Here is a 57671-nt window from a genome sequence, read left to right as displayed (position 1 = left end):
TGCCGTTAGCTTGGAGAAATCAGGTTGCAGGAAAAAGCGAACCCCATCCATCGCACCTTCAAAGGTCAGCGAACGGATAACAATAATAATAAAAAAGATAAATAATAAAGGCATCAAAAGTTTACTTGATTTTTCGATTCCATCTTTGATGCCAAATGAAACAATAATGATATTGATGAGCACGAATAAAGCTAAGCCCAAAATAGTTAACAGTGGGTTTCCGGTAATTGTTGCAAATAACTCTGGATAGTTAGCGTTGTCCTGGATAATCATTCCCGGAATTGACATGGCACTGTAGATTAGAACCCAGCCACCTACAACACTGTAAAACGACATAAGAATGAAAGCACCTATGACACCCCAATGTCCGATAAAGGACCAAGGTGTTTTAGGTGCCAAGGATTGATAGGCACTGACAGCTTCTTTTTGCGCACCTCTCCCAATGATGAATTCGGCTATTACTAGGGGGAGCCCAATTAGAATCGTAAAAGCAATAAATAAAAGGAAAAATGCCCCACCACCATTCATACCTGTCATGTAAGGGAATTTCCATATTGCACCGAGGCCGATGGCTGCACCGGCGGACGATAATATAAAGCCGAGCTTTGTCGACCATTGTTCTTTTTTCTTATCCATATGATGTTAATTCCTTTCATTTTGTAAAAATTATCTTCAAGTATATCACATACATGTAGCACATTAAATTTCTGCCATGCAGTATGAATTTATACCCCGCTATATAAAATATCATTGTTTTGGTCATTGGGTAAAATAAAGTTCATATATTTATAAGATAAGTGGCATTTAATGTACATCTGTTACAGGAGGGATATGGATGGCGGCATTACGATTGGAAGTTCAGAAACTTAAAAACTATATTAATGGAAAATGGTTGGATGTAAAGGAATCGCAAGCGGTAATCAATCCTGCAACGGGAATGGAAATCGTTCAAGTACCATTATCAGCAGCAGGAGCGGTAAATACAGCCGTAAAGGCAGCTAAGAAAGCGCAGAAAGAGTGGGCTCTTATTCCTGCACCACAACGGGCGGAAGTATTATACCGGATTGGTTATCTGATGAAAGAACGGAAAGAAAGACTTGCTCAATTTTTGACGATGGAAAATGGCAAAGTAATCGAAGAGGCACGTGGTGAAGTACAAGAGGGAATTGATATGGCTTTTTATATGGCTGGAGAGGGGCGTCGTTTGTTCGGGCAGACAACTCCAACAGAGCTAAAGGACAAATTTGCAATGACACAGCGCAGCCCTGTAGGTGTTGTCGGAATTATTACGCCTTGGAACTTTCCGATTGCGATTGCGACGTGGAAATCATTCCCGGCAATTGTTGCAGGGAATGCTGTCATTTGGAAGCCGGCAACCGAAACACCGATCATGGCATATGAACTTGCAAAAATCGCTGAAGAAGCAGGACTTCCTGATGGGATTTTAAATGTTGTCTTTGGTGCAGGATCTGTTATTGGTGACGCAATGGTTCATCATGAAGACATTCGGGTTATTTCGTTTACAGGCTCAAATGATACTGGTAGAAATATTGCGAGCGCTTGTGGAAAGCAATTGAAGAAGGTTTCTTTAGAAATGGGTGGTAAGAATGCAGTCATTGTTATGGATGATGCTGATTTAGATCTTGCAACGGAAGGGATTATTTGGAGTGCTTTCGGTACAAGTGGGCAACGTTGTACTGCATGCAGTCGTGTCATTGTTCATGAGAAAGTAAAGCAGGCCCTTGAGGAAAGGTTACTTGCTGCGATGCAACATCTGTCCATAGGTAATGGGTTGGATGAGTCGATAAAAATAGGACCGATTATTAACCAATCCGGATTAGATAAGATAAAAAAGTACATTGAAATTGGAAAAGATGAGGGTGCAAACTTACTCGCTGGAGGCTATGAACTTACAAAAGAACATCAAAAAGGCTATTATTTTACACCAACATTATTTACAGATGTTAGTGCAGATATGCGTATTGCCCAGGAGGAAATCTTTGGTCCAGTTGTTTCAATCATATCTGTGAAAAGTCTTGAAGAAGCGGTTGAGGTTAATAATGGGGTAACATACGGTTTATCGAGTTCGATCTTTACCAACGATGTAGGTCGTGTATTTAAAGCCCAACGTGATCTTGATACAGGAATTGTTTATGTGAATGCAGGGACAACGGGTGCAGAGATTCATTTGCCATTTGGTGGCACAAAAGGTACCGGTAATGGCCATCGGGATTCAGGTGTTCAAGCATTGGATGTATTTACAGAATGGAAAGCAATCTATGTGGATTACAGCGGAAAACTGCAGCGTGCACAAATTGATGTAGAATCATAAGTTATTATAAGTGCGTGTTCAAAAGGACTCGTAGTGTCACTATTACTGGACTTTTTGAACATCCTTTATAATTGTGATTCTAAAAAACTGCAGGGAGTGAACCATATGAAAATAGGTATCCTCGGTTCAGGCTTAATGGGAAAGGAAGCTGCACGTGATTTGGCAGCGAGTGCAGATGTGATAACAGTAGGACTTGCAGACATTGATATAAATCGTGCGCAAGTCGTCTGTGATCAGCTGAAATCACCGAAGATAAAGGCATTTCAAGTCAATGCAGCAAACCGGGAAGAACTCGCAGATTATATGAAACAATTTGATGTCGTTATTAATGCATTATTTTATTCATTTAATGAAATCATAGCAAAAACTGCAATTGAGGTCGGTGTATCCTCTGTAGATCTTGGTGGACATATTGGCCATGTAACAGATAAAGTCCTTACAATGAATGAAGCTGCAAAGAAAGCAGCAGTTACCATCATACCGGATCTTGGAGTAGCTCCGGGAATGATTAATATTTTATCGGGTTTTGGTGCGAGTAAATTGGATACGGTTAAATCGATAAAATTATATGTTGGAGGTATCCCGGTGAAGCCAGAACCACCAATTGAATATAATCATGTTTTCTCTATGGAAGGAGTTTTTGATCATTATACAGATCCATCGCTAATCATCCGCAATGGAATCAAACAGGAAATCCCATCACTTAGTGAGGTCGAACAAATTTACTTCGACAAGTTTGGTACCTTAGAGGCCTTCCATACCTCAGGTGGTACCTCCACACTTTCACTCTCATATCCCAATGTCGAGACGTTGGAATATAAAACCATTCGCTACCCCGGCCACGCTGAAAAGTTTAAACTGCTCGTTGACTTAAATCTGACAAGAAATAATTATAAGGTAGAAGTAAACGGGGAAATGATCAGTCCAAGAGAAGTGTTTTTAAAAGTATTGGATCCTATCGTCGAATTAGGAGAAAAAGATGATGCGGTATTACTAAGGGTAATTGTTTCAGGTATAAAGAATAGGTCATATGCTTCCTATGAATATGAAATGACAACATATAAGGACAGGGAAACGAAAGTGACTGCAATGGCACGTGCAACAGCCAATACCGTTTCAGTTGTCGCGCAAATGATTGGAAGAGACAAGATTGGAACAAAAGGTGTTCAACCACCAGAAAAGATGGTTCCCGGAAAGTTGTATATAGAGGAAATGAAGAAGCGAGGGGTACGAATAATAGAGTCGGAGCAAATTAGAAAAATAGGCCCTGTATACAGAGGGTTAAAGTAAAAGTAATCCTTATTATGGAAGAAATATAAGAAGAGCAAAAAATCCCACCCTTAAGTAGTTAAAGGTGGGATTTTTTCATCATGTTTAAATATGACTACGTATTATTTTGCTGCTTTCTGTAACTTCCCTATCATTTTAAGTGCCCGGCCAGTTCCGATTGCTACAGACTCAAGCGGATTTGGTGCCATATGCACCGGCACACTGATTTCTTCTGCAAGCCATTCCTGCATACCATTTAAAAGGGATCCTCCACCGCTAAGAACGATACCGTTATCAACAATGTCTCCACTTAACTCTGGTGGGCACTCTTCCAATGTGGCACGAATGGTCTCCAAGATTTGGTCAAGTGATTCTTTAATAGCGTTATAGATTTCAGTTGACGTGATTTCCATTGTTTTTGGTAAACCGGTAACCATATCACGGCCACGGATATCCATCATTTTTTCTTTGTGAGTCGGAGTCGCATAACCGACTTCCATTTTAATATTTTCAGCTGTACGCTCACCAATTAGAATATTGTATTTCTTGCGGATATGCTGAATGATTTCTTCATCCATTTTATCTCCAGCAGTACGAACGGAATTACAAGATACAATTCCGCCAAATGAAATGATACCTACTTCAGAAGTTCCTCCACCAATGTCAACGACTACGTTGGCAATCGGTTCATCAACCGGAAGATCTGCGCCAATTGCAGCTGCAACAGGTTCTTCGATTAGATGAACTAGTTTTGCTCCATAGCTTGTTACAGCATTGTGAATGGCACGTCGTTCAACAGTCGTGCTCCCTGAAGGGGTACAGACAACTACAGTTGGTTTACGCATGGACATGCCAAGCTTTTTACTTACTTTCTTTAATAGTTCTTTCAACAATTGTGCTGTCACATCGTAATCAGCAATAACTCCATCTTTTAATGGACGTATAGGTACGATGTTTTTAGGTGTTTTACCGACCATTTCTTTTGCTTCTATACCAACAGCCACAACTTGCTTCGTATTAATATCAATAGCCACTACGGATGGCTCATTTAAAACAACGCCTTTTGTTTTTGAATAGACAAGAATGTTTGCCGTACCCAAGTCAATTCCAATTTCTGCATTTGAAAACATGCTATGTTCCTCCAATGATGACAGATTATTTTTGTGCAACTTTTATAGTTATTTTAATATGAAATTTCAATTTTAATAGATAGACTAATAAAGTTTGCTAAATTTCGCTAATATTATAGAACGTTACTCTTAAAATTAAAACATCTTGGGGTAGAAAATCAAGTAACATTTTCATTACAAATTGTTGCAGGTTGTAATATCATAGGCTTTTTAAAAAGTTGTCAATCCTAATTTTATAGTAAAAATTTCCTGCAGATTGAAGTTTTACCATTCCAAGCCATTTTTAAAAAGCTATCCTTTCTATGTAAAACAAGGGTTTGAGAGTGATAGAAAAATAGATTCCATAGGCGTGGAAATTCCTCCCACAAATATTACAAAAAAGCTATGCTATGATGATTTTGCACAAGAAAGCAAACCAAAAAAACAAAAGGAGCGTGCATCTAGATGTTTAAAAAAGTAGGAATCGTTACTGCATTATCTGCAACATTATTATTTGGTGGAGCATTTTCATCGAATGCGGAGGCATCAGCAAATCCAAATCAGTCCGTTGATCTTTCATATAAAGTACTTTATTCTGTGAATGGACAATCGGGTGCTGTTTCAGGGAATGATATGCAAGGTCTTTTAGACAAAGTATCTAATAGATTTGATATTAACTGGAGCAACATCGATTGGGATTCCCTTCAAGTAACAGAGAAGGAAGAAAAAGCACAACCTGAGAAACAAGAAGAATCAACGAAAGAAGAACCTAGTAAAGAAAAGCCTGTTGAAAAGAAACCAGTTCAAAATGAACAACCAAAGGCTGAACAACCAAAAGAAGAAAAACCTGTAGCAGAAGCACCGGTTAAAGAAGCACCAGTTAAAGAAGAGCCTGTCAAAGAAGAACCAGCGAAAGAAGAACCAGTAAAACAGGAACAACCGGCAGCACCAGTACAACAACCAGTTCAGCAAGAAGAACAACCTGAACAAAAGCAAGAACAATCACAACAATTAAGTCAATTTGAACAAGAAGTAGTTGAATTAACTAACCAAGAAAGAGCAAAACAAGGTTTATCAGCATTGCAAATTGATACAGAATTAAGTAAAGTAGCACGTGAAAAGTCTCGTGATATGGCAGTAAATAACTATTTTGCTCATAATAGCCCAACTTACGGATCACCTTTTGATATGATGAAGAGCTTTGGCGTTTCATACAAAACTGCTGGTGAGAACATTGCACAAGGACAACGTACACCTGCAGAAGTTGTAGATGCTTGGATGAACAGTGAAGGACACCGTGCAAATATTTTAAATGGTGACTACACACATATCGGAGTAGGGTATGTTGAAGATGGTAACCATTGGACACAACAATTTATCGGAAAATAATATATTTCAGGGAAAAGACTGGCTCATGAGCCGGTCTTTTTTATTGTGTGCCACATTTTAAGTTTTCAATAGTATAATAGGTTTGACCTGAATACTGGAGGAATTTGTGGTATCTTGGATAACCGATTGGATTTATTGCAAAAAAGGAAGTAAATAAAATCGCGATTGTACTTGTATCGATTGATGGAACCTATCAAAAGGCGAAGATTTCTATCGTTATATACGTTCCATTTTATTGGGAAACTTATAAAGATATGAAAAGCGGTGAATTGGCTGGCACCGTGCAAAATATCATTCAAAACAGTTTGTAGAGAAAAGCTGTTGATGCGTACATACAAGCATAATATATATATAAATTAACATTCCAATCATTGTTCTTTCGGTATACTGATAATAGATAAGTTAAAAGGTGGTTTTTTAATGAATTATATTATTAGTTTTATTATAGCGATTTTGCTAACAGCTCTATCATACTTTTTTGGTAGTCGTTTCATTACCAATGGTATAGCAATCTGGCAAGCTCTCATAATTGGGATTTCCGTAGTTTCATTAGGTGCTATTACTGAGGCGCTTAGAGCACCTGTATGGTTAATTGTACTAATACCTTTTCCAGTCGGAATGTTATTGCTCTTTCTGTTTTTAAATAAACCACTACATACTTGGTTATTTACTTATTTGACAATATTAGTTTTGTACACAGTAATACATATGATAGCAAGCTATTTTTTCCATTTTCATTCTTTAATCCCTGCTTGGAAATTATCTTAAACAGTTAAAGAAGAACAAATTAGTTCAATGAATATCGAGGTGTTATTTAATGAGACCTAATCTCAATCAAGAAATTAATAGTAAGGATTTTAACGATTATTATTGGTTGAAAGAAGAATTGCAATTATTTTGCAGGGAAAATGGAATAAGTGCTTCTGGATCAAAAGTTGAGATATCTGCTCGAATCGAAACATTTCTTCGGACGGGAAAAATAATAGAACCTAGTAAAAAACCAAAGGTAAAAAGGAAGGCAGAACCTCAAGCTAAATTAAGTCTTGACACAGTCATTACGGAAGACCATCGATGCAGCCAAGAGGTAAGATACTTTTTCAACACAATGATCCCTAATTTTCATTTCTCCACCTATATCCAAAACTACTTTAAAAACAACAATGGGAAGACATATCGTGAGGTTGTAGATGCCTGGTATGAGGAAATCGAACGAAAGAAAGATCCTTCCTACAAGAAAGAAATCTCTCCTCAATTTGAATATAATCAATTCTTTCGTGACTTTTTCGCTGATCTGAATAATAAAGGGAAAAGTCGCAAAGAAGCGATTGAAGCCTGGAACGCCATCAAAAAACTTCCAGGAAGTAATAAATATAACTCACAAGTAGACTTTTAATCACCACTGCTATAATTCAATTTGGAGACCGCAAATACGGAGGCCTAACTTTATTTTTTAATAAAGTTAATATGAAAGCAAGGAGTGAGTCAATAATGAATAACATAAACATATTATTTCATAATCGATTAGGTATCCCATATAACGAGAAAATTACTTTCGAAAATCTACATATTATTCTTGAAAAAACAGCGAAAACGATCCCGTTTGAAAATTTATCGATTATAGGTGAAAAGACAACTGAAATTACAGAAGACAATTTAGTACATAAAATACTACAACAAAATGAAGGCGGATTATGCTATGAATTGAATACAATTCTCAACTTATTTTTGGTTGAAAATGGTTTTAACGCAGTACTAATCCGAGGTGTAGTATATGATCAAATGAATCAGAAATGGAGTACGACTGGAAAAACGCATGTAGCTAATCTCATTAGACATCATGAGCAACAATATTTAGTTGATACAGGCTTTGGCGGCAACTTGCCATTAAGGCCTGTTCCAATAAATGGAGAAATAGTAGCTTCAAATAATGGTGAATTTCGAGTGGATCGAATAGAAAGTGAACATGGGGACTATATATTTTATATGAAATTAAAGTACAAGGATAAAGATTGGAAAATAGGTTATGCACTTGATTCTAAGGATGTAATTAGGACGTTACCTGAATTAAATGACGTGCAAAAAACCATAAGGGAACATCCAGATTCGGCATTTAATAAGAATCCGTTAATTACCAGATTAACGGATAAAGGGAACCTGACATTAACAGAAACTTCATTCACCGAATGGGTGGATGGAAAGTTGAATAAAAAAGAGATTGATAAACAATCCTTCCATGATATAGCAGAAAAATACTTTAGTCTCTAATTTCTTACAGGAGTCCAATGAACAAGGGCAGTGGAAATTAAATCTTAGGAATCGTTCAAAAAAGTGTGCTGTCCTAATGATTTGGCTTCGCGATAAGTTTTAGTTTGTTTTCACCTTTTGTGTTAGGCGTATTGGGAATCATATTTGGATGGTTTGGAAATAAAGGTGATGTAAGGATTAGTTTAATAGTAATTAATGTCTTAGCATATGCAAATATTAGAGTAGAAAAGATGTCTATTAGTAGAAGAAGTTATATTAAACGAGGAGGGTTAGGGATGAACACATTAACAATTAAAGAACTCCAATCAAAGAAAGACATTATGGAAGCCTTTCCAGTTATGAAACATTTAAGAACTCATCTCGATGACGAGACATATCTTAAATTAGTATTAGAGGCAAAAGAGATTGATAGCTATAAAATGTTTGCTTTATTTGATGAGGAAGAAATAGTTGCAGTTATTGGTTTCAAGCCTATGATAACGCTATATTATGGCAGATTTGTTTGGGTTTGTGATTTAGTAACGGATAAAAATCAGCGTTCACAAGGTCATGGTGAAAAACTACTTACATATGTTCATAAATGGGCAAATAAAAATAGCTATGAAAGTGTTGCATTATCATCTGGATTACAGCGTACGGACGCACATCGTTTTTATGAAAATAGGATGGAATATGACAAAGTAAGTTATGTATTTAAAGTAAATTTGAATAAATAAGAAATGGAATGAAGTATTTTTACGATTAGGTATTAGCCAAAAGTATTAATGAAGACAGCGTTAAAACAAGGAGCTTCGTTTTCAAGCTCCTTGTTCTGGTGTATTTAAAAATTTCATAATACGATTCTCACATTGTAAAGTAACCGTCTCAATAATTATGAATGAATGACTACGTATTACGTTTAATACATTTACTTAGATTCTAACACGTTGAATATGAAAATATGGGTAGAATAAAAATAGAAAGGGTATAGCAATATATATATACATTCGTCGAAATACATAGAAGTAATGAGGTGAAGGAATTGGTGCAAGGATCTGCGAATTTAAATACTGAAGTGACGGAAGAGTGGCTACAGGAGTATGTTGATGGTTGGGTTAAATTTTTTAAAAAGCAAACTTCTGATGGAGAATTGGCAAACTATATACCGATTTTGGGAGAAGCCGACCCCGAAGCACTCGGAATATCCATTATTGGAAAAAATGGAACGACGATCAAGTCAGGAAATACAGAGGAGAAATTCACAATCCAAAGTATTTCAAAGGTGCTGACATTTATTGTAGCATGTATGGAAAGAGGTCTAACATATGTACTGGATCGTGTAGACGTGGAGCCGACTGGTGAAGCATTTAACTCAATCATGCATTTGGAGATGAAACAACCTAATAAACCGTTCAACCCAATGGTGAATTCCGGGGCTATTACCGTTTCCTCCATGCTTGATGGGAATTCATCCGATCAGAAGCTTGAGACTCTTTTCATACTTATGGAGAAAATGATCGGTCATCGACCAGAAATTAATGTGGAAGCATATGAATCGGAGCGGGATACTTCCATGAAAAACAGGGCGATTGGTTATTATTTGCTGGAAGGAGATTATTTAGAGTCAGACCTTAGTATCACATTGGAAACTTACTTTAAACAAAGTGCCATTGAGATTACGATTGATGACCTGGCCAGAATTGGTTTGGTTTTGTCAAATGATGGTTTTGATCCAGTTACAGAGGAAGAAATAATTCCACGATCTATAACCCGTCTTGCCAAAGCATTAATGTTGACCTGTGGAATGTATGATGCTTCCGGTAAATTCGCAGCATATGTTGGTGTGCCGGCCAAAAGCGGTGTGTCAGGAGGGATATTGGCAGTCGTTCCGCCAAGGGTAAGGGATGAAGAGCTCCCTTTTCTTGAAGGCTGTGGAATTGGTGTTTATGGACCAGCACTGGACAAACAGGGAAATAGTATCGGTGGCATTAAATTATTAAGGCATGTTGCCAACCATTGGGATTTAAGTTTATTCTAGGCAGACAGGAGTGTGATTGTATGTGTGGAAGATATACATTGCTGGCTGATGAACTGGAGCTTTTAAATGACTTTGGACTTGATGAGGGGATAGACTCCTTTAACCAAAGCTATAATATAGCACCAGGCCAGGATGTGCTTGCCATTATACATGATGGTAAGAAGAGAAGGGCGGGCCATCTACGCTGGGGACTTGTACCATCTTGGGCAAAGGATGAAAAGATTGGCTATAAAATGATTAATGCAAGAAGTGAAACAGCAGATGAAAAACCGAGCTTTAAAAAACTGATGTCAAAAAAAAGATGCCTCATTGTAGCAGATAGTTTTTACGAATGGAAAAAGGCGGAAAATATAAAACAGCCAAAAAGAATCCAATTAAAGGATCGGAAATTATTTGCATTTGCTGGTCTCTGGGATAAATGGGAACAGGAAGATCAAACATTATTTACTTGTACAATCCTAACCAAGGAGGCAAATTCTTTTATGCAGGACATTCATCATCGCATGCCAATTATTCTACCAAAGAATAAAGAAGAAGAATGGCTGCAGCCGAATCAACTGCAACCGAATGAAGCTAAACAATTTTTGCAGCATATGGATGATGAGGAATTAACCGCATATAATGTCAGCAATCATGTTAATGCAGCCAAGAATAACGACCCAATATGTATCGACCCAATTGTATAATCAAAAAAGGGATATCCTAAGAAATTACCTAGGACATCCCTTTTTTGATTTTATGCTGATTTTGCTTTCGCAGCTTTTTCCTGTTCTTTTTCTTCCTTAGCGATTTTCATAAACTTCTTCGTTTCATAGACGACAACACCTGATAGACCTAATAGACCGATTAAGTTAGGGATGGCCATTAATGCGTTAAAGATATCGGCAATTCCCCAGACAACATTTAGTTGGGATACGGCACCAACGAATACAAATAGAACGAAGACTGTACGATAGTATGGAATTACTTTATCGTTAAATAGATAACTAAAACATTTCTCACCATAATACGACCAGCCAACTAACGTAGAGTATGCAAAAAGCACTATGGCAATGGATACGAGATAGCCACCGGTATCACCGAGAAATGCTGCAAAAGATAGGCCTGTTAATGCTCCAGTTTCTGCACCGGAGTTATATAAATCAGCCATGACAATTGTAATACCTGTAACAGAACAAACAATAATGGTATCAATAAATACTTGGGTCATGGAAACAAGAGCCTGACGTCCAGGATAATCCGTTTTAGCTGCAGCCGCTGCGATAGGGGCTGACCCTAGACCCGCTTCATTGGAGAAAACGCCACGAGCAACACCATATCTGATAACAGTTCCTAATATCCCCCCACCAGCGGCTTGGGCTGTGAATGCATCCGTGAAAATCAGACTGATTGCTGCTGGAACAATATCAATATTCATTGCGATAATTACAAGACCACCAATTACATAAAATAAAGCCATGATTGGAACGAAAAATGCAGTAACCTTTCCGATACTTTTAATTCCTCCTAAAATAACCAAACCAGTTAATAGTGTAAGGACAATACCCGTAACCCAGCCAGGTACGTTAAAAGAACTATTTAATGCATCAGAAACTGCTTTGGATTGAACCATATTACCAATTCCAAATGCAGCGACAGAGCCGAATATCGCAAAGAGTACCGCAAGCCATTTTTGTTTTAGGCCTTTTTCCAGGTAGTACATGGGACCACCTGACATTTGTCCCTTACTATTTTCCACGCGATACTTCACGGCAAGCAGTGCTTCAGCGTATTTAGTAGCCATCCCAACTAATGCAGTAATCCACATCCAAAACACTGCACCAGGACCCCCGAGAACGACAGCTGTAGCCACCCCTACGATATTACCTGTCCCAACCGTTGCGGCCATTGCAGTTGACAATGCTTCATAATGACTAATATCACCTTTAGATTTCTTATCTTGCCTCGTAGGGCTAAATGCCAACTTCAGTGCATAGGGTAATGCTCGAAACTGTAAAAATCCCAACCGAAATGTTAAATATAAACCTGTCCCAACAATAAGGATTAAAGTCACTGGTCCCCAGACAAAGCTACTTATAGCATTAATTATATCGAGCATACTATTCCCCCTTTTAATTATATACTATCTAATATTCCGAAAATTTCATGAAATGTCAATAGTAAAATAGTAGAATAGAAAAAATATTATTCATAAAGAGTTTTTAGGTGCTTGTTTTTTAATAGGATCTTTGATTAAATTTGGGGCTGTGGAGTCACCGCCCCAAGCAATCCCGGACTGGTGTAGTTGTATGATGCTATTTTAGCTATTAGCAAGTGTAGTCATTGTCAGTAAGCTTCTAACCAACTCTGGGAAATACACGAAGACTCCTACGGGAAGAGAGGCATAGGTGAGACCCTAAAATGTGTCAGCATGAAGGGGATCACCAGTCGCCTTAGGATGCGCGCATTGTATTTCCCAGAGCGGTCGCCCAAGTTGCTTATCTTAGTTCGCGGCATCTCGACTATGCGACAGATAACAACTATCTATGCGAAAACAGCCTTTAAATTAAACTTACATTTTTCAACAAAAATATATCATACACATTTTAATGTTGGATTTATTGTTTATAGTGTAATTAAAAAGTCGAATGGTGTTATGATAAGGGTACAAGTATGACTTTTTTAGGTATTATTTATTTACTTAATTAACTAGTTAAAGGAGATTTTCAGAATGGGAAAACGTAAATTATTGGTTAGTATTACAATTGGGGCTGCTGTTGGAGGGGTAACAGCACTTTTTGACAGGCAAACAAGGGATTATGCCAGGGAAAGACTGCGTGCAGCAAGGAATACTTCCTCTTATTTTATGAATAACCCTTCGGAGGCGATTCATAATTTAAAGAATACTTTCAATCAACTTAACCAGACATTTGCCAGTGGAACAACAAATGCAATCAATGCTTTGGAACAAGTAGAAACAACTTTAGATAAGGTGACGAATAAGAGTAAGGTTAATGAAATAGAATAATAAGAGTCAAGGTGTCCAAACTGTTTAACACACCTAAGATCAGTAATTTTTCATGGGGAGCGAGTGAATATGAAAGACTTAATAAGCCTTGTAAAGCAGTTTTATGAACGTGTAGAAGAAGTTGACGTTTTTGGTCTGGCTGCTCAATTGGCATATTTTTTCTTATTATCACTGTTCCCATTTTTATTATTTTTACTGAATTTAATTGGTTATTTACCAATTGATATACAAGTAATCCTTGATACGATTGATTCTTTTGCACCTTCACAGGTAATGGGTCTCATTAATTCAAATGTTGATCAAATGATGATCGAACAAAATGGTGGTTTACTTTCTATTGGGATCATTGGTACACTCTGGGCAGCGTCTAATGGCGTTAATGCGATAACTAGAGCATTTAACCGAGCATACAGAATTAAAAGAAATCGGTCTTTCCTTATAGATAGGCTAATTGCAATCGTTATGACCATCGCAATGGTTATTGTCATTATCGTCGCCTTGCTGTTACCTGTATTTGGAAGAATGATCGGTATATACATATTTTCTATCTTTGGCTTGTCAGAAGGGTTTCTGAACGTTTGGGAAACACTCAGATGGGTAATCTCTTCTGCTATATTTTTTATTGTTCTGTTCTTTCTTTATAAACTTGCTCCACATAAAAAAATCCGATTTAGAAATATTGTCTGGGGAACATTGTTTGCTACGGTCTCCTGGCAGATGGTTTCATGGGGGTTCTCCTTTTACGTAAATCATATTAGTAATTATTCTACAACTTATGGCAGTCTTGGTACGGTAATTGTTCTGATGATTTGGTTTTATTTGTTTGGTATTATTATCATAACAGGCGGTGTCATCAATGCTTTTATTCGAGAATATCGTTCATTAATATAGCTGCCCAACGATGGAGCAGCTATTTATATTTGTATGATACGAGTTGTTATAGTCTAAACGCTTACTTTTATGAAACAGATATTTTATCTTTCAGTTTAAATCTGTTACAATTATCTGAGAGTTTTATATATAACAAAGGAGTGTAAGAAGTGAGAAAATTTAGTCTATACCTCGTTTTATTAGCGATTATCGCAGTATTAGTTGCCTGTGGTGATTCAGATAGTACAGAAAAGGAAACAAGTAATCAAGAGGAAGACAAAGAAGAAGTTACTGATGAAAGATGGGCAGAAATACAGGAAGCAGGAGAACTGGTTGTAGGGACATCAGGTACCCTGATTGGCGCTTCCTATTATGATGACAATGATGAATTGACCGGGTATGATGTTGAAGTTCTCCGTGAAATTGGCAATCGTCTTGGACTTGATGTCAGCTTTGAAATAATGGGGATTGACAGTATGCTTCCAGCTGTACAAAATGGAAGAATTGATGTAGCAGCAAATGATATTGAAGCAACCGATAAAAGAAAAGAAGAATTTAATTTCAGTGAACCATATAAATATTCCTATTCAACCATGGCAGTTCGTGAATCAGATAATTCAGGAATTGAAACATTGGAGGATTTAGAAGGGAAAAAAGCTGGTGGTGGTGCAACAACGATATACAGCCAGATTGCTGAACATTTTGGTGCAGAAGTAATTACATATGGTAACGCACCAAATGAAGCATACTTAAGTGATGTCAGTAATGCAAGAACAGATGTGGTCATCAATGATTATTATTTAACGAAATTCGGTGTAGCGGCATTTCCTGATTTTGATTTGCATCTGCATCCAACATTAAAATTTCATCCAACAGAACAAGCTGTTGTCATTCCTAAAGATGCGAATCAGCTTACCGAAGAAATTAACAATGTATTAAGTGAAATGCGTGAAGATGGAACATTATCTGAACTAGCAATACAATTCTATGAAGAAGATGCTTCTACAAAGCCTGAGGGTGAAATCGAAGTAATCGAAGGTCTTGATCTGTAAAGGTTATTCAAAAAGTCGATAAAAATGATATGTTAAACTTTTAGTTTTTTCTATTGCTTTTTATCTCCTTTTTGGATCTTTATTGTAAGGAGAATGATACATGAACTTCAATGGATTTGATTTTGGAGGATTATTCGATATCGAACTGGCAATCGATAGTCTTCCCTTTATTTTAGAAGGCTTACCGATGACAGTTATTATTTCCATTGTTGGTATGGGAATTGGGCTTGTTTTGGGATTACTTCTTGCACTTGCCAGAGGATCCAAGAATATTCTATTGCGATGGCCATCTCGTGTATATATTTCCTTTATGCGTGGTACCCCAATGCTCGTATTTCTGTTTATATTATACTTTGGCTTACCCGTCATTGGAATTGAATTTACTGCAATGACCGCTGCCATCATTGGGTTTGGGTTGAATAGTTCTGCATATATTGCCGAAATAGACAGGTCATCCCTTAACAGTGTTGACAAGGGGCAATGGGAATCAGCAAAAGCATTGAATTTGCCATACTGGACAACATTGAGAAAAATCATATTGCCCCAGGCAACCCGTATTGCCATTCCACCTTTAACAAGTGTGTTTATGGATATTGTTAAAGCAACATCGCTCGCAGCTGTTATTACAGTACCAGAGCTTTTTCAAAAAACACAAATTGTTGCAGGCAGAGAATTCGATGCCATGACAATGTATGTGCTCGTAGCGTTCATTTATTGGCCTGTTTGTATACTGATAGGATACTTACAGGAAAGATTGGAAAAACGATATAGCAGGTTTGTTTAATAACCCTAGGAACTATCCCATCAAATGGACGTCCATTTGATGGGATAGTTTTATTCATTTTTAAGGCTCTGTTCGTAAGTATTGTATTCAATTTTCTTAGCCAGAGATAGCTAAGAAGTACTTACATATCATAGGTAACTGTTATAACCGCCGTCCGGGATCGCTGCGGGCGGATGCGCACCTTAGGGCACGGCCTCAGCCCCGAAGAAAACCACTCTTCTGGTCTTCGGACACGTGCTATTACCGCAGGAGTCACCGCCCTTCACTCACCTGGACTGGTGAAGCTTTAGGATGTAGTTTTAGCTATTATTAGGAAGTGTAGTCATTGTCAGCAAGCTTCTAACCAGCTCTGGGAAATATACGGAGACTCCTACGGGAAAAGAGGCATAGGTGAGACACTGAAATGCGTCAGCATGAAGGGGCTCACCAGCCGCCTTAGGATGCGCGAATTGTATTTCCCAGAGCGGTGGCCGAAGCTACTTATCCTGTGTAGGAGATGGGGAGTGCGGTTTCCGACTATTTTGATGGGCGTGTTAACTGCAGTTCCAAGCTTACCGTAAATAAATTGGACAAATTTGAGGTAACACAAGGAGTTGTTTTTATGTTAAAGTATAAACATACCAACTATGTATGCGGTTACAATTAAAGGGGGGTTATAATGCAAGTAAGGGACTTCATGATTACTAACGTCTTTACAGTAAAACCTTCGAATACTATCAAGGAATTATTAACGATACTTCATTCAAATCGAATTGGTGGTGTGCCAGTTGTTGATGACCAAGGTAACTTGGTCGGCATGGTATCTGATGGAGATATATTACGCTACCTCGCTCCAAAGCCTGTAGGTATCGCTGGCCTTGTTTATATTATAGAGGATGGTGAAATAGAGGATGTTGTACAAGAGAAATTGGATACTCCAGTAAAAGAAATTATGACGAAAAGAAATCTTCTCTTCGTATCACCTGATGAAGAGTTTGAAATGACACTTCGCTTAATTTCCCGGCACCGTTTCAAAAAGCTGCCTGTAGTTAATGGGGCTGGTCGTGTTATTGGTGTGCTTAGCAGGGGAGATATTATAAAAAATATTTCGGAAAAGATTATTTCATAAAATGAGAGCGCATTCCTGCGAACATATAAAAAGAAACCATTCGCAGCAGTAAATTTTGCGAATGGTTTCTTGGAAACTTAGCACTTACCAGGCTTTATTCAGGTTTACGGACCACTAATACGTCACATGTAGCGGAACGTACGATTGCTCCAGATACGGAACCAGTTATAAAACGTTCAACAACATTTAGCCCTGTTGCACCACAGACAATTAAATCAGCCTTTACAGATTCAGCAATCTCATTTGTAATAAGCGTTTTTGGGGAACCGAATTCAATTACTGAACTTACGCCTTCAATCCCTTCAGCTTCAGCTTGTGACTCGTAGTCTTTTACAAGGTCTTCTGATAATTTCTGTGTGCGTCGGAGCGCAGAAGATTCAAATCCACTGGTATTAATCACATTTACAATAGTCAATTTTGAATCTTTATTTCGTTTTGCAATACGGATAGATTTTTGGAAGGCATATTCAGCTTCTTGTGAGCCGTCTATACCTACTAGAATACTTTTATACTGATGTTTCATTTTCAATTAACTCCTTCTGTATTAGCATTTAGAAGATCCATATTTGCTATTTTAATCACGATGAATACTTATGTGCAGGTTCTGTTGTTTTTACTGTTGCTTGAGATGTTTCTTTTCCTTTGCTCTGTTTTCTCGTAAAGAAAGAACAAATTAATGCTATTACTGAAATTCCTGTAATAAAGTAGAAGGCATATTTTATACCAGCAGCCAACACTTCTGGTTGAGTAGCATCAGGAGTAACTGCTAAGTGACCGTTTTGACCAGCTGTAAATAATGTAATCGCTATTGCTGTCCCTGCAGCACCAGCTACTTGATTCAATGTATTCATAGCAGCAGATCCGTCCGCATATAACTCACGCGGCAATTGGTTGAGCGCATTTGTTTGCGATGGCATCATTACCATTGTTAGTCCAAAGAATAGAATCATAAAGGCAACAAGTATTTGCCATGCAGGTGTTGTTGCTGAAACAACAGTCAAGAACATGACATTCGCAATTACGACAATTAAAGAACCGGTGATTACGAAAATACGTGGTCCGAATTTATCAAATAGAGCTCCAACAATTGGTGACAAGATAAAGTTAACGGCATTACCAGGAAGCAATATTAAACCAGCCACTGCTGCACTAAATAGTAAGGTACCCTTTAAATACATTGGCAATAAGATTCCAGTTGATAAAATCATTAGAATACCAAGGAACATCATTGCTGTTCCCAATGTGAACATAGGATACTTGAAAACACGTAAATTAACCATTGGTTGATCCATTTTCATTTGACGAACGCCAAATAATAGAAGGGCGATAATCCCTACAAGTAATGGTGCCCAAACCCCGGGTGATGAAATAGGTGCTGCTGCCATTGTTGCCAAAGCATAAATTAATCCACCAAAACCAAATGTTGATAAAACAATTGATGAAAAGTCAATTTTTGGTTTCGTAATTTCTGAAACATTCTGGATTTTAACTACAGCAAAAAGTGACAATATCACATATAAAGCAGCGCTAATCCAGAAAATATAAGGCCAACCCAACGTACTAATAATGACTCCTGAAAGTGTTGGTCCTAATGCTGGACCTAATGTAATAACAAGCCCCATAAGACCCATTACAACTCCACGTTTGTGAACAGGGAAAATAATTAAAAGAACACTCGTCATTACTGGTATTAGAATACCTGTACCGACTGCTTGAACGACACGGCCGATTAATAGCATTGTAAAATCAAAAGCCAATGCCGCTAAGATCGTTCCGAGTAGCGAAAGAACAAGTCCCCCGATAACTAATTGTCTAGTACTAAACCATTTCATTAAAAGTGCTGAAATCGGAACTAGAATAGCTAAGATTAGCAGGTACCCTGTTGTCAACCACTGTCCAGTAGCCGCTGTAATCGAGAATTGCTCCATAATATTTGATAATGCCATATTTAATGCTGTTTCTCCAAATAATCCAATAAAAGTACCGAACATTAAAATAAATGCCATAATCTTTGGATTTTTAACGTTAATTGGTGTATTACTCATATTAATTGTACATCTCCTTTAAATTTACATATTAGACAATAGTCTTTTTTAATACTTGCGAAATCGTTTTTATTGGTTTACTTGTATTTTGGGTTGAACAAAGCATGACCCCACCCTCTGGTAGCAGCAGTCATCATGAGTACAATGGAATATGCTGTATCCTCCCGATACCCATCAGCAACTAATTTATGAAAATAAATATCCTCTATAGTTTGATACAACTTTGCACATACATTTCTAACTGGATCACTTAATGAAGCCAAGCCACTAATGATACTGCTGAATGTATATTCTGAGATGGTGCGCTCTGTTTCAAAGTTAAAAACTAACTTGGAAATCATAGCAGTTGTAGCTTCTTTTGTAGATGGATACCTGTTGAAGATTTCCTCTATATCGCTCGTAATCCTATCATTCAAAGATTGAATGCAAGTAATTAGTAATTCTTCTTTTCCATTTGGAAAGTGATGATAAAGTGAGCCTTTGGAAATATTACATGATTTTATAATTTCATTTAATCCTACACCTTTATATCCTTTTTGCTGAAAGAGTTTTGTCGCGATGTCGATTATCAGCGATTTAGTTTCCATTTCCGTAGTACACCTCCACCATACCAACTGGTCTGTTCATAACAATATCAAATTTTTTTTCTTAAAGTCAACACTTATTTTATTCTCTTATAGTATTTGAGTTCATAATTTAGACACATTTGTACGAATGAAAGTGCTTTCCCTATACCTATCCTATTAAACCGTTATCATACTAGTAATCTAGCCTATTAAGGACTCTAATTATTTGTCTGAACAAAAAAAGAAAGCCATCAAAAGCAGTGATGGCATTGGACGTGATTATTTCAGATGTAATAGTAAAAGAAAGTTTACCAGTTTTTTAAAAAGTGAAAATAGGTAGTTGTTAAATGAAGTATCCGAGAAGACTGGGGTAAAAGGACTTCATATTATTCATGCAGATAGGAATAGTAGAATGGCATGGCGCTTTTTAAAGTGTTTCTTTATTTATGGTACTTATCGCATTCTATATATAATTTACAGTTTTACATTTAAGATGTCACTTCTGCAGGCTGATCATACTACTAATTTTTTCGGATACATCCTCATAAGAAGTATTAAGGGAAACGGCCAATTCTTTAAACAGAATTTTCTGTGTTTTTATTAAAAGGGACCGGTCCTGATCGTACATTTTCTTTTTATTTCTGTTAAGCTCTTGGTTTTTCCTCATTAATGTATTGACCACTTTAGAAATTTCCTTACGTTCCCCAGTATTGATTAGACGATTATATTCTCTGTAACGTTGTCTTGGATCCTCAATCCAACTGATACCTAGCTGTTGGAATGATTGTAAAATATCTTCCGCTTCCTTTTTTTCTAAAACTGTGAGCATGACTACTTGATTATTATCTACAGGGGTGTTTATCGTTAATCCAGGATCTTCTAAAGGATGCAGCACATAATATGTTCTAGTAACGTTGCCATAAGTCTTTTCACATATATCATCAATTTCACTTAAGCCATGTATGGAATAAATAATTGTATCTCCAATATTAAACATTTGTGTGTCAGCCCCCTAAATCCATAATTGTCAACTTAGTTTACAATAGTAATTGTATTGGAATTTCGCCACATTGTCAACTTAGTTGACAATGTGAGTGGAGTTTTGTACAGTAGGTATCGAAGAAATGAATGGGAGTGAAAAGGTTGGATTTTGAATTGAAAAACTTGGATTTAATTGATGTACTGAGCGAGAGACATCTCCAACTTCGGAAAATAACAGAGAAATTGTGGAATGATAACAGTGATATGTATCTATCAAATTCTGAGTGGTTCATTATAGCAAGAATATATAAGAAGCAGTCTACCATTGCCTATGTTACAAAACATGTAGACATTTCCAGACAAGCAACCCATAAATTCATAAAAAGTCTCGAGTCAAAAGGTTTAATTGAAATAAATAATGTAAAGAACAATAAAAAAGATAAATGCATATGTTTAACTAAATTGGGTGAAGAATGTTATGAAAAAAATGAGTTGTTGAAGGCTAAACTGGAAGAGAGTATTGCTAATGAAATTGGTGAGGAACAATTACAACATCTAAAAATTCTTCTGCAATCAGATTGGGGAATATAGTTATCCTCTTCCTTGGAGTGGTTATTTATATAATAATTGTTAAACGAACACAAAATAGCAGTCCAATTTATATGTGAATTGGACTGCTATTGCTTTGTTCTTTCCTAATTTTACACACCTAATCGAACTGCTTCCAAAAAGCCAGTTGATCAAGAAAACCAATCAGCTTGATACATTCTTTGCCATTTCCTGTTTCTTAAGTTTCCTGGATGCTCCTTTACCATGCATGAAATAGTATATTGCGATCGAGATAAAGGCAATAGCAGCCATGCCGAGATAAAGCCCGCGAAAACCTGAAAGCGGTACAACGAATCCTAACAGGAATGGACCTACACCGATTCCAAGATCATAGAACACGAAGAAGGTTGATGTTGCCAGTCCGACACGGTGTGGTGCTGCTTCACTTACTGCTATAGTCTGGGCACTGGATTGGAGTGTTCCGAATCCGACACCTAAAATAGCACCAGCTATAAGTAACGTCATTCCGCTTTCTGCCTGACTGAGTAAGATCAATCCAATTCCAAACGTTAGAATCGAAGGATACATGACGGTATTTTCGCCTTTCAGGTCAAACAAACGTCCTGTAAAAGGTCTTGAAAGCAATAGGAATATCGCATACATCACAAAGAAAAAGCTTGCTGCATCAACAAGGTTGATTTCTGTTGCATAGGCAGTCATGAATGAAAGGATACTTGAATATGCCAGCCCGCAAATCATAACAAAAGTGGCGATTGGAAATGTTGACTTTTCGAAGTAATCACTAAGCTGAAATTTTTTTTTCTCTTTCGAAGCAGCTTTGGTGGTTTCCGCTACTTCCCTTTCCGGTACATTCATAAATAATGTAGTTAATAATGCAATAATGGCAAAAATTGTTGTCGTAACGAAAATCATCGTATCTGGTAAGTGTTGACTAATAATTAATCCTATGAATGGTCCGATTGCCATTGCCAGATTCATACTGGTCGCAAAGTATCCCATCCCTTCTCCACGGCGGGTAGCGGGGATAACGTCAACAGCGATAGTTCCTGTTGCAGTCGAACCTATCCCAAAAGCAAATCCATGCAGGAATCGAATCAGTAGTAAGAGTCCAATGCTGTCAACGGGAAAATACAATAACATCATAGCTAAAAATAATGCGACCCCAATAACAAGTAGTTTTTTTCGCCCTACTGTTTCAATTATTTTCCCTGCGATTGGTCTCACCAAAACCGCACCAAGTACAAAAATACTGGATGCAAGTCCTGCGATACTCTGGGATGCTTGAAACTGTTCTATCGAATAGACTGCCATTGTTACCATCAGCATATAGAATGACACAAAAAGCAGGAAATTAGCGGCGGAAACCATTACAAAGTCTTTCGTCCATAGTTTTGGTCTTTGACTCATCTAAGTTCCTCCTTCATTAAATTGGTCTTTAATCGTTTAATCGTACGTAATGTTGTTTCTTGATCTATTTCTGAAATTTCCTCCATTAGATTTTGTTCAAAATCGTTAACAATACGAATAGCTTCCTCATATATATGAAGACCTTTTTCCGTTAGCTGAATCGGGCGTTCTCGCTTATCACGACTAGGAATTTTCTCAATGAGCATTTGTTCCTCCAACCTTTTTACCGTACGGGTGATGGTCGGTTTCTCCACATTAAGGTAATTGCTTATTTCTACAAGAGTGGCGGCCTTCTGCTGTTTTAGGCAATAAATCAATAGCCACTGTGAGTGAAATAATCCAGCCTCGGCCAGCCGCTCATTTAATTTATTTTTAAAAGACCGCGTAAACTGTAATTGCTGATGAAAAAATGAATGATCCATGTGATCCCTCCGAATAAAGTTACCTAAGTAACTAATTGTACGCCTTTATATTCTATTTGTCCAAAAGATTTTTAAATTCATTTGATGTGGGTCGCCATCACGGATCAAACGGTCGCCAGCACAACCCAAACGGTCACCATTATCCCTCAAACGGTCGCCGTCACAACCCGAGTGCTCAGGCTTTATTTCATTTCGTAACATGGCATTAAAGTATTTCCTGTGCCTATGCATAATTTGGCTCTTTTTCGAAAAAAATAGGGGAAAGAAAGGAATGGGAAAACATGAAAATAAATAAAATAATTGCCTTTGTAATAGTTGCTTTCTTATTGTCCCTAATTTCTCCGTCAGTAGGCATTGCTGAGAAAAAATCAGATAAAGATATGGAAATACCTAGTCATGTTTTAGATATATCGAAGGAAAATACGTATCCGAACTCCACGGAAGACCAGGAAGTTGTTGAACCAAGTGAATTGACGCAAGAATTACTGGATGAAATGTCCATACCTATCGAAAACCCGGAGCTCATCAAAATGCTGAATGAGACATCGATTAAACCATCACCAATATCTATTGGATATCGTGGAATGGTTTATCTAGGTAGATGGGCATTAAATTATGATTCAGAGGAATCAAATATCAACTGGGAGTATCAGGAAATAAATATGAACGAACTTAATAATCAAGGTGGCGATACCCCACAGAATATGAATTATATACAACAAGAACAAAAAGAGATTAAAGGGGCTTTAACAAATAAAATTGCCAATCCCGATGATGTTAAAAAGATGATGCTTCTGAAGTCCAAGAAAAATACAAAGCTTCCATTATCCTATAATACGATTATTGGAAAGAACACAAAAAAGGATAATTCTTATGGTGTACCCGTCAAAAAGTATGGAACTTTACAAGCGTACGCTCCCGCTGTTAATGAAAAAGGGCAAGTGACTTTTGGAGAAGTATATATACAATTGAAAGGTTCAAAGAAGTCAATTGAAATCAAAAATGTAACAAAACAAGGGATAGGTGCCTGGATTCCAATACAGGATCATATATCATTTTCATTCCAATTAAAGTAAACGAAACCCTGTAAAATTTTTACAGGGTTTTTTTACGTAAAAGGGTTGAATTATTTCATTTAATGCTTTATCATGGTAAAGTGTTAAAGTTAAAACATCAGAGATGGACATAGGGGGAAGCGTTAAATGGAATGGATTGTGATTATTTCAGTTCTAGTAATGACGATTTTAAGTTTGCTGCGTGTCAATGTAATAATAGCTATCATAGCCGCATCCATTACGGCAGGGTTGATGGCAGGGTTAAATATTGTTGAAGCAATTGAATTAATGGTCAGCGGTATGGGAGGATCTTCCGCAACAGCATTGAGTTATATTTTGCTTGGAGCTTTTGCTGTGGCAATTAGCTATACTGGCATAACTACTATATTAGTAAATTATCTAATTCGTATCTTGACAGGAAAGAAAACAATGATGCTACTCGCGATTGCAGGTGTAGCATGCTTATCTCAAAACGTAGTTCCTGTTCATATTGCATTTATACCTATTTTGATACCGCCATTATTAAAACTTTTTGATACGATGCGTATGGATAGACGGGCTGTTGCAGTCGCATTAACATTTGGTTTGAAAGCACCATATCTTATGATACCTGCTGGGTTTGGATTGATATTCCACGGGATAATCGTAGAAGGTATGGAATCAAATGGAATATCTATTACAACTGGAGAGACAGCATTAGCGATGTTAATTCCTGGATCAGGAATGATTGTCGGTTTATTAATTGCTATTTTTATTACTTATAGAAAAGACAGAGAACAGGTATCAGGAGCAGGTGGCACAGAATCAACTATCCAAATACCGGAAAAAGAAAACATTACATTTAACAAATATCACATGCTAACCATTATTGCTATTCTAGCTGCATTAGTTGCACAGTTAATTACACAAAATCTTATAATCGGTGCATTGACTGGATTATTATTCATGTACGTATTCCTTGTTGTACCATTTAAAAATTTAGATAAAGTTATGTCAGAAGGAATCAGTATGATGGGTACCATTGCATTCGTTATGTTGGTTGCTTCCGGGTTTGGTACGGTTTTACAGGAAACAGGAGCCGTTACCGCTCTAGTAGAGTTATCTTCAGGATTTTTGGATGATAATAAACCACTTATTGCCTTTATTTTATTAATGGTCGGTTTATTGGTCACATTGGGAATTGGTTCATCATTTGGTACGATACCGATTATTGCTGCTTTATATGTACCAATCTGTATGGCTGCAGGGTTTTCACCAATGGCAATAGCTGCACTTATTGGAACTGCTGGGGCACTAGGTGATGCTGGTTCACCAGCATCAGATAGTACACTTGGGCCTACTTCAGGGTTAAATGCAGATGGAAAACACAATCATATATGGGATACCGTGGTTCCAACCTTTATTCACTTTAATATTCCTTTGATTATTTTTGGTTGGGTTGCTTCAATGGTTCTATAAGGAAAGTTTATTGAATAATTTCAAACTGAATAGGAAAAGGTAAGAAAAAAATAGGTGGGTTGCTATGCGAAACTTTATCAAAGCATCATTCATTATTTTTCTTGCCTTTTCTTTTAGTTTATTTGAACCAACTGCTACTGGTGCCAATGGTTGGGGATATAAAAAGAATACCGATCATCAAGTACCCGACATAGGAGAGTATAAGGAACTGCTTGAAAAATATGGCGCCTATTATGTTGATGACTCCGGTGCCAAAACAATCTATATAACTTTTGATAATGGGTATGAGCAAGGTTATACAGAGGAGATATTGGATGTATTAAAAAAAGAATCTGTTCCTGCAACATTTTTTGTGACAGGTCATTATGTGAAAAGTGAACCAGATTTAATTAAACGGATGGTTGAAGAGGGTCATATAATAGGAAATCATTCCTACCATCACCCGGATTTTACGATTTTAACGAAGGATGCGATCCAAAAAGAACTGGAAACATTGGAAGCAGCTGTTGCGGATATTAGTGATCAAAAAGAAATTAAGTTCCTCAGACCTCCAAGAGGATTATTTAATGAGAAAACATTACAATGGGCAAATGAGCTTGGTTTAGTTCATGTATTTTGGTCACTTGCCTTTATAGATTGGAATGTTGCGGAGCAAAAAGGATCTGACTATGCATTTGAACAAATTATGGCTCAAGTGCATCCTGGTGCAATTGTTCTGTTGCATGCAGTTTCCTCGGACAATGCAGAAGCCTTGGAACGTACAATCCAGGAATTGAAGAAGCAGGGCTATTCATTTAGAAGTCTTGATGATCTGCTAATAAAAAAATCACTTCCAAAAGGTTTTTATGATTTCTAATGAGATGAGGGTTGGCTTTATAAAAGTCAGCCCTTATTTTTTATGGATTAAGCGACATGCGGTTTCGGTCGACAGATATAAGGGAACTTAACTACTGGCTGGTAGCCAGAGGTATGTGCTATTGCTACGTCCGGGATCGCTGTGGGCGGATGCGTACCTTAGGGCACGGCCTCAGCCTCCTCGAGAAGACCACTCTGCAGGGTCTTCGGACATGTGCTGTTCTAGGCAGGAGTCACCGCCCTCCGCTCACCCGGACTGGTGAAGTTTTGCAATCTGATTTTTATCATTACTAATGCAGTTAATGATTTGTAAGCTTAAAACTGCTCTGGGGAAATACACGTAGACTCCTACGGGGAGAGAGGCACTGAAAAGCGATAGCATGAAGGGGCTCACCAGCCGCCTTAAGATGCACGAAGTATATTTCCCAGAGCGGTCGCCTAAGTTTCTGCGTACTGATAGAAAATGAGCATTTACTTCGCGGATTTTAGAAATTGCGAAGATTAAAAAGGAATAATTATTTTCAGGGATACGAGTAGAATCAGTCCTAATCTTTTATAAATCAACCTTACATAAAAAACTTAAACAAAATACTTGAAAGTCAAAATAGGTCAGAGTATAATGTGAGTATAGTCAAAGATAGTCAAAGTCAAATTTGATAAAAATAGATTGCAAAAACCAAGGAGGAATGGGAAATGCTATGTCAAAACTGTGGTGAAAACCAAGCTAACATAAACGCCCAAATGCATATTAATAATCAAAAAACGGAAATGCATCTTTGTAATAATTGTTTCCAAGAAATTCAGGGTAAGATGATGAATTCCAATGACTTTTTCTCAAATACTCCATTTGGAAACAATGATGCATTCTCCAATAACTTTTTCCAAGGAAATGGAGGAAGCAAAATGGGAACAAAAACGAAACAAAAGAATCAAAAAGGCAATAGTCTGATTGATCAATTAGCAAATAATGTAACAGATGCAGCGAGATCTGGAAAAATTGATCCAGTAATTGGCCGTGATAATGAAATTAAACGTGTAATCGAAACTTTAAATAGAAGAAATAAAAATAACCCGGTTCTAATTGGTGAACCTGGGGTGGGTAAAACAGCCATTGCGGAAGGGTTAGCAGTTAGAATAATTGAAGGTAATGTACCTGTAAAACTACTAAACAAAGAAATATATTTACTTGATGTGGCTTCACTTGTTGCCAATACAAGTATGCGTGGTCAATTTGAAGAACGAATGAAAAAACTGATTGAAGAATTACAGTCCCGTGATAATGTCATCCTATTTATTGATGAGATTCATTTATTAGTTGGTGCTGGTACAGCTGAGAGTTCACAAATGGACGCAGGAAACATTTTAAAACCTGCCCTTGCCCGTGGGGAATTACAATTAATGGGTGCAACGACTTTGAAGGAATACCGTCAAATTGAAAAAGACCCAGCACTGGAAAGACGTTTACAGCCAATCATTGTAAATGAACCAACACTTGAGGACGCGGTTAAAATTTTAGATGGAATTAAAGACCGCTATGAAAACTTCCATGAGGTTCGCTATTCAGATGATGCGATTCGTTCCTTTGTCACTTTATCAAGCCGCTATATCCAAGATAGATTTTTACCGGATAAGGCTATTGACTTGATGGATGAGGTTGGATCTCGTTTAAACCTTGAAAATGCACAAAAAGACTCAAAATCCTTACAACAACGGTTGGATGATGTCGTTAAAGAGAAACAGGAGGCAGCAGATAGGGAAGATTATGAACATGCTGCAAACCTGCGCTATCAGGAAATACAACTGCAAAAGCAATTGGAAAAGGCTGTTGACGGCGAAAGAGTATTGGATATTGATATCTCTGACATTCAACTAATCGTAGAAGAAAAAACAGGTATTCCCGTAACAAAAATGCAAGCTGATGAACAAGAAAAGATGAAAAATATTGCAGAGAACTTGCGTAAAAAAGTAATTGGTCAGGATGAAGCAGTTGATAAGATTGCCAAATCCATCCGTCGCAGTCGTGCAGGATTGAAATCAAAAGATCGTCCAATCGGCTCATTCCTTTTTGTTGGACCGACTGGTGTTGGTAAAACAGAGTTAACAAAAGTATTAGCAGAAGAATTATTCGGCACCCGTGAATCAATGGTTCGACTAGATATGAGTGAATACATGGAGAAACATGCCGTTTCTAAAATTATTGGTTCACCACCAGGATATGTAGGACATGAAGAGGCAGGTCAACTGACTGAACGTATTCGTCGTAACCCGTATTCCATTCTACTCCTGGATGAAATTGAAAAAGCACATCCAGATGTACAAAATATGTTCCTGCAAATTATGGAAGACGGTCACTTAACAGACTCACATGGCAGAAAGGTCAGCTTTAAAGAAACCGTAATTGTTATGACAAGTAATGCTGGAACTGGCGTGAAATCAATCAATGTTGGTTTTAACAGCAATAGTCATGATTCGGTCTCAACATTAGAGAACTTGAGCGACTATTTCAAACCGGAATTTCTAAACCGATTTGATTCTATTGTTAACTTTAATGAGTTATCAGAAGCAAACCTAATAGAAATTGTTGATTTAATGCTTGTAGAACTTCAGGAAGCAATTAAAGAGAATAACATTACAATTACGATTTCCGATGAAGCTAAACAGAAAATAGTAACACTTGGTTATGATCCACGTTTTGGTGCGAGACCATTGCGTCGAGTAATCCAAGATAAAGTTGAAGACCAGTTGACAGATCTGATTCTTGAAGATGATGCTGTTGAAAAGGTTCATGTAAATGTAATCGATAATGAGATTATTGTGGAAAAGGCATAAATGAAAGAAACCGTCGACTTGTTCGGCGGTTTTTTTGTTATAATGATAAATTTTATTAATAACATACCGGCATCCGTGCAAAACTAAAAGAAAAACAGAAGGATGTTACGTATGAAAAAGTATATTGCTCTTATTTTGATTATAAATAGTTTCCTTTTCATTTTACCGAGCGGAATCTATGGTGAGCAAATTCCCGAAATGCAGGTACATTTTATTGATGTCGGACAAGGAGATAGTATTCTAATTCAAACACCGCTAAACCGGACAATCTTAATCGATGCTGGGCCACCGAAAGCTGGCGAAAAAATAGTATCTTATTTGGAGAAACTTCATATAGATAAAATTGACCTATTCATTGCTACACATCCGGATATTGACCATATCGGCGGCATTTTAAAAGTTATGAAAACTATTGAAGTCGAAGAAATATTAGATACAGGGAAACTTCATCCAACAAAAACCTTTGCCAATTATATCAGCGAGATTAGAAAACAGAAAATCCCTGTCAAAATTGCTGAAAAGAATGTCCCAATTGAAATTGACCCAATGGTTACTATTGATGTTTGGAACGCTTATGAACGATATAAAAATAATAATAAATCATCCATTGTATTAAAAGTAACCTATGGAGATGTTGATTTCTTATTGATGAGTGATGTTGAACAGCAACAGGAGAAAGCATTCCTAAAGGAGTATGATGTACGAGCAGAAATTTTAAAAGTTGCACACCATGGGTCAAAAACAAGTTCCTCACTGAATTACTTAAAAGCAGTCAATCCAGAGGTAGCAATATTGACGTACAGTAAAGAAAATAATTATGGACATCCAGTTAATCGTGTCATCGAAAATTTATATAAAGTGGATGCAATGATATACTCCACAGCTGCACTAGGTAATGTAGTCATTCACACGGATGGTACTCAGTATTTTATTATCCCGGAAAAAAATCCGATTCATAAATTTCTGGAAGTGGCAGGTTAACCATAATACCTTTCATACGATGATTAAATAAAAATTCACACCTAAATTGTGTGAATTTTTATTTTTTTAGAAAAGCCTATTGACATTTATGTTCATTAGTTATAGGGTTAGTTACATAGGTAATTAACCAATTAAGGAAGGAAGCAAACATGAAAAACTCATTAGATGAAAACAAACCAATATTCCTTCAAATAAAAGAACAACTCGAAGACTCAATCATTGACGAAAGCATTAAACCAGGAGAACGTGTGCCATCTACAAATGAATTTGCAGCTTACTATAAAATTAACCCAGCTACAGCTGCAAAAGGAATTAATGAACTTGTTGCTGAAGAAGTACTCTTTAAACGAAGGGGTGTTGGAATGTTCGTTACCGAAGACGCACAGGAAATCTTAATTGAAAAGCGTAAAAAAACATTTTATGAATCCTATATGCTTCCATTAAAAAATGAAGCAAAAAAGCTGCGAATACAGGAAAGTGAACTGATGGAAATGGTGAAAAAGGGGGATATGACCAATGAAAATTGAAGTGAAAAATCTAACGAAAAAGTATAAAGATAATTATGCATTAAACAATGTATCGTTCACATTGAATGAAACGAAGATCTATGGGCTGTTAGGCAGAAATGGTGCTGGAAAAACAACATTTATGGATATTTTATCGGGTCAAATATTGGCGAATAGCGGTGAAATCTTGATTGATGGAGAGAATCCTTTTGACAATCAGCGTTTGACGGAATCCATTTGTTTAATTAAAGAAGGGCATAATTTTAAAAAAGATTTAAAAGTGAAAAATGTACTAAAAATTTACTCCTTTTTTTACCCAAACTGGGATCAGGAGCTAGCGGAGGCTTTAATTAAAGAGTATAACCTTCATCCGGAATCTAAAGTAAAGACATTATCTAAAGGGATGGAATCAGCATTAGGGATTACCGTTGGATTGGCGAGTAAAGCACCAATTACAGTTTTTGATGAACCATATATTGGACTTGATGCACCATCAAGGAAGAAATTTTATGAAATTATGCTTGAAGAATACCAAGAGACGAGACGTACGATTATTTTTTCAACACATCTAATTGATGAAGTAAGCTTGATGTTTGAAGAAGTCTTAATTTTACGAGAAGGGTCATTGGTTTTACAAGAAGAGTCTGAGATTTTGCGAGACAATACAATTGCAGTGTCAGGAAAAATAGAAGATGTTGAGGACTTTCTTATAGGTAAAGAAGTCATTCAGAAAAAACAGCTTGCGGGGATGATGACAGCATATGTATATGGGAAAGTAGAAGAAGCGAAAATGCATGGGTTGGCTGTCGAAGGAGTACCAATTCAAGAATTGATGATTTATTTAACGGAAAGAAAGAAGGGGGCATAATCAATGGGGAGACAGCTAAAAGGGTTGATTTATTTCTTTATTACGGATGTTCAGTACTCATTAAAGATATTCTGGACAATTCTATTAAGTATCTTAGTTGTATGTCTATCATTTTCATATATTCTGTTGCGTTTTGAAGAAAGTTTTTTTATCTTTTTTATTACCATTCCTATCTATATTTACTGTTCCATTTTAGGGTTCTTAACAGTAAAAGAAAGTATTCCCTTTTCATTAAAAATAGGGTCTGTTCGTAAAAATCTATTCATCAGTATTGGCATCTTTTTTCTCGGGGTCGCACTTGTTAATGCAATAGCAGCAAATACGTTGCACACAGTTACCATATTATTTACGGACATGATTGGCCTGGATAATTTTTCGTTTCTTCATGTAGCACAACTACTGGAAGATACATGGCTTAACAGGGTCATGATCGATACGGTCATCATGTTCTTCCTATTGTCCTTTATGTTTATCATCGGACTCCTATTTTACAAATATGGATTACTTGGTGGGGGAGCAGTAATTGGGCTAATCGCAGTTGGGTTACTCTTTGGGGTTGCCAAGGGTTGGATAGTTGATTACTTTATTAATCTTTATCAAACAATTGATATGTTCTACTTCCTGCAAATTTTTGTTGCTGGCTTAGTTATATATTGTATTTCATACGTGTTTTTACGAAGAGTAACAACAGTGAAAGCAAAATGAGAAAGAGGACTAGTGCTAATAATAGCATTAGTCCTCTTTTTTTAGTTTGCAAGCTCCTTTGACTTGAAAGTATTAATCGATACAATTAATAGGGTAGCTGTAATAATAATAGTTATGATTGCTGTTCCAATCAGGTTAGAAGGAATACTTTCGGTTAATAGCATTTCTAGAATATAGTTGGAAAGATTATTTGGACTCCATTCAAGTATATGATTAAATACTTCTGTGACAACTCGCATCAACATGATTGTTGCTATTGTAAAAAATGCGACAAGGCCTGATGTTTTAATCATTGAATTAAAGAAAATGGAAAGTGTAACTACAAACATTAACCATAATCCATAGAAGAATATAATTCGTGAAAAGCTTCCAAATGATAAATCACCATAAAGAATATTAATATAGTACCAACTTGCAAGCATCCCCAGAAAGAAGGAAATCCAAACAAGCAAAAGAAGTGCTGCCCATTTTGCAGTAATATAATTACCGTAAGAAACAGGTTTTACTAAAACAAGCTCTGAAATACCACTCTTTCTTTCTCCGGCAATCGTTCCCATCGAGACTAGTACAACGATTAACACACCTAACGTACTGAATTGAGAAAGACTCATCATGACAACTTCAGCCGGAGTAAAATCAGGAAGCTCAAATGTAGCGCCATCTGGTAAACCTCCAACGGCTTCGATAATTTGTGGCATATAATAATTGGAAATAGGGTCCATAATGGCAAGTAAAATCATAACTAATGGTAGCCAAATTAACTTTTTGTTTCGCCAGCTTTCCACCATCTCTTTTTTAAAAAGTGTGGTCCATTGCATTAATTATTCACCACTTTCATAAACACATCTTCCAAGGATGCTCGGTCAAGTGTGAAACTATCTAATTCCCAGTTCTCATTCGCAGCAGCCATTAAGATTTCATTTCTTGCTGACGAAACATTTATAGCTGTAATGGTCAGCATATTCCCTTCTATATAGCTATCTGTTACACTTCTTAACTTATTAACTTTGGACTGATATTCGTCTAGATTATCTTTGAATTCCAGTTTGATGACTGAGGTTTGATGCTTTTCTCTTAATTTGCTTAGTGAGCCGGATTCTACAATTTCTCCTTGATGAAGGAGCAATAATTCATCACTTACTTCATCTGCATCACTAAGAATATGGGTTGAAAAAAGAATGGTCATCCCTTGCTTTAATTCTTGGATTAATAGTAGAATTTCCCGACGACCTAATGGATCCAGTGAAGAAACAGGCTCATCCAATAGTAATAGTTTAGGCTTATGAATGATCGCCTGTGCGATGCCAAGACGTTGTTTCATTCCGCCAGAATACTTTCCAATTCGCTGGTTTCTCGCATCGTAAATACCTACCTTTTTCAATAATTCTTCTGCACGCTTTTTTGCTTCAACTTTTGAGATAAAGGCAAGCTGTCCACTGAATACTAGAAATTCAAACCCAGTCATCCACGAATAAAACACAGGATACTGTGGTAAGTATCCTATAAATTTTCGAATATCATCATTGGCTTGCATGTCGGTAAAAGTCACTGTTCCCTCTGTCGGTTTCAGGAGTCCTGCCAATATTCGTAACATCGTAGTTTTGCCAGCACCATTAGGGCCAATTAAGGCAATGCATTTACCTTGTTGTAAATTAAAACTGACTTTATTAATTGCCGGCTTATCTTGGTATTTTTTTGTGAGTTTTTTAACGGTTAACAATGTCATTTAATCTCGCCTCTTTCCAAATATAAAATAGAGAACAGGGCCGATAATGTTAACGAAAACAATGATAAAAAACCACATCCATTTTGGTCCACTTGTTTCCTCTTCCTTTGCCCAATCAATGAGGGCGACAAGTAATAATATTGCCTGTATTACAAGAAGAGGTGTTATAAGGGCCCAGTTGATTGATTCAAATAGCTCCTGCATTTTATTTACCTCCTTCTAAAGATTAAATTCCAAGCAAGAGTGGTATAGCAAATGCTAAGCCGATAATTCCTAAGAATAAAAGCCATGCTAATGGTCTTGCAAGATTTATGGTCCAGCCTACGCCAAATCGCTTTTCTAAAAATAATGCTGGATCTTCTTTATTAAAGTAAAACTGACCAAGCTTCCAATACGTATCATCGTCGCGATTGATGATATTCCCGCTTTTTCCTGTTGCACTTTTCACTCGGCTGCCACCCTGACCAGTAGTGAACGAAAGTACAATCGCACCAATTATTGATCCAATTGCTATGATCAATGGCAACAAGGTTAATAACTGCTGATTAATCGGATAAATGAAAGAAAGTTGAATACATGTAAACATCACTGTTAATGCTAAATTTGAAATAATGATATATGCCGACCATCTTCGTCGGAATAAGACATTTTTTCGAATCGATTCTTCTGGATTATCCGGATCGATTTGCTGTTTAGATCGGGCAATGACAGTATTTATGAATAGAAATAACATCGTTAAATACATTTGCATGATGGGATTAAGCAAAACAGAACGATATGATTTTTCAGTCCAGTCCGTAACCTCACCGGCAAAGTTATATTGCATTGGTATTCTATCGGGAATTTGCTGGTAGGATTGAAATGTAATGAAAATGGTAGCAATTGTAATAAGAAAGGAGATAAAGAACCATAAGTTCGAATGGGTAAGCTTCTTATCACGAAAACGGACATCGACGAAAACTTGCTGTGACTTTTCCTTCAGCCAATTTTCTTTTTCCTTTAGTTTCTTCATACCTCCATGGAATTTCAAATAAACAAGAAAGCTTCCAATGATATAAAAAATAATTATTGCGCCGAATAGTATACTGATGGAGTTTTCATCGTTTGGCAGGAAAGTACTTATGATTAAGAAAATTACTGTAACAAATAGACTTAGAATACCAGTTAAAATTGCGTAGTTTTTTCGCATCTGTTGAATATCTGTTCTGCTGTATAGTTCCTCTGGTATCGATACACCAAAACTCTCTGTTCTTCTAGTCCAATAAGGTATAAATATAGTGGCTATGAAAATGGGAATTAGTATTAACACAAATATTAAAATGAAAAAGTTCATCCGTTTTCACCTTCTACTTTAAATTTATTAAAAATATCACTGCAAATTCGCAAAAAATCATCTTCTCCAAGTCCACGGCTAATGGCATTGGAAATGAGCGGATGCAGACTGCTTTTAAGTTGCTTCTTATATGCTTCATCAGCTTTTGGAAAGCCATCTGGGTTTATTACAACACCCTTTTGACGATGAATTAATATAAACCCTTCCTGCTTCAAATACTGATATGCTTTGTTCACCGTATGGAGATTGATGCCTATATCTGCAGCCAATGACCGAACGGAAGGCAGGGGATCGCCAGGTTGTAGCTTCTTTTTTGCGATACCTTCAATAATTTGATGTTGTAACTGAATATAAATCGGTTCTGCTGATTCTAAATCCAGTTGAATGAACAATTTTTATCACTCCATTCACATGTTCTAACTGTTATATATATATTATAACAGTTAGAACAAAGGGAGACAATAGAAAATAAAAGGGAGAGCATATATAATAAGTTTTTAAATGATATCAACAATCTTATACACATTATAAACAACTATATAACTTAAATAATCCAATTTATCCACATTATCCACAATTCAGTGTGAGTAAGTAGAGTAAATTTACTGATTTTTGACAAAAATAGAATGCTCTGTGGATAAAAGTATAAGAGAACTCCTTACTCATCTCACTAAAATTGTTTTTGTCACAAAATCTATAAAGTGCGAAGTAACTACTGGTATGTGCTTTTACCGCCGTCCGGAATCGCTGCGGGCGGATGCGCATCCTTAGGGCACGGCCTCAGCCCCGAAGAGAAAACCACTCTTCTGGTCTTCAGACACGTGCTTTTTCCACAGGAGTTACCGCCCACAGCGATGCCGGACTGGTGAAATTGTGTGATCAGATTTTTAAACAAACACTAATACAGTTAATAGTATTTAAACTTCTAGCCAGCTCTAGGAAATATACGTAGACTCCAGCGGGAGGAAAGGCATCGGTGAGACAACGTAGCGCTTTAGTGCAAGTTGGCTCACCAGCCCCCTAAGGTGCGCAAAGTGTATTTCCCAGAGCGGTCGCCGAAGTTTCTGCGTACTGATAGAAAACCAGAAGTTACTTCGTAGTTTATCTCAACTACGAGCATCGAGTATTATAAGCATGAAACTAAAAAAGCCAAAAAGAAAAACCGAAGCAATTAGCGTCGGTTTCCTTTTTGTGAGATTTGATTGTAAATACGGTCTGCATGTTTGAACTCTTTTTGGTACAGTACTTCCTGCGTCTTTGACAGAAACTTTTCGGCTTGACCTGGTTTCATTTTAGCCATCTTAATCCCTCACTTTACTAACTAGAATATCCTAATAAATGGAGGTTTATGCGGAAGATACAATAAAAAATCAAGAAACTTCTTCATCCGTTGGTTGTACTTCCAATGTTCTGAATTGCTGATAGGACATATAATTATCTTTAGTAATTACAAACAAATCATAAATTTCCGCTTCTCTATTGACCTTTCCATATACATGCGGGTAAATTTCATTACCCAAAGCTGCATATGGTAGCTTTAAGACTGCCTTTAAGGAGCGTTTATTTGCTTTTCTTACTTTCATAAATATGCCCTCGATGTTATAAGAGAAAAATAGTATATCGAAAAAATGTTCTTTAGCTTGTTGATTATACCCTTTTCCAAAATAAGGCTGACCAATCCATGTAGCTAAAAACCCATGATTTTCATGAATATCAAAAAGATTAATCGTACCTATTGGTTGGTAATACTCATCAATAATCGTTCGGGATATTAACTCCCCATTTTCTTCTGCTTCGATTGTTTGCTTTGTAATGAAATAAAATTCATCACTATTGCTTGCTTTATGTCTTACATAGGGAAATACATCTGGATGGTTCATCAGTTCATATAGCATAGGCACCTCATGTAAATCACGCATTTTAAGCATAAAAAAACCCTCCTCATTCCAGGCGGGTAAAAACACAGATCTTCCTTGTAAGGAAATCAGTGAGTGACCCACCCTCGAATTTTTATTTAGCGTTCAACAAAAATTCGGGGTGGGAATCGAACCCACTAGAACCAGTGAAAACTGGTGGCGCACCATTTGCCTTCCCTATATAATTCTTTGTCGTAATGTGATACGGTTTATTCATCTCTTTCGTATTTTGATAATTTTATTTTACAATCTTTTTATTGAAAAGGGAACTGTTTTTTATAATTATATTGTAAAATAAAATTATCATTCCTTCATGTTTTTCAAAGCATCCTCAAGAATTGGATATGTGAACTTAAACCCTTGATCCAGGGCCTTTTTAGGCAACACATATTGTCCTTTAGTTATTAATTGTCCCATTTCCCCTATCGTTGCATCTAACAATGTGGAAGGGGTTCGAAACCAGTATGGCCGCTTAAGGCTTTTGGCTAATATTTTCATAAAATCCTTATTTCTTTTTGGATTTGGTGCCGTGAAATTAACTATCCCATCTATGGAAGGGTGAGACAGACAATATTCCAACAAGTTGACTGCATCATCTATATGAATCCAGGACATCCATTGCTCGCCATTACCTATTTTCCCACCTGCAAACATATTAACCGGAAGGCTCATTAACGGAAGCGATCCTTCATTTCCTAAAATAATACCGAATCGTGCATAAACAGTACGAACTCCAAGCGTTTCTGCAAGCTTTGCGCTTTCTTCCCATTTAACGGTCACTTCAGCTAAAAAGTCTTTTCCAGCTTGCGTTGTTGCTTCAGTAAAAATAAGATCTTCAGAAGTTCCATAATACCCGATAGCAGATCCACTGATAAAAACATTTGGTTTGATTTTCATATCTTTAATAAGTTGAATAACCTGATTCGTAGTTTCCAATCTGCTGTTTATAATATTTTCCTTTTTCTTTGATGACCAGTAACCAAACAGTGATTCACCAGCTAGATTAATGACACCTTCGATAACTGGCAGTTCACAGACCGGATAATCATAGTTTATGTATGTCATGCCATCCTTGTTCGTGTGTTTATCAGGGGTGCGAGTGAGGATAAATATATGATGTCCTTTCGATTGCAAGGATTTAGTAAGATTGTTGCCAACAAAACCGGTACCACCGCTAATAAGAAAATTCAATGTAAACCCTCCAAGTAAAACCTATTGTCATTAGTAGTATATACATCAATTCGATTCTTAGCGTAGTGATTCGGGAATTATTTTCTAATAGAAAGTGTCCAGAAATAATGAAAATATCGTACCTATTCATAGTAGGCGACTTAACACTCATTCTGGTATGATAAAGGAAGGGGGTGAGAGCTATGAGAAAGATTACCCGAATCACTACACAAGTAAAAAATAAGAATCGGTACAATATTTTTTTGAACACTGCCAAGGGTGAAGAATATGGCTTTAGTGTGGATGAAGCTATTTTAATTGAATATCGACTTCGTAAAGGTCTCGAATTAGAAGATTCCATGATAACCACACTCGTTCAAAAAGATACATTACATAAATCATATACCCAAGCAATTAACTTTCTAAGCTATCGAATGCGATCAAAAAAAGAAATAATCGATTATTTAGTGAAAAAGGAAGTAGATGGGGAGCATATTGATCAAATAATCATAAAGCTGACAAATGAGAACTTGATTGATGATGAGCAGTTTGCGAATATGTTTGTTCTGACAAGAATAAATACATCTTCAAAAGGTCCGAAATTGATTAAAAAGGAATTGATGGATAAAGGTGTTTCGCAGGTAATAGCAGAATCAGCTCTAGAGAATTATCCAATTGAAATACAATATGAAAAAATAAAAAAACTAATGAGCAAAAAGATAAACTCCAGTAAGAAGGAATCCTACAAAAAACAGGTCCAAAAGCTGCAAACTACATTATTGCAAAAGGGGTTTGCACAAGCTGCAATAAAGGAAGCATTTGCTGACGTTTACGATGAGAAAGATACAGATGGAGAATGGGATGCACTTGTATACCAGGGAGAGAAGTTATTACGAAAGCATGAGTCGAAACATGAAGGATATGAACTGCGAAAAAAAGTAACGGAAGGCTTATACCGTAAAGGATTTTCTTTTGAAATGATTAACAAGTTTTTGACAGATAAAATAACAGAGGATTAAAAATGCTTTCCATTTAGATTGAACCATTGGTAAAATAGTAGGGGAAGGGGTGGACATATGAATTATCGCTACAGTGATTATTCAATTGAGCAATTATATAGAGAAATAGGTACATTAAAAGAAAAGGCCCAAAAGGCAGAACAATTGGGTAACGTTTCAGAGGTTCAAATAAATGAGCGAAAAATGCAAGTTGCTATGGCATATACGATGCATCCGGGTGACTTTTCTGCTGAAGAAATATATCAATTGAAAATGGAGCCTGGTTTTACATTTAAAATCAATTACATAAATGGTGTTTTTGCATGGGGACATCGAATTAACCTTCTTGAGGAAATGTATGAAAAAGAAGAAGCTCTTCCTATTTCATTGCTAGGTAAGAAGGTAATAAAATAATAAGCTCCTGATTTCTGCTTGGGACTGTTACTCGTTACACTGAAAATAAATGTAGGTCCGATAAAATGGTAAATAAAAGTCGTCTAAATTGACGGCTTTTTCTCTTATAATAACAACAGTAGTCAAATAAGAATTATAGCAATACACTTACATTGAACAAATTAGCAGTTCAATTTGAATAACTTTTTTATCTGAAAACTCATTATTTACAAGAAGAGGTTAATAATATGATTAACCTGTTTTAGGAGTGAGTTATGATGGATATAAGAAAAGTATTTTCTCTTGCTATGTTAATTATTCCGTGGCTAACTGTTCCTTTCCTCGGAAAACGTTCATTTTTTAGATTTTTGCCTGCAGCTAGTTTTATTAATTTATTCCTAAGTGCATTGAGCTTAATTGCTAATAAGAAAAAATGGTGGAAAAATACAAATCCTCTATCTCCCGGTTCTGTAGATTTCATATACTTTCTAGGTCCTTATTTTGTTGGCACACTGTGGGTATTTAAACTAACTTACGGTAAATTTTCCAAGTACTTACTTACAAATATAGTGCTGGATTGGATTAATGCTTTTCCATTCTTCTCCATCTCTCAAAAAATTGGATTATTTAAGTTAAAAAAGATGAGTAATACTATGTGGTTTTTCATGAGTGTGGTTTTGGCAATTGTAATTTATGGGGTTCAATTTTTAGTGGAATTATCATTTAAGCAAAAAGGTTCTCAAAAATAAAATGTAAGTGATTTTAGTTTAGATAATAGTCATAGTCTTTTCATATAAGTTAAACAAGGCGATCACCCATTGATTGCCTTTTTCTTTTTTTAAAAAGACTATGTAGAATATTATGTTAATATTGGATTTAGTTATTTGAATTGGCAGGTTAATTTAACAAAAAGGATTATAAAATACAATACGATACTAAATTAAGTAAAGAAACGAGGAGAACTTTGATATGATTAAATTAGAGTCTTTCATGGCATCTGATTTTCAGCAACTTATTAACTGGATAGATACGCCAGAGTTTTTACTTCAGTGGGGAGGGCCTGCATTCGAATTTCCTTTAAATGTCGCTCAGTTAGAAAAATATATTGAGAATGCCAATAGCGATAACTCAGATAAGTTGGTTTATAAAGTAGTAGATATAGAAACTGAAGATGTTATTGGTCACATTTCTTTAGGGAAAATAGATAGAAAAAACAAATCTGCAAGGGTTGGTAAAGTATTGGTTGGTAATAAAAACGTAAGAGGTAAAGGAATAGGTGAGCAAATGATAAAGGAAATCCTTACTATTGCTTTTGATGAACTTTATTTACATAGAATTAGTCTAGGAGTTTATGACTTTAATACTCCAGCAATATCCTGCTATGAAAAACTTGGATTTGCAAAAGAAGGATTACTTCGAGACGCTGCAAAAATTGGTGAAGAATATTGGAGTTCGTGGGAAATGAGTATTTTAGAAAGTGAATGGTTGGAAAAAATTAAAGGTTAGTCTTATTTTTGCCAACTGGTGAGTTATTAAAAGGGGTTTTAGGGGGCATATTTAATGAAATATTTCTTTAAGCTAAATGTGGTTAGTATTATATACGCTTTCATGGTATTTGTTCCTATTGAACTTATGGTAAATGTGTATAGGATTAGCAGACTAACAAATTGGACAATTAATACGGTAAATATTTTAACTAGCGTAACGATTATTGTTGAAATTATAGCGGGTACCATACTACTCTATTTCTTAATAAGAAAGTGGTTAGATGGTCGAAAGGCAAACTTTTGGACAGTTATACTATGGGTACCCTATTTTGTTCTTTTAGTTTATGTATTCGCATCTTTATTTCCGGTAACTTATGGTGGAGATTACCCTAATCCTGTGACAGGTCTTTTAGCAATAGGGGGACTCGCTGTTTATCCGTTTTACATACTAATTCTCAACTTTGTGGGTATGGCAAGTGATGATCAAAGGACTAGGACTGCCTAAATCAGGAAAATATTGTACAGACAAATAAAAATTCAGTTACTCTTTTAAAGATTTGAATGTTTATTAGGAATTGATAAAACTAAGTCATTTGGCTATCTGTATAAATCTGTCTTTTGTCTTTTGTTTTACAAGGGAATTATTGGGAAAATATTTGGTAATGAAGTTGTTTTCGGTGTGGGAGATTGCTCCCTTTTTTCTCTTTTTAGGGAAGAAAGGAGGTGATCGCAATGGAAATTCTAATGGAGTTACTACTACTTTGATAAAAGCAGTGTTCAATCATTTCATCGTTTTGCTATTCTCAAAGAAACGTGGTAAAAAATCAAAAAGAAGACCACCCGAAAATGCTCGGCCAGCAGGGGTGGTTCTTCTCGAGCGATGAACTTACCGTACGACGATGTCTATCCAGAACATCGTTTTTTATTCTTCTCATATTCTGCCAAAATTATGTAGATATAAAACAATTCAACGTGGGGTAGCAAAATATTCTATTAATACTCTATGGATGCGAGGTAAATAAACGGAGGTTAAGTTTAATAAAGGTTTTAATAGAAAACATTTATTAAATCCATTATAATTGCTGTGAACCTTAAATGACTATAAAATTGGCACCTCAATTGGCGATAGATATTTGTTGTACAATAACTATTGTAAGGGATAAATACCATGAAAAATTTGAGTGTCAAAACAATCCTAAATAGAATCAAAAATTAATATAGCAATCTAAATGGCATACGTCATTTCGTATGCCATTTTAGATTGTCAAATCATTATGAACCTTTGACTACTGTTTTATTTTGTAGTCGGATCACCGACATATAGTTTACTTTTAAGTTTGTGCTCGGAAAAGATCCAGCCAGTATAGGAACTGATGATATCCATGTTTTCGTCAATTTGCACTACGGCTACAAATGGATAGTATGTTTTAGAACGATAGCGAAGATCAATAAAGCGTATCTCTGTAAAAGAGTCAAAGTTATTAACTTCCCAACGGTAGACAGGAGAAAAATTCAAGAACGCTTGAATATTTTTATCTGTTTTTGCCATTTCCATAATTGGAGTGTCAGGTAATGGAACTTTCCAAAACTCATCCAAAATTTCAATATGGTGATTTATAACTGTACCAACGTAGAACTTATCCTCTGTTGTAATCGCAACACGCCAGTAGTTTTGTTTTATCGTAGGTGAGGTTGCAATTTCAACGGTATCTGGATAATAATCCTTTATTTTTTTTACGATTTCTCTTTTGTCCATATATCGTTTGATATAATATAAGACAATGACCGTATAAATGACGATCCAAGTATAGGCAGGATTTGCTCCAAGTGCCCATGCGGCGATACCTGCAATGTTTAGGAAGAATATATATGGATCAAATGTATTAATAATTCCCTTAGCAATCCATTTTCTTGAGAATGGCCTGAATGCTTGAGTACCATATGCATTAAAAAGGTCAACAAAAACATGGATGATGACTGCTAAAAATGTCCATAGCCATAAATGTAAATAATTCACATGTGGAACGAACATATATATAATGCCGGATACTAGCAAGCCCCATAACACAATTGCTGGAAGTGAGTGGGATGCACCGCGGTGGTGCCGTATATATGTTGCATTATTTTTAAGTTTAAAAACGGTATCAAAATCTGGGGCGTGTGATCCAATGACAGTGCCAACCAATACAGCATGGAACAATGTTGGATCATTTTGCACTGCAGGGTCTAATGTGGCAAGTCCGCCCAGTGCAATACCCATAACGATATGTGTACCAGTATCCATATTATAGAAGTCCTCCTTCATAAAAACTTTATTCTGCAAGAGGATATTCAAATTGTCTGGTTAAAAATGACAATTGCGTCCCCCGTTTTTTTATCTTTTTTTGAACACTACTATTAATAAATTTCTATGCGTGTATTGTAACATAAAGGAAGTGCAATGATGACGGATCAACTATTAAATAATTTTAACAGTTTACAATTTCAAAATGATTTGCTTCGATGGTATACCGAAACCAAACGGGATCTACCTTGGCGTAAAGAAAGAGATCCATATAAAATATGGGTTTCAGAGATCATGCTGCAACAGACCAAGGTGGATACAGTTATCCCTTATTTTAATCATTTTATCGATAAATATCCTAATTTGTATGAGCTTGCTGCTGCCGACCAACAGGATGTTCTTAAATCATGGGAAGGTTTAGGTTACTATTCCCGTGCAAGGAACCTTCAAAACGCTGTTCGTGAAGTTGTTGAAGAATATGGTGGAGAGGTACCATCCACACCAAAAGAGCTCGGATCATTAAAAGGCATAGGTCCCTATACACAGGGAGCAATTTTATCGATTGCTTTTAATCAACCAGAACCAGCAGTTGATGGTAATGTAATGCGGGTTTTTTCAAGGATTTTAAAAATTGAAGAAGATATCGCCAGGCAACGCACAAAGAAACTGTTCGAGGGGTATGTACGTGAACTGATTTCCAAAGAAGATCCATCCTCCTTTAATCAGGCAATTATGGATCTTGGGGCAACAATCTGTACACCGAAATCACCAGCCTGCATGTTCTGTCCCGTACAGGAATATTGCAGAGCTTTTGCTGAAGGTATTCAAGAAGAATTACCAATCAAAAAGAAGGCAAAAAAACAGAAAACAATTGCCTATGTTGTTTTATTAATCGAAAATGAAAATGGCGAATTTATTATCGAAAAAAGATCAGAAAATGGATTGCTGGCAAGTTTATGGCAATTTCCGATGGTGCCAATTGAAGAGATTGGCATGGGGCACCTTGAAAATTGGGTGTACAGTGAGTATGGATTACGTATTAATCTAAATCAGCAATTAGGAAAGTTAAAACATGTATTTTCCCATCTGATTTGGAAGTTGGAAATCTTTGGGGCAAGTACAGACCAAACAGCCATAGATGATGATCGAATCATTTTTGTTGATCGATCTGACATTACAAACTATCCTTTTCCTGTTTCACATCAGAAAATGCTGAAATATATTACTAATTCAACTAAATGAAGATACGATATAAAAAAACAGTCAAGCCCCCCTTTAAAGGTTGAGGGAGTCTTGACTGTTTTCTACTCGCTTATACATTTCCCTATTGATTTCATGTAAAATGGTTAATCCCTCTGAATTTATATAAGGGAGAATTTGTGAGAGAGCATGCTGAAAAAACTGTAATTCGTTATCCTGCCACCTTGTCTTACTCATCATGGACAGTTCTGTGAAGTCTCTTGGTGTATTCATAGCTGTAACCTCCAATAATGAAGTGGAATCGCAATTATAAGTTATGCTTTTTCCCTGTAATTTATTCGCCCGGAAGTGTTTCCTTTATTAGGTTCTGTAAAATTAATAAAAATTTATTGGATAACTTTTCGGTAAGTGGAGAAATTAATTATTGCGGAGGTGATAGTGATGGCTAAAAAACCAAATCAAACAACTGCAGGTACAAACGTTCAAAAGGTAAGACAACAAAACCAACAAGCAGCACAAGGGCAAGGACAGTTTGGTACTGAATTTGCTTCGGAGACAAATGCTCAGGAAGTAAGACAACAAAACCAACAAGCAGCACAAGGGCAAGGCCAATTTGGAACTGAGTTTGCTTCCGAGACAAATGCTCAAGAAGTAAGACAACAAAACCAACAATCGGCACAAAGAAAAAGTCAACAAGTGCAAGGACAAGCTGCAAAAGGACAAGGCCAGTTTGGAACTGAGTTTGCTTCTGAGACAAATGCTCAGGAAGTAAGAAAGCAAAACCAACAATCTCAATCAAACAAGAAGTAACAACCGATATTCCAGGTGACAAAAAAGAGTTTCCTTCTATTTCAGAAGGAGACTCTTTTTTTGTTAAGAAAGCATGGATTCCAGGCAGCAATGATGTCATGAACATAAACAGTTACATTCATTTTCAATCCCTCTAACTTTGCTATAGAACTCATTACGCTTTATATTTAGGCATGATACCATTATAATGAATGGATAATTGATGCGGAAATAAATATATGGGGAAAGGAAGATAGATAGAATGGTGGCTCCGAGGGCAGGTTCTAAAATGCAAATACAAAGTTACAAACATAATGGACAGCTCCATCGGACATGGGAGAATAGTGTAGTATTGAAAGGTACGGAATCGATTGTTATTGGTGCAAATGATAGAACTCTGGTGACGGAGAGTGACGGCCGGACTTGGATTACAAGGGAACCGGCAATTTGTTATTTCCATTCAAAGTATTGGTTTAATATTATAGGTATGCTGCGGGAAGATGGTATACATTACTATTGCAATATAAGTTCTCCCTTTATATTCGATGATGAGGCATTAAAGTATATTGATTATGATTTAGATGTTAAAGTGTATCCGGATATGACCTATGATCTTTTGGATGAAGATGAATATGACGAACATAAACAATTAATGAATTATCCGGTCGTATTAGATAGAATTCTTCATAATAATATGGAATATCTGTTACGATGGGTTAGACAACGAAAAGGACCGTTTGCACCTGATTTTGTTGATGGCTGGTATGAACGGTATTTGACATATCGTTAAAATTGCATAACATCAACTAACTCAAGTATTGGGGCTTACCCGTGTTATTAAAAAGTGTAGCAGGGGTTTTCTATTGATAATAGGGGAAGATAAAATGAGCAGTGTTAAGCAATACATGAAATTTGTAAAACCATATAAATGGAAGATTTTATTGACAATTTTAGTTGGCATTATAAAATTTGGTATTCCATTACTAATGCCTTTAATTTTGCAATATGTGATAGATGATATTATTGGAGCGGAAAATATTGCAGATGCAGAAAAAATTAATAATCTTTTCTGGATCATGGGTATTGCCTTTGTCGTATTTCTTGTACTCCGCCCGCCTATTGAATACATTCGTCAATATCTTGCACAATGGGTAGGTAATACAATTTTATATGATATAAGGGACAAGCTATTCGATCACATACAAAAACTGAGCTTAAAATTCTATTCTCAGACAAAAACCGGCGAAATTATTTCCCGGGTAATAAATGATGTCGAACAAACGAAGAATTTCGTGATTACTGGTCTAATGAATGTTTGGCTTGACCTTATTACGATTCTAATCGCGATTGGAATCATGTTAACAATGGATGTTGGTTTGACCATCGTTACAGTGATCTTATTTCCACTATTCGGTTTTGCGATAAAATACTTTTTCGGCAAATTACGACGATTGACAAGGGAAAGATCTCAGGCTTTGGCAGAAGTGCAAGGTCATCTGCATGAGCGTATCCAAGGTGTTCCGGTAACACGAAGCTTTGCTTTAGAAGACTATGAACAAGGCCAATTTCAAACACGTAACAGAAACTTCCTTGATAAAGCATTACATCATACCGATTGGAATGCCAAAACGTTTGCAGTAACGAATACAATCACGGATATTGCTCCACTCATTGTAATTGCATTTGCTGGTTATCAAGTGATTTTGGGAAATGTTACGTTGGGTACTATGGTAGCATTTATCGGTTATATTGAGCGGGTATATAGCCCACTAAGAAGACTTATCAATTCTTCGACAACACTTGTACAGGCTGTTGCTTCCATTGACCGTGTATTTGAATTTCTAAACGAAAAGTATGATATCGTCGATAAAGATAATGCAGTTGACGCAGGTAGGCTAAAAGGAACCGTCGAATTTGCAAATGTTTCATTTAAATATGACGAGGAAGAGCGTGCTGTACTGGAAAATGTTAACTTAAATGTCGAAAAGGGCGAAACTATTGCGTTTGTTGGTATGAGCGGTGGAGGAAAATCAACCTTAATCAGTCTAATTCCAAGATTTTACGATGTTACTGGCGGTGCAATTAAAGTCGATGGGATCGATATTCGGGACATGAAAGCCAGGTCATTGCGAAATAATATTGGAATGGTTTTGCAGGATAATATACTTTTCAGTGAATCAATTGCAATGAATATTCGGATGGGAAATCCTGATGCAACAGATGAAGAAGTAGTAGCGGCGGCAAAGGCTGCAAATGCACATGACTTTGTTGAAACATTGCCACAGGGCTATGACACATTAGTCGGTGAACGTGGTGTGAAATTATCTGGTGGGCAGAAGCAACGCGTCGCTATAGCACGTGTATTTCTAAAAAATCCACCAATATTGATCTTCGACGAAGCGACATCGGCACTCGATTTGGAAAGTGAGCATTTAATCCAAGAAACAATGGAAGAGTTGGCCTCTGTAAGGACAACCTTTATTGTTGCACACCGATTGGCAACCATCACACATGCCGATAGAATTGTTGTTGTAGAGAATGGTCAAATCGTGGAAATTGGTTCACATAATGAGTTGATGCAGTTGCAAGGTCACTATTATGATTTATATCAAATACAGCATTTGGATGATGGAAAAGAATAAAAAAATGACCTCTCCACCAAAGGAGAGGTCATTTTTCTTGGCTGATTTCTTAATATGTGTGCTTTAGCGCAAGTTGGCTCACCAGCCGCCCTAAGGTGCGCGAAGTATATTTCCCAGAGCGGTCGCCGAAGTCTCTTTTCTTAAATGGAAATTTCTCTCATTTGCGAGTATTTTAAAGCAAAAAAACTTTAAACAAAGATCCTTTTATTATTTATTAGCCATCTTTTTAAATGCGTGTCCAACAGCGTCAATTGTTTCTTCGATATCTGATTCTTTATGTTCGGTTGTCAGGAACCATGCTTCATATTTAGATGGTGCGAGATTAATTCCTTGCTCAAGCATTAATTTGAAGAACGTAGCAAATGCTTCTCCATCGGTTGCTTCCGCCTGTGCATAATTTGTTATTCTTTCATTGCCAAAAAATACGGTAAGTGCCCCACGTACACGGTTAACAGAAATCTCGAGATCAAATTCGGTTGCTTTTGCAAGAATTCCTTTTTCCAATTGTTCTCCCAATTGATCTAATTTTTCATAAATCCCGTCCTGCTTCAAAACCTCCAGGCAGGCAATTCCTGAAGCCATGGATGCGGGATTTCCAGACATTGTACCTGCTTGGTATGCTGGTCCTAATGGTGCAACTTGTTCCATAATATCTTTGCGACCACCATAAGCACCAATTGGTAATCCACCACCAATTATTTTGCCCATTGCAGTCATATCAGGCTCCACGCCATACAACTGCTGTGCGCTGCCATATGTGAAGCGAAAAGCAGTGATTACCTCATCATAGATGACAAGTGCTCCTGCATCATGTGTCAAATCATTTACTGCTTGAAGAAATCCTTCATGTGGTTCTACAATGCCAAAGTTTCCGACGATTGGTTCCACTAATATGGCTGCAATTCGACCTTTCCATTTGGTCAAAGCTTCTTTGTAAGCTTCCAAATCATTAAACGGAACAGTAATCACATCTTCTGCCGTTGACTTTGGTACACCGGCGGAATCGGGTGTTCCCATTGTAGATGGACCTGAACCGGCTTGAACTAATACGGCATCGAAATGTCCATGATAACAGCCTGCAAATTTAATGATTTTGGTCCGTCCTGTATATGCTCTTGCCACACGAATCGTTGTCATAACTGCTTCTGTACCTGAATTATTAAAGCGTACTTTTTCAAGTGAAGGGATTGCTTCTTTGAGCATTTTCGCAAATTGATTTTCCAGTTTCGTTGGAGTTCCGTATAATACACCGGTGGTTGCTGCATGTGCAATTGCTTTTGCAATATGTGGATGGGCATGTCCCGTAATTATTGGTCCGTATGCTGCAAGGTAATCGATATACTTGTTCCCATCAACATCCCAAAAATAAGGTCCTTGGCCACGTTCCATATATACTGGTGACCCACCACCTACAGCTTTGAATGCACGTGAAGGCGAGTTAACTCCACCAACAATATGCTCCAATGCTTCTTTATGCAGTTCCTCTGATTTTGTGAAATTCATCTATCATTTTCCTCCCTTAAGTGTCCATGCATAGCATGTGACATTATTTAATATAACAAAAAAAGGTAATGAACACATTCATATTGATTAACACGCCAACAGCATAATGTCTTCGTGTATTACCCAGAGCTGGTTAGAAGTTTAAATTCTATTAACTGCATTAGTGATTGTAAAAAATCTCATCATACAGCTTTACCAGTCCGGGTGAGTGGAGGGCGGTGACTCTTGCTTAGAACAGCACGTGTCCGAGGACCAGAAGAGTGGTTTTCTCTTCGGGGCTTGAGGGTGCGCATCCGCCCGCACGATCGCGGACGGCCGCAAAAGGAAATCAGCCAGCAGTTACAAAGGATCTAACATAGATAGTAGTTAGTTCGTAGTTTATCGCGACTAGGGGCAGATAACAGCAATCTATACGAAGACAGCCTTTTAAAAGACAAGCCTGCAGTTATATTGCATATACATAATAAGGATTATAAAAAAGAGGGGATTCTGTCATGATTATTCCTTGGCTATTATTTGTTGCAGTCTGCTGTGTCATTGTGAAAAGTTTAGCCGATTTTATTCGTGGAAATAAACGGAGTATTACACTAGAAACCTGGAGTAACCATTTTTCAACGGAAGTATTTGTAGCCTTATTATGTATTTATGTGATTGTCATGTTTGGGTATGGATTGATATATTTTATTTTATCCTTTCAGGGGATTATTCTTGTAGAGAATGGAGAGCTGCGGGATGTGAGTATACTAGGATCTATGATTCATTCTATTTACTTTAGTGGTGTCACCTTGCTCACTATTGGTTATGGTGATATAACTCCGATTGGAATAGGCAGGTTGATTGCTTTAACGGAAGCATTAATCGGGTACGTTCTACCAGCTGCATTTGTTTTAAAGATTGTCCAGTTCGGTGGTAGAAGCAGGGAAGAATGAATCTAGCCCTCCAATATGATATAGTGAAATTAATTATGTAATGGAGGGGTTTTAGTATGACAGTAGAAGTTGGGAAACAGGTTGAAGACTTTACGTTACAGAACCATTCGGGGGAAGAGGTTAGCCTATCCGATTTTAGAGGAAAACATGTTGTTCTATATTTTTATCCGAAAGATATGACACCGGGATGTACAACAGAAGCTTGTGATTTCCGTGATCAACATGAAAGCTTTGCTGAACTGGATGCAGTTATTATCGGAATCAGTCCTGACCCGGTGAAAAGTCATCAGAAATTTATCGATAAACATGAATTGCCGTTTATGCTTTTAGCTGATGAAGATCATAAGGTAGCAGAAGACTTTGGTGTATGGAAATTGAAGAAAAACTTCGGTAAAGAATATTATGGTATCGAACGCTCCACATTTATTATCGATAAAGAGGGAAGTCTTCAAAAAGAATACCGCAAAGTAAAAGTAGATGGTCATGTAGAAGATGCACTTACATTTATAAAAGAAAGTTTATAATCTAGTATAGAACAGTCCTTTTTAGGGCTGTTTTTGGTTTTTGAAATCTTTTTACTACTCAGATATAAGGAAAACGTTTACAATAAAGTTACGAAGAACAGGGAGGGAATAGCATTGATATTATTTACTGCGAAGCTATCAAACAAGCATAAGGATGAATTGAAAGGAACGTTTACAGAACAAAAAATTGTGTATTCTAAAAGTGAAGATGAAACAATAAAATATTTACCAGAGGCAGAAGTAATCGTAACCTATGGGAGCGACTTAACGGAAGACCTATTAAATAACGCTGCCAGCCTGAAATGGATCATGGTATTGTCTGCAGGAGTGGACGAATTGCCTTTTCAACTTTTGGAGGAGAAAAATGTTGTAGTTACAAATGCAAGAGGAATACATAAAGTGCAAATGGCTGAATATGCAATATCGATGCTGCTTGAGGTGTATCGTCAGGGAAAAAGAATTATGGAGCGAGAAAAGGAACAAAACTGGGATCCAACAGTTAAAGTTAATGAGATTTCAAATAAAACGATTATCATTGCAGGCACTGGTGCCATTGGACAAGAAGTAGCAAGGCTAGCTAAAGCTTTTCGAATGAAAACGATTGGAATATCAAGAAGTGGAAAAACAGTTGAGTTCTTTGACGAAAATCATACAAATGATGAACTAAACCAAGTCTTACCTCAAGCGGATTTCCTTGTCTCCGTCCTGCCAAGTACAGAAGAGACAAAGGAATTTTTTACAGACGAACATTTTCAGGCTATGCCAGAACATGGTGTTTTCTTGAATATGGGACGCGGTGATGCAGTTACAAGCGATGTCATTCTAAAAGCCATTCAACATGGAGAAATTGCACATGCCGTATTAGATGTGTTTGAAGAGGAGCCATTGCCTAAAGGTCATCCATTTTGGGCGGAAGAAAATATTACGGTTACACCACATATTTCTGGTAAGTCACCACATTATGTTACAAGAGCAATGGGAATTTTTAGAAAAAATCTAATAAACCACATCGAACAAAAAGATGATTATATCAATAAAGTAAATTTATCTAGGGGGTATTAAGATGCGCATATATACTCGATCAGGTGATAAGGGCCAAACATCCTTAGTTTATGGAAAACGCGTACCAAAAAATCATTTACGTGTGGAAGCATATGGAACATGTGATGAAGCTAATTCTGTAATTGGTTTAGCATTAAGTTTCCTTGATGAACAAGAGTGGGATGGTAAAGCAGCCTTTTTCGAACAAATGCATCGTGTACAGACAATTCTTTTTCACGTAGGGGCTGAACTTTCCACACCAAACGATAAGGAAGTCAGCTGGAAGTTGAAAGGTAGTCATATAGAAGAGATGGAAAAGCAAATTGATGAATGGGATAAGCAAATGGATCCATTAAAAAACTTTATACTTCCATCCGGTCACAGTACATCCAGTGCCTTACATACAGCAAGAACGGTTGTAAGACGAGCAGAGCGCATGGCAGTAGGTTTAGGTGATGAATTGGAAAATGAACTTGTTTTATCTTATTTAAATCGCTTATCCGACTTCCTATTTGTCGCAGCAAGATATGTAAATAAACAACTTGGTGGAGAAGAGTTAGTGTTGAATGTTGATATATAAATACTGATAAATCTAATGCAGGCATATATTGATAGAGGTTGTTCTAAACTTAAGGCCGGTGAAAATAACGCGTCAAATTTCGCAAGAATGCTTGCTTTTCCATGTATAAACGTACGTTGAATATAATTCTGCACCTCTATCTAAAAGTGTACTTGGGGGAAGTGGATTCCTCGGTCTTTTTTATCTTTCTTTTTGAATACGCATTAATATACTATTATTGACAGAGTACTATCAAAGCAGGTACACTAATTATAAAGATTATAATCTAATAATATTATTAAACGGAATGCAATATATTTGAAAGAGAGGTGGTTGACGGTGTCTGAAGAACGTTTACAGGAAGCGATTGATACATTAAAGGAATCAGGCGTCCGTATCACACCACAACGTCATGCGGTTCTGGAATACTTGCTTAATGCGATGGTCCATCCTACTGCAGATGAAATATATAAAGCGTTAGAGGGAAAGTTCCCCAATATGAGTGTTGCTACAGTATATAATAATCTGCGCGTATTAAAAGAAATAGGACTCGTTAGAGAATTGACCTATGGAGATTCATCAAGTCGATTTGATTGTAACACTTCTGATCATTATCATATTATTTGCGATGCTTGCGGCAAGATAGTTGATTTCCATTATCCGCCACTCGACGAAGTGGAATCCCTCGCGGAACAAGTCACAGGATTTGATGTAAGTTATCACCGCCTGGAGTTGTATGGTAAATGTGATGGTTGCAAGAAGTTACAAACGCAAAAGCATTGAAACTAAAAAACCAAATGCCATTGGAGCATTTGGTTTTTTTTTATGGCTTTTTCCGAAATTTTACTTGGACCCATTTCCTCACACTGTTAATTAACCAAATCCTTGAAACCATAGAAAGCTCATCGATAACTATTTTTCTTTCTAAGATAATACCTTTTTCAAGTAAATCTTTCCTGTATGTGCCTGCTAGCAGACCTGATGCTAATGGGGGAGTATAAAGTTTATCGTTCATCTCCATTACTACATTTCCTGTGGTGAATTCAGTGATTTCTTTGTCTTCATTCCATAGAAGAACATCATAAACATTCGGATGATGCTTTAATATATTTTCATAAATACTTCTGTTTGTCGTTTTATGATGAAGAAATACATTTTCTTTAATTACAGGTATATTTGCCAATTCTATCTGAAGGGGAGCAGTAAAGGCCTTAATTTCTTTTCCTTCTATATAGATATCACCATTTCTACTGGATAGTAATCGAACCTTCCACTTTCCTTCAGCATGTTGATTTGCAAACGCGTGTAATTTATCTTTAATAGTTATGAAATCAACTTTATATTTAAAATGTTCTGCTGTTTGGCGCAGTCTATTTAAATGATTGTTTAAAACAAGATAGGAGCCGTCTTCAAGTCCGAGTGATTCCAATAAATCAAATTCAAGAGGTTTCACATTCAATATCTTTGCTTTAACGAGAATTTCATCATACTCTTCCTTGTCTATGGAATCCCAAGTAATACCACCACCTACTCCATACCTAGCACTTCCATTTTTATTATTAATGATAGTAGTACGAATTGGCACGTTAAAAATTGCTTCTCTGTCGGGAGTTATATAACCAATGGCACCACAGTAAACATCTCTTGGACTGCTCTCAAGATTATTGATTATATTCATTGTGCTTATTTTGGGCGCTCCTGTAATAGAACCACAAGGAAATAGGCTCCTGAAAATATCAGTGATTGTTTTATCATTTGAAATTTCCCCAGTAATAGTAGAAGTCATCTGGAAGACGGTCGGATATTCTTCAATGGAATATAAGCTGGGTACCTCTACAGACCCTTGATTTGCGATTGTTCCGAGATCATTCCGTAATAAATCAACAATCATTGCATTTTCAGCGCGATTTTTTTCTGATTGATACAACCAGTCGGAGTTAGATTGATCTTCCTGCTTATCCTTGCCTCGACCGATTGTACCTTTCATTGGTTTAGTAGTAATCTTATTTTCTTTTAAGTGGAAAAATAATTCAGGTGAAGCGGAAATAATGGAATAATCTCCAATGTTTAAATAAGCACTGTAATTTGCTGCCTGAGCTTGGGCCAATTGATTGTAATAGGAAATAGTGCTTCCATTGAATTTTGATTGCATTCGAATTGTATAATTGACTTGATATGTAATGCCTTGCTCAATAAAACTCTTGATTCGGTTAATATTATTGTTATACTCATTAACTTTTGTTTGTGCTTTCCAATCGGAGGTGGAAAAAGCCTCAAAATTTTGAAGAGAAGTCTCCTCTGGTTTTTCGAAAATCCCAAACCAGAGGAGAGGCATTTCTGGATTGGGATTTACTTGAAAAGATTGGTCAAAAGCGGGTGAAGCTTCATAGGAGATATAACCGGCAGCGTAGTATCCGTTATTTGTTTCGTCCTCAATCTGTTTCAGTAAAGGAATCACTTCCTCTATTAAAGATGTGGAAATGATTTTGGTTGGTTTTTTAAATAATAAAGGATTCATTTTCCCATCCTTGTCAATAAAATCAAAATGTAGCAACGGTATCATCTAAATTATTTCCTTTCTTACCGGTTTATAGGAACTTCATTTATTTTTGGTTAAAAAAATCCGTCAAGATCGACGGATTTTTCGTTACTTATGATTGTCTTTCGTAGCTTTAGCATATCTGCGCTTATTGTATTTTTCATCGAACTCTTCACCTTCTAGATTCCTGTCCATTGTTAATGTTTGTTTGCAGTGCATACAAGCATCGACACGCCCAAGCATTTTTGTCGGCTTTTCACAGCTTGGACAGACAACAGGAACAGCTTTGAGTGACAAGGTACCTATCCAGACATATACAGCACAGCTTAGAACGACTGCTAATAAACCTAATAAAAAGAATATAACCATAAGCCATTCGATATTCTTTGTTAATATTCCTGCATACATTAAAAGGATTCCACCGAAAACCAGGATTAAAGCAAACGTTCTTATTTTATTTATTTTACTTGAATAAACCAATTGTTGTGCCATGTTGTTCCCCCTTAATTTACAATTGTAGTATAGCATATTTTCATAAAAGTTTTGTATTTGATAAAGGATTTCCACTTAATGAAACGAATTATATATAATAGAGGATGTTTAAAAAAGTCCGGTAAAAGTGACACATCGAATTTTCTAGTTAGCGGTAGCAGAACCACCTGTGCAAGCCGGCAACTCACGTATTAATAGGTGAGTAGCCGGTAGCTACGCTGCCTCGAACTTCTTGGTCCTTTTTATCCTCCTTTTTGAACACAAGTAAATAGAAGAATGGGGGAAAAGGAAATGGAAAACTTCCTGAGACCGATATACCAGGAACACGCAAGTAATCCGAATACAATAGGGATATTGATAATAGAAAAGACACAGTTTGCCAGCCCAATTACAGACGACTTTGATGTTATTTTACTTATCATCGTTAGAAATTATGAACAATCGATGTATGTAAAACATTATGAGGTTACTGATAAAACAGCAGCAGTACATGTTGTGGATGAAGGTATTTTGATGGATTGGATTGATCTAAGTGGTTACCGTAGAGCTGTTGAATGGGTTATATATGGAAAAACTGTGTTTGATCGTAATGAATATGTTTTTAGATTAAAAGAAGAACTTCGGGATTTCCCCCGTGAAAAGCGTGAACTGAGGAAGGCAATTAATTTCGGTAAGCTTGTGAAGTCATATAGTGAAGCAAAATCTCTATATGAATCCGGAGAACTTAAAGATGCACATAGTAAAATCCTGAACTCCCTTCATTATTTAGCAAGACTTTCAGTAATTGAGAAAGGATTTTACCCAGAAGTAACTGTTTGGGCGCAAGTAAAGAATATCGATTTGGAAGTGTATAAACTATATGAAGTATTTATCGATCGGCAAGAAGAAGTGAAGCAAAATATTGAATTGATGATTATTGCAATGGACTTTGTTATGAATAAAAGGGCAAAGTCATCAGCCAAGCACCTGTTAGAATTAATGAAGACAAATGACAGACCCTGGTCGTACGCAGATATTAAGAACAAACCCATGGTACAACCTTACAGATTTAACTTGAGCGCTATACTTTCCTATTTGGTTGAAAAGAGTATAATTTCAGTAATACTAGAAGAAACAAAAGGCGTCGGCGTATTTCAAAGAAAATATATTGTAAATGACATGGGTAACAATCATGATGCAGAATGAATAGTATAAATGAGATTCATAAAGAACCTAGTGCTGATAATGAGTTGCTAGGTTTTTTGCTGCCTTTCATGTGTACCGTAGCGCTTTATAACGGGAATGTAAATTTAATGTAAAATAACCGTTGACTTTAATAATTAACCATGGTAAAGTTATATCCGTTGCCAAATTCCACAAGGAAATGCGACAAAAAAGATTAAAAATAGTTGTTGACATCAAATCAATGATTATGTTATATTAGAGAAGTCGCCGCTGAGAAAGCGACTTACAAATTTGCTCTTTGAAAACTGAACAAAACAACCAGTATGTCAAGAAAAGAAAACATGTTTTTCTTTTCAAACAACTCATTAAGTTTCACTTATTGAGTATGCAACAAGCTAAGAACATAAATGGAATTAACTGATGTTGATTCTATTCAAACACTTTTATGGAGAGTTTGATCTTGGCTCAGGACGAACGCTGGCGGCGTGCCTAATACATGCAAGTCGAGCGCGGGAAGCAACCAGATCCCTTC

General features: G+C 36.6%; 60 protein-coding genes and 1 rRNA gene (1 of these 61 running past the window's edge). 39 read left to right on the top strand and 22 right to left on the bottom strand.

Annotated features, from left to right (window positions below; genetic code table 11):
- Nucleotides 1–636, bottom strand: the 5' portion of a protein-coding gene (locus BV906_RS18885; RefSeq protein ID WP_087975174.1) for a sodium-dependent transporter. 708 nt of this gene lie to the left of the window's left edge; only the first 636 of its 1344 coding nucleotides appear in the window; it begins with the start codon at nucleotides 634–636; its stop codon lies beyond the left edge, outside the window.
- Between the two features lie 199 nt (nucleotides 637–835).
- On the opposite strand from BV906_RS18885, the gene BV906_RS18880 reads away from it, so the two are divergent.
- The gene (locus BV906_RS18880; RefSeq protein WP_087975173.1) at nucleotides 836–2332 is read left to right on the top strand and encodes an aldehyde dehydrogenase family protein; all 1497 of its coding nucleotides are present in this window, start codon (nucleotides 836–838) and stop codon (nucleotides 2330–2332) included.
- Between the two features lie 87 nt (nucleotides 2333–2419).
- A complete protein-coding gene (locus BV906_RS18875) occupies nucleotides 2420–3622 on the top strand; it encodes a saccharopine dehydrogenase family protein (RefSeq protein WP_281254165.1) in 1203 nt (400 codons plus the stop codon).
- 101 nt (nucleotides 3623–3723) lie between these two features.
- Here BV906_RS18875 and mreBH read toward each other — a convergent pair whose 3' ends face one another.
- Nucleotides 3724–4731, bottom strand: coding sequence for a rod-share determining protein MreBH (mreBH, locus tag BV906_RS18870; RefSeq protein ID WP_087975171.1), 1008 nt, complete (start codon nucleotides 4729–4731; stop codon nucleotides 3724–3726).
- A gap of 444 nt (nucleotides 4732–5175) precedes the next feature.
- On the opposite strand from mreBH, the gene BV906_RS18865 reads away from it, so the two are divergent.
- The 7 genes from BV906_RS18865 (at nucleotide 5176) to BV906_RS18835 (ending at nucleotide 11067) form a co-directional block, all read left to right on the top strand.
- Nucleotides 5176–6099 (top strand): CAP domain-containing protein, encoded by a 924-nt coding sequence (locus tag BV906_RS18865; protein ID WP_087975170.1) that lies wholly within the window; start codon nucleotides 5176–5178, stop codon nucleotides 6097–6099.
- A 420-nt stretch (nucleotides 6100–6519) separates the two neighbouring features.
- Entirely contained in the window at nucleotides 6520–6867 is a 348-nt protein-coding gene (locus BV906_RS18860) for a hypothetical protein (RefSeq protein WP_087975169.1), read from the top strand.
- Nucleotides 6868–6916: 49 nt separating this feature from the next.
- Complete coding sequence (locus tag BV906_RS18855) at nucleotides 6917–7492, top strand: DUF6434 domain-containing protein (protein WP_087975168.1); 576 nt, start codon at nucleotides 6917–6919, stop codon at nucleotides 7490–7492.
- 95 nt (nucleotides 7493–7587) lie between these two features.
- Complete coding sequence (locus BV906_RS18850) at nucleotides 7588–8364, top strand: arylamine N-acetyltransferase family protein (RefSeq protein WP_087975167.1); 777 nt, start codon at nucleotides 7588–7590, stop codon at nucleotides 8362–8364.
- A gap of 275 nt (nucleotides 8365–8639) precedes the next feature.
- The gene (locus tag BV906_RS18845; protein ID WP_087975166.1) at nucleotides 8640–9080 is read left to right on the top strand and encodes a GNAT family N-acetyltransferase; all 441 of its coding nucleotides are present in this window, start codon (nucleotides 8640–8642) and stop codon (nucleotides 9078–9080) included.
- Nucleotides 9081–9385: 305 nt separating this feature from the next.
- Entirely contained in the window at nucleotides 9386–10381 is a 996-nt protein-coding gene (locus tag BV906_RS18840; RefSeq protein ID WP_087975165.1) for a glutaminase, read from the top strand.
- A 20-nt stretch (nucleotides 10382–10401) separates the two neighbouring features.
- Complete coding sequence (locus BV906_RS18835; protein WP_087975164.1) at nucleotides 10402–11067, top strand: SOS response-associated peptidase; 666 nt, start codon at nucleotides 10402–10404, stop codon at nucleotides 11065–11067.
- Between the two features lie 50 nt (nucleotides 11068–11117).
- Here BV906_RS18835 and BV906_RS18830 read toward each other — a convergent pair whose 3' ends face one another.
- Nucleotides 11118–12479: an alanine/glycine:cation symporter family protein gene (locus BV906_RS18830; protein WP_087975163.1), complete on the bottom strand. Its 1362-nt coding sequence runs from the start codon at nucleotides 12477–12479 to the stop codon at nucleotides 11118–11120.
- Between the two features lie 612 nt (nucleotides 12480–13091).
- On the opposite strand from BV906_RS18830, the gene BV906_RS18825 reads away from it, so the two are divergent.
- The 5 genes from BV906_RS18825 (at nucleotide 13092) to BV906_RS18805 (ending at nucleotide 17202) form a co-directional block, all read left to right on the top strand.
- Nucleotides 13092–13388, top strand: a complete 297-nt coding sequence (locus tag BV906_RS18825; RefSeq protein WP_087975162.1) for a YtxH domain-containing protein — start codon at nucleotides 13092–13094, stop codon at nucleotides 13386–13388.
- 69 nt (nucleotides 13389–13457) lie between these two features.
- Nucleotides 13458–14279, top strand: coding sequence for a YihY/virulence factor BrkB family protein (locus tag BV906_RS18820; RefSeq protein WP_087975161.1), 822 nt, complete (start codon nucleotides 13458–13460; stop codon nucleotides 14277–14279).
- A gap of 149 nt (nucleotides 14280–14428) precedes the next feature.
- Nucleotides 14429–15310 carry a transporter substrate-binding domain-containing protein gene (locus tag BV906_RS18815; RefSeq protein WP_087975160.1) on the top strand — a complete coding sequence of 294 codons (882 nt, stop codon included), beginning with the start codon at nucleotides 14429–14431 and terminating at the stop codon, nucleotides 15308–15310.
- A gap of 100 nt (nucleotides 15311–15410) precedes the next feature.
- On the top strand, nucleotides 15411–16094 hold the full coding sequence (locus tag BV906_RS18810) for an amino acid ABC transporter permease (protein ID WP_087975159.1): 684 nt from the start codon (nucleotides 15411–15413) through the stop codon (nucleotides 16092–16094).
- 658 nt (nucleotides 16095–16752) lie between these two features.
- Nucleotides 16753–17202 carry a CBS domain-containing protein gene (locus tag BV906_RS18805; protein ID WP_087975158.1) on the top strand — a complete coding sequence of 150 codons (450 nt, stop codon included), beginning with the start codon at nucleotides 16753–16755 and terminating at the stop codon, nucleotides 17200–17202.
- Nucleotides 17203–17296: 94 nt separating this feature from the next.
- Here BV906_RS18805 and BV906_RS18800 read toward each other — a convergent pair whose 3' ends face one another.
- From BV906_RS18800 to BV906_RS18785, 4 genes are all read right to left on the bottom strand, one after another.
- Nucleotides 17297–17725 (bottom strand): universal stress protein, encoded by a 429-nt coding sequence (locus BV906_RS18800; RefSeq protein ID WP_087975157.1) that lies wholly within the window; start codon nucleotides 17723–17725, stop codon nucleotides 17297–17299.
- Between the two features lie 55 nt (nucleotides 17726–17780).
- Nucleotides 17781–19247: an MDR family MFS transporter gene (locus tag BV906_RS18795; protein ID WP_087975156.1), complete on the bottom strand. Its 1467-nt coding sequence runs from the start codon at nucleotides 19245–19247 to the stop codon at nucleotides 17781–17783.
- Nucleotides 19248–19324: 77 nt separating this feature from the next.
- Nucleotides 19325–19834, bottom strand: coding sequence for a TetR/AcrR family transcriptional regulator (locus tag BV906_RS18790; RefSeq protein WP_245844320.1), 510 nt, complete (start codon nucleotides 19832–19834; stop codon nucleotides 19325–19327).
- Nucleotides 19835–20309: 475 nt separating this feature from the next.
- Nucleotides 20310–20810, bottom strand: coding sequence for a CarD family transcriptional regulator (locus BV906_RS18785; RefSeq protein WP_087975155.1), 501 nt, complete (start codon nucleotides 20808–20810; stop codon nucleotides 20310–20312).
- Between the two features lie 146 nt (nucleotides 20811–20956).
- Here BV906_RS18785 and BV906_RS18780 point away from each other — a divergent pair, with 146 nt between their 5' ends.
- Nucleotides 20957–21385 carry a winged helix DNA-binding protein gene (locus BV906_RS18780; RefSeq protein ID WP_087975154.1) on the top strand — a complete coding sequence of 143 codons (429 nt, stop codon included), beginning with the start codon at nucleotides 20957–20959 and terminating at the stop codon, nucleotides 21383–21385.
- 162 nt (nucleotides 21386–21547) lie between these two features.
- On the opposite strand, the gene BV906_RS18775 is transcribed toward BV906_RS18780, so the two are convergent.
- Both BV906_RS18775 and BV906_RS18770 read right to left on the bottom strand, forming a co-directional pair.
- Nucleotides 21548–22771: an MFS transporter gene (locus BV906_RS18775; RefSeq protein WP_087975153.1), complete on the bottom strand. Its 1224-nt coding sequence runs from the start codon at nucleotides 22769–22771 to the stop codon at nucleotides 21548–21550.
- Nucleotides 22768–23193 (bottom strand): MarR family winged helix-turn-helix transcriptional regulator, encoded by a 426-nt coding sequence (locus BV906_RS18770; protein ID WP_087975152.1) that lies wholly within the window; start codon nucleotides 23191–23193, stop codon nucleotides 22768–22770. Before BV906_RS18770 ends, BV906_RS18775 begins: the two co-directional genes overlap by 4 nt.
- Before the next feature lie 281 nt (nucleotides 23194–23474).
- Here BV906_RS18770 and BV906_RS18765 point away from each other — a divergent pair, with 281 nt between their 5' ends.
- The 8 genes from BV906_RS18765 (at nucleotide 23475) to BV906_RS18730 (ending at nucleotide 32450) form a co-directional block, all read left to right on the top strand.
- Entirely contained in the window at nucleotides 23475–24269 is a 795-nt protein-coding gene (locus tag BV906_RS18765) for a YfkD famly protein (protein WP_087975151.1), read from the top strand.
- A gap of 126 nt (nucleotides 24270–24395) precedes the next feature.
- Nucleotides 24396–25706, top strand: coding sequence for a Na+/H+ antiporter family protein (locus BV906_RS18760; protein WP_087975150.1), 1311 nt, complete (start codon nucleotides 24396–24398; stop codon nucleotides 25704–25706).
- Between the two features lie 64 nt (nucleotides 25707–25770).
- Nucleotides 25771–26562, top strand: coding sequence for a delta-lactam-biosynthetic de-N-acetylase (pdaA, locus tag BV906_RS18755; RefSeq protein WP_087975149.1), 792 nt, complete (start codon nucleotides 25771–25773; stop codon nucleotides 26560–26562).
- A gap of 692 nt (nucleotides 26563–27254) precedes the next feature.
- A complete protein-coding gene (locus BV906_RS18750) occupies nucleotides 27255–29390 on the top strand; it encodes an ATP-dependent Clp protease ATP-binding subunit (RefSeq protein ID WP_087975148.1) in 2136 nt (711 codons plus the stop codon).
- Nucleotides 29391–29501: 111 nt separating this feature from the next.
- Entirely contained in the window at nucleotides 29502–30371 is an 870-nt protein-coding gene (locus tag BV906_RS18745; RefSeq protein ID WP_087975147.1) for a ComEC/Rec2 family competence protein, read from the top strand.
- A 149-nt stretch (nucleotides 30372–30520) separates the two neighbouring features.
- Nucleotides 30521–30898: a GntR family transcriptional regulator gene (locus BV906_RS18740; protein WP_087975146.1), complete on the top strand. Its 378-nt coding sequence runs from the start codon at nucleotides 30521–30523 to the stop codon at nucleotides 30896–30898.
- Complete coding sequence (locus BV906_RS18735; RefSeq protein WP_087975145.1) at nucleotides 30888–31745, top strand: ABC transporter ATP-binding protein; 858 nt, start codon at nucleotides 30888–30890, stop codon at nucleotides 31743–31745. The genes BV906_RS18740 and BV906_RS18735 overlap by 11 nt, the downstream gene beginning before the upstream one ends.
- 3 nt (nucleotides 31746–31748) lie before the next feature.
- The gene (locus BV906_RS18730) at nucleotides 31749–32450 is read left to right on the top strand and encodes a hypothetical protein (protein ID WP_087975144.1); all 702 of its coding nucleotides are present in this window, start codon (nucleotides 31749–31751) and stop codon (nucleotides 32448–32450) included.
- Nucleotides 32451–32491: 41 nt separating this feature from the next.
- On the opposite strand, the gene BV906_RS18725 is transcribed toward BV906_RS18730, so the two are convergent.
- The 8 genes from BV906_RS18725 to BV906_RS18690 form a co-directional block, all read right to left on the bottom strand.
- Nucleotides 32492–33268 carry an ABC transporter permease gene (locus tag BV906_RS18725; protein ID WP_087975143.1) on the bottom strand — a complete coding sequence of 259 codons (777 nt, stop codon included), beginning with the start codon at nucleotides 33266–33268 and terminating at the stop codon, nucleotides 32492–32494.
- Nucleotides 33268–34176, bottom strand: a complete 909-nt coding sequence (locus tag BV906_RS18720; RefSeq protein ID WP_087975142.1) for an ABC transporter ATP-binding protein — start codon at nucleotides 34174–34176, stop codon at nucleotides 33268–33270. The genes BV906_RS18725 and BV906_RS18720 overlap by 1 nt, the downstream gene beginning before the upstream one ends.
- Nucleotides 34177–34380 carry a PLD nuclease N-terminal domain-containing protein gene (locus tag BV906_RS18715; protein WP_087975141.1) on the bottom strand — a complete coding sequence of 68 codons (204 nt, stop codon included), beginning with the start codon at nucleotides 34378–34380 and terminating at the stop codon, nucleotides 34177–34179.
- A gap of 22 nt (nucleotides 34381–34402) precedes the next feature.
- Complete coding sequence (locus tag BV906_RS18710) at nucleotides 34403–35509, bottom strand: DUF1648 domain-containing protein (RefSeq protein WP_087975140.1); 1107 nt, start codon at nucleotides 35507–35509, stop codon at nucleotides 34403–34405.
- Complete coding sequence (locus BV906_RS18705) at nucleotides 35506–35901, bottom strand: GntR family transcriptional regulator (RefSeq protein WP_087975139.1); 396 nt, start codon at nucleotides 35899–35901, stop codon at nucleotides 35506–35508. The genes BV906_RS18710 and BV906_RS18705 overlap by 4 nt, the downstream gene beginning before the upstream one ends.
- A gap of 779 nt (nucleotides 35902–36680) precedes the next feature.
- Nucleotides 36681–36809, bottom strand: coding sequence for a YfhE family protein (locus BV906_RS18700; protein ID WP_087975138.1), 129 nt, complete (start codon nucleotides 36807–36809; stop codon nucleotides 36681–36683).
- A 70-nt stretch (nucleotides 36810–36879) separates the two neighbouring features.
- On the bottom strand, nucleotides 36880–37437 hold the full coding sequence (locus BV906_RS18695) for a GNAT family N-acetyltransferase (RefSeq protein WP_087975137.1): 558 nt from the start codon (nucleotides 37435–37437) through the stop codon (nucleotides 36880–36882).
- Nucleotides 37438–37728: 291 nt separating this feature from the next.
- Nucleotides 37729–38616, bottom strand: a complete 888-nt coding sequence (locus BV906_RS18690; protein ID WP_087975136.1) for a TIGR01777 family oxidoreductase — start codon at nucleotides 38614–38616, stop codon at nucleotides 37729–37731.
- Between the two features lie 182 nt (nucleotides 38617–38798).
- On the opposite strand from BV906_RS18690, the gene recX reads away from it, so the two are divergent.
- From recX to BV906_RS18665, 5 genes are all read left to right on the top strand, one after another.
- Nucleotides 38799–39614: a recombination regulator RecX gene (gene recX, locus BV906_RS18685; RefSeq protein WP_087975135.1), complete on the top strand. Its 816-nt coding sequence runs from the start codon at nucleotides 38799–38801 to the stop codon at nucleotides 39612–39614.
- 57 nt (nucleotides 39615–39671) lie between these two features.
- Entirely contained in the window at nucleotides 39672–40007 is a 336-nt protein-coding gene (locus tag BV906_RS18680; protein ID WP_087975134.1) for a YfhH family protein, read from the top strand.
- A 257-nt stretch (nucleotides 40008–40264) separates the two neighbouring features.
- A complete protein-coding gene (locus tag BV906_RS18675) occupies nucleotides 40265–40735 on the top strand; it encodes a hypothetical protein (RefSeq protein WP_245844316.1) in 471 nt (156 codons plus the stop codon).
- Nucleotides 40736–40955: 220 nt separating this feature from the next.
- On the top strand, nucleotides 40956–41492 hold the full coding sequence (locus tag BV906_RS18670) for a GNAT family N-acetyltransferase (RefSeq protein ID WP_087975132.1): 537 nt from the start codon (nucleotides 40956–40958) through the stop codon (nucleotides 41490–41492).
- 54 nt (nucleotides 41493–41546) lie between these two features.
- On the top strand, nucleotides 41547–41978 hold the full coding sequence (locus BV906_RS18665; RefSeq protein ID WP_087975131.1) for a hypothetical protein: 432 nt from the start codon (nucleotides 41547–41549) through the stop codon (nucleotides 41976–41978).
- Between the two features lie 789 nt (nucleotides 41979–42767).
- On the opposite strand, the gene BV906_RS18655 is transcribed toward BV906_RS18665, so the two are convergent.
- The gene (locus BV906_RS18655; protein ID WP_087975129.1) at nucleotides 42768–43757 is read right to left on the bottom strand and encodes a metal-dependent hydrolase; all 990 of its coding nucleotides are present in this window, start codon (nucleotides 43755–43757) and stop codon (nucleotides 42768–42770) included.
- A gap of 159 nt (nucleotides 43758–43916) precedes the next feature.
- Between BV906_RS18655 and mutY the strand changes: the two genes are divergently transcribed.
- A complete protein-coding gene (gene mutY / locus BV906_RS18650) occupies nucleotides 43917–44999 on the top strand; it encodes an A/G-specific adenine glycosylase (RefSeq protein ID WP_087975128.1) in 1083 nt (360 codons plus the stop codon).
- A gap of 33 nt (nucleotides 45000–45032) precedes the next feature.
- On the opposite strand, the gene BV906_RS18645 is transcribed toward mutY, so the two are convergent.
- Nucleotides 45033–45230 (bottom strand): hypothetical protein, encoded by a 198-nt coding sequence (locus BV906_RS18645; RefSeq protein WP_087975127.1) that lies wholly within the window; start codon nucleotides 45228–45230, stop codon nucleotides 45033–45035.
- Between the two features lie 168 nt (nucleotides 45231–45398).
- Between BV906_RS18645 and BV906_RS18640 the strand changes: the two genes are divergently transcribed.
- The 3 genes from BV906_RS18640 to BV906_RS18630 all read left to right on the top strand — a co-directional run bounded on the left by BV906_RS18640 (nucleotide 45399) and on the right by BV906_RS18630 (nucleotide 48388).
- On the top strand, nucleotides 45399–45767 hold the full coding sequence (locus BV906_RS18640; protein WP_087975126.1) for a gamma-type small acid-soluble spore protein: 369 nt from the start codon (nucleotides 45399–45401) through the stop codon (nucleotides 45765–45767).
- A 241-nt stretch (nucleotides 45768–46008) separates the two neighbouring features.
- Entirely contained in the window at nucleotides 46009–46536 is a 528-nt protein-coding gene (gene ntdP / locus BV906_RS18635) for a nucleoside tri-diphosphate phosphatase (RefSeq protein ID WP_087975125.1), read from the top strand.
- A gap of 94 nt (nucleotides 46537–46630) precedes the next feature.
- A complete protein-coding gene (locus BV906_RS18630) occupies nucleotides 46631–48388 on the top strand; it encodes an ABC transporter ATP-binding protein (protein ID WP_087975124.1) in 1758 nt (585 codons plus the stop codon).
- A 207-nt stretch (nucleotides 48389–48595) separates the two neighbouring features.
- Here the strand turns inward: BV906_RS18630 and BV906_RS18625 are convergent, their stop codons facing one another.
- Complete coding sequence (locus tag BV906_RS18625) at nucleotides 48596–49891, bottom strand: glutamate-1-semialdehyde 2,1-aminomutase (RefSeq protein ID WP_087975123.1); 1296 nt, start codon at nucleotides 49889–49891, stop codon at nucleotides 48596–48598.
- A 494-nt stretch (nucleotides 49892–50385) separates the two neighbouring features.
- Between BV906_RS18625 and BV906_RS18620 the strand changes: the two genes are divergently transcribed.
- The 5 genes from BV906_RS18620 to perR all read left to right on the top strand — a co-directional run bounded on the left by BV906_RS18620 (nucleotide 50386) and on the right by perR (nucleotide 53727).
- Complete coding sequence (locus BV906_RS18620) at nucleotides 50386–50820, top strand: potassium channel family protein (protein ID WP_087975122.1); 435 nt, start codon at nucleotides 50386–50388, stop codon at nucleotides 50818–50820.
- 56 nt (nucleotides 50821–50876) lie between these two features.
- Nucleotides 50877–51344 (top strand): thioredoxin-dependent thiol peroxidase, encoded by a 468-nt coding sequence (gene bcp, locus BV906_RS18615; protein WP_087975121.1) that lies wholly within the window; start codon nucleotides 50877–50879, stop codon nucleotides 51342–51344.
- 114 nt (nucleotides 51345–51458) lie between these two features.
- The gene (locus tag BV906_RS18610) at nucleotides 51459–52406 is read left to right on the top strand and encodes a D-2-hydroxyacid dehydrogenase (RefSeq protein WP_087975120.1); all 948 of its coding nucleotides are present in this window, start codon (nucleotides 51459–51461) and stop codon (nucleotides 52404–52406) included.
- A 1-nt stretch (nucleotide 52407) separates the two neighbouring features.
- Nucleotides 52408–52965 (top strand): cob(I)yrinic acid a,c-diamide adenosyltransferase, encoded by a 558-nt coding sequence (locus tag BV906_RS18605; protein ID WP_087975119.1) that lies wholly within the window; start codon nucleotides 52408–52410, stop codon nucleotides 52963–52965.
- Between the two features lie 318 nt (nucleotides 52966–53283).
- Nucleotides 53284–53727 (top strand): peroxide-responsive transcriptional repressor PerR, encoded by a 444-nt coding sequence (gene perR, locus BV906_RS18600; RefSeq protein ID WP_087975118.1) that lies wholly within the window; start codon nucleotides 53284–53286, stop codon nucleotides 53725–53727.
- Between the two features lie 40 nt (nucleotides 53728–53767).
- Here the strand turns inward: perR and pabB are convergent, their stop codons facing one another.
- Both pabB and BV906_RS18590 read right to left on the bottom strand, forming a co-directional pair.
- Complete coding sequence (gene pabB / locus BV906_RS18595) at nucleotides 53768–55507, bottom strand: aminodeoxychorismate synthase component I (protein ID WP_087975117.1); 1740 nt, start codon at nucleotides 55505–55507, stop codon at nucleotides 53768–53770.
- An 84-nt stretch (nucleotides 55508–55591) separates the two neighbouring features.
- Nucleotides 55592–55975, bottom strand: coding sequence for a YgzB family protein (locus BV906_RS18590; protein WP_087975116.1), 384 nt, complete (start codon nucleotides 55973–55975; stop codon nucleotides 55592–55594).
- Between the two features lie 291 nt (nucleotides 55976–56266).
- On the opposite strand from BV906_RS18590, the gene BV906_RS18585 reads away from it, so the two are divergent.
- Nucleotides 56267–57160 carry a nucleotidyltransferase-like protein gene (locus BV906_RS18585; RefSeq protein ID WP_087975115.1) on the top strand — a complete coding sequence of 298 codons (894 nt, stop codon included), beginning with the start codon at nucleotides 56267–56269 and terminating at the stop codon, nucleotides 57158–57160.
- A gap of 421 nt (nucleotides 57161–57581) precedes the next feature.
- Nucleotides 57582–57671 (top strand): 16S ribosomal RNA (locus BV906_RS18580); the annotation flags it as partial.

Origin of the sequence: Oceanobacillus rekensis (assembly GCF_002153375.1) — a bacterium.
GTDB classification, from domain to species: domain Bacteria; phylum Bacillota; class Bacilli; order Bacillales; family Amphibacillaceae; genus Oceanobacillus; species Oceanobacillus rekensis.
The sequence above is the reverse complement of the archived record's forward strand: the minus strand, read 5'-3'. Positions and strand labels throughout refer to the sequence as shown.

Excerpts from the sequence above, each read along its gene's own strand:
- BV906_RS18590 (WP_087975116.1), bottom strand. The coding sequence starts at position 55,975 with ATGGCACAACAATTGGTTTATTCAAGTAAAATAAATAAAATAAGAACG.
- BV906_RS18605 (WP_087975119.1), top strand. The coding sequence starts at position 52,408 with ATGCGCATATATACTCGATCAGGTGATAAGGGCCAAACATCCTTAGTT.
- BV906_RS18665 (WP_087975131.1), top strand. The coding sequence starts at position 41,547 with ATGAAATATTTCTTTAAGCTAAATGTGGTTAGTATTATATACGCTTTC.
- BV906_RS18850 (WP_087975167.1), top strand. The coding sequence starts at position 7,588 with ATGAATAACATAAACATATTATTTCATAATCGATTAGGTATCCCATAT.
- BV906_RS18645 (WP_087975127.1), bottom strand. The coding sequence starts at position 45,230 with ATGAATACACCAAGAGACTTCACAGAACTGTCCATGATGAGTAAGACA.
- BV906_RS18720 (WP_087975142.1), bottom strand. The coding sequence starts at position 34,176 with ATGACATTGTTAACCGTTAAAAAACTCACAAAAAAATACCAAGATAAG.
- BV906_RS18825 (WP_087975162.1), top strand. The coding sequence starts at position 13,092 with ATGGGAAAACGTAAATTATTGGTTAGTATTACAATTGGGGCTGCTGTT.
- BV906_RS18775 (WP_087975153.1), bottom strand. The coding sequence starts at position 22,771 with ATGAGTCAAAGACCAAAACTATGGACGAAAGACTTTGTAATGGTTTCC.
- BV906_RS18865 (WP_087975170.1), top strand. The coding sequence starts at position 5,176 with ATGTTTAAAAAAGTAGGAATCGTTACTGCATTATCTGCAACATTATTA.
- BV906_RS18845 (WP_087975166.1), top strand. The coding sequence starts at position 8,640 with ATGAACACATTAACAATTAAAGAACTCCAATCAAAGAAAGACATTATG.
- BV906_RS18725 (WP_087975143.1), bottom strand. The coding sequence starts at position 33,268 with ATGCAATGGACCACACTTTTTAAAAAAGAGATGGTGGAAAGCTGGCGA.
- BV906_RS18740 (WP_087975146.1), top strand. The coding sequence starts at position 30,521 with ATGAAAAACTCATTAGATGAAAACAAACCAATATTCCTTCAAATAAAA.
- BV906_RS18770 (WP_087975152.1), bottom strand. The coding sequence starts at position 23,193 with ATGGATCATTCATTTTTTCATCAGCAATTACAGTTTACGCGGTCTTTT.
- BV906_RS18695 (WP_087975137.1), bottom strand. The coding sequence starts at position 37,437 with ATGCTTAAAATGCGTGATTTACATGAGGTGCCTATGCTATATGAACTG.
- BV906_RS18790 (WP_245844320.1), bottom strand. The coding sequence starts at position 19,834 with ATGGAAACTAAATCGCTGATAATCGACATCGCGACAAAACTCTTTCAG.
- recX (WP_087975135.1), top strand. The coding sequence starts at position 38,799 with ATGAGAAAGATTACCCGAATCACTACACAAGTAAAAAATAAGAATCGG.
- BV906_RS18680 (WP_087975134.1), top strand. The coding sequence starts at position 39,672 with ATGAATTATCGCTACAGTGATTATTCAATTGAGCAATTATATAGAGAA.
- pdaA (WP_087975149.1), top strand. The coding sequence starts at position 25,771 with ATGCGAAACTTTATCAAAGCATCATTCATTATTTTTCTTGCCTTTTCT.
- BV906_RS18860 (WP_087975169.1), top strand. The coding sequence starts at position 6,520 with ATGAATTATATTATTAGTTTTATTATAGCGATTTTGCTAACAGCTCTA.
- BV906_RS18655 (WP_087975129.1), bottom strand. The coding sequence starts at position 43,757 with ATGGATACTGGTACACATATCGTTATGGGTATTGCACTGGGCGGACTT.
- BV906_RS18670 (WP_087975132.1), top strand. The coding sequence starts at position 40,956 with ATGATTAAATTAGAGTCTTTCATGGCATCTGATTTTCAGCAACTTATT.
- BV906_RS18625 (WP_087975123.1), bottom strand. The coding sequence starts at position 49,891 with ATGAATTTCACAAAATCAGAGGAACTGCATAAAGAAGCATTGGAGCAT.
- BV906_RS18700 (WP_087975138.1), bottom strand. The coding sequence starts at position 36,809 with ATGGCTAAAATGAAACCAGGTCAAGCCGAAAAGTTTCTGTCAAAGACG.
- BV906_RS18675 (WP_245844316.1), top strand. The coding sequence starts at position 40,265 with ATGGATATAAGAAAAGTATTTTCTCTTGCTATGTTAATTATTCCGTGG.
- BV906_RS18795 (WP_087975156.1), bottom strand. The coding sequence starts at position 19,247 with ATGAGTAATACACCAATTAACGTTAAAAATCCAAAGATTATGGCATTT.
- ntdP (WP_087975125.1), top strand. The coding sequence starts at position 46,009 with ATGGTGGCTCCGAGGGCAGGTTCTAAAATGCAAATACAAAGTTACAAA.
- BV906_RS18640 (WP_087975126.1), top strand. The coding sequence starts at position 45,399 with ATGGCTAAAAAACCAAATCAAACAACTGCAGGTACAAACGTTCAAAAG.
- BV906_RS18800 (WP_087975157.1), bottom strand. The coding sequence starts at position 17,725 with ATGAAACATCAGTATAAAAGTATTCTAGTAGGTATAGACGGCTCACAA.
- BV906_RS18730 (WP_087975144.1), top strand. The coding sequence starts at position 31,749 with ATGGGGAGACAGCTAAAAGGGTTGATTTATTTCTTTATTACGGATGTT.
- BV906_RS18630 (WP_087975124.1), top strand. The coding sequence starts at position 46,631 with ATGAGCAGTGTTAAGCAATACATGAAATTTGTAAAACCATATAAATGG.
- BV906_RS18855 (WP_087975168.1), top strand. The coding sequence starts at position 6,917 with ATGAGACCTAATCTCAATCAAGAAATTAATAGTAAGGATTTTAACGAT.
- BV906_RS18760 (WP_087975150.1), top strand. The coding sequence starts at position 24,396 with ATGGAATGGATTGTGATTATTTCAGTTCTAGTAATGACGATTTTAAGT.
- BV906_RS18765 (WP_087975151.1), top strand. The coding sequence starts at position 23,475 with ATGAAAATAAATAAAATAATTGCCTTTGTAATAGTTGCTTTCTTATTG.
- BV906_RS18585 (WP_087975115.1), top strand. The coding sequence starts at position 56,267 with ATGGAAAACTTCCTGAGACCGATATACCAGGAACACGCAAGTAATCCG.
- BV906_RS18745 (WP_087975147.1), top strand. The coding sequence starts at position 29,502 with ATGAAAAAGTATATTGCTCTTATTTTGATTATAAATAGTTTCCTTTTC.
- mutY (WP_087975128.1), top strand. The coding sequence starts at position 43,917 with ATGACGGATCAACTATTAAATAATTTTAACAGTTTACAATTTCAAAAT.
- BV906_RS18880 (WP_087975173.1), top strand. The coding sequence starts at position 836 with ATGGCGGCATTACGATTGGAAGTTCAGAAACTTAAAAACTATATTAAT.
- pabB (WP_087975117.1), bottom strand. The coding sequence starts at position 55,507 with ATGATACCGTTGCTACATTTTGATTTTATTGACAAGGATGGGAAAATG.
- BV906_RS18810 (WP_087975159.1), top strand. The coding sequence starts at position 15,411 with ATGAACTTCAATGGATTTGATTTTGGAGGATTATTCGATATCGAACTG.
- BV906_RS18835 (WP_087975164.1), top strand. The coding sequence starts at position 10,402 with ATGTGTGGAAGATATACATTGCTGGCTGATGAACTGGAGCTTTTAAAT.
- BV906_RS18805 (WP_087975158.1), top strand. The coding sequence starts at position 16,753 with ATGCAAGTAAGGGACTTCATGATTACTAACGTCTTTACAGTAAAACCT.
- mreBH (WP_087975171.1), bottom strand. The coding sequence starts at position 4,731 with ATGTTTTCAAATGCAGAAATTGGAATTGACTTGGGTACGGCAAACATT.
- bcp (WP_087975121.1), top strand. The coding sequence starts at position 50,877 with ATGACAGTAGAAGTTGGGAAACAGGTTGAAGACTTTACGTTACAGAAC.
- BV906_RS18715 (WP_087975141.1), bottom strand. The coding sequence starts at position 34,380 with ATGCAGGAGCTATTTGAATCAATCAACTGGGCCCTTATAACACCTCTT.
- BV906_RS18820 (WP_087975161.1), top strand. The coding sequence starts at position 13,458 with ATGAAAGACTTAATAAGCCTTGTAAAGCAGTTTTATGAACGTGTAGAA.
- BV906_RS18785 (WP_087975155.1), bottom strand. The coding sequence starts at position 20,810 with ATGTTTAATATTGGAGATACAATTATTTATTCCATACATGGCTTAAGT.
- BV906_RS18710 (WP_087975140.1), bottom strand. The coding sequence starts at position 35,509 with ATGAACTTTTTCATTTTAATATTTGTGTTAATACTAATTCCCATTTTC.
- BV906_RS18620 (WP_087975122.1), top strand. The coding sequence starts at position 50,386 with ATGATTATTCCTTGGCTATTATTTGTTGCAGTCTGCTGTGTCATTGTG.
- BV906_RS18830 (WP_087975163.1), bottom strand. The coding sequence starts at position 12,479 with ATGCTCGATATAATTAATGCTATAAGTAGCTTTGTCTGGGGACCAGTG.
- BV906_RS18750 (WP_087975148.1), top strand. The coding sequence starts at position 27,255 with ATGCTATGTCAAAACTGTGGTGAAAACCAAGCTAACATAAACGCCCAA.
- BV906_RS18735 (WP_087975145.1), top strand. The coding sequence starts at position 30,888 with ATGAAAATTGAAGTGAAAAATCTAACGAAAAAGTATAAAGATAATTAT.